Origin of the sequence: Vogesella sp. (genome assembly GCF_046297735.1) — a bacterium.
Lineage (GTDB): Bacteria > Pseudomonadota > Gammaproteobacteria > Burkholderiales > Chromobacteriaceae > Vogesella > Vogesella urethralis.
Genome location: NZ_JBKBHK010000006.1, coordinates 169650 through 223045 on the forward strand (window position 1 = coordinate 169650; position 53396 = coordinate 223045).

Genomic DNA, 53396 nt, shown 5'->3' on the forward strand with positions numbered 1-53396 from the left:
GGGAACAGCGACAGCTCCACGCCCACGAAGATGTCGGACGAGTTGGTGCGGATTTCCGGGCAGTTGAACACGGTGGCCTTCACGCCCTGCTGCCACGCGGTACGCGCGTGGTCTTCCAGGCGTTTCTTGGCGCCGCCCTGGGTGTAGTTGGTGTAGGTCTGCCACTGGTACTGGCCGTCGATCAGGATCTCGGTGCCGTGGTAACCGTAGGCGGTATAACGCACCTGGCCACCGCTGGCTTCTACCCGCTGGCGCAGCGCGGCGCTGCCGTCGATCAGGTATTGGAAGGTGTTGGCGGTAACTTCGTCGAAGTTCATCAGGATCAGCTTGCCCAGGTCGCTGTCCAGCAGCGCACGGGACGACATGAAGCGGTCGCCACGGCCTTTGTAGATGCGGTTGGCAATGGCCAGGAACACTTTTACTTTCGGGATGCCGCCGGCCATGGTGTGGGCAAAGAACACATTGCTGCCGTCGGCCACCAGCGGCTCCAGCTGGGCCATCACTTCGGCCACGCTATTCTTGAAGCGGGCGACGCCGGCTTCACGGCAGCGTTCGATCTGCGCCCAGTCCAGCTTTTCGTCTTGCCAGTTTTTCAGGGTCAGTACCGACAGCAGCTCGGTGGGCGTCGGCTCGCCGGCCGGCGCGTCCAGGTCGAAACCGGCCATCAGCGGCACGTTGATCACCTTGCCACCAATGCGGGCTTCGGCTTCGGCCAGCTCTTCGGCATTCAGCGGACGCAGGCTGTTGTCGGCGTCGCGGCGGCCAACGGTAAGGCCGATGATGGTCATGCCGGCTGCGCGGGCTTCGTTGATCAGGCCGTTGGCGTAGCCACGGCCGAACAGCTCGCCAAACAGGACGAAAACGTCGCCTTGGCGGAAGAGTTTGCCTTGCGGGAGGTCGCGCAGAGAGGTCGGTGCGTTCACTGATCGGGTCTCGAAAGTTAGATTAATGGCTCGAATTCTAATTTGAACAGGGCGCGCTATCAAATGCGCCCGTGTATGTCTTGTGTAACAAGGGTTGGCCGCAAAAGCACACACCCGGCTAGCGCCGGGTGCGGAGCGGCCTGCGGCAGCAGCCGCTTACGGCGCCGGCGGGCGCAGCGATTCCTGCCGCAGCAGCGGTTCCACCAGCTCGGCCGCCATCGGCTTGGCCAGCAGGTAGCCCTGTACCTGGTCGCAACCGTGTTCTTCCAGGAAGCGCCATTGCTCGATAGTTTCCACGCCTTCGGCCACTACCTGCATGTTCAGGTTCTTCGCCATATTGATGATGGCGCGGGTAATGGCGGTGTCGTCCTGGTCTTCCGGGATGTCGCGCACAAAGGAGCGGTCAATCTTCAGCTTTTCGGCCTTGAAGCGCTTCAGGTAGGCCAGGCTGGAGTAACCGGTGCCGAAGTCGTCGATCGACATGCGGATCCCCATCGACTGGATGGCGCGAATGGTCTGGATGGTGGCGTCCATGTCGTCCATGATCACGCTTTCGGTTACTTCCACGTCCAGGCAGCTACCCGGCAGCTGGTAGGCGGCCAACGCGTTGCTCAGCACTTGCACCAGGTCCTGGTGGCGGAACTGCAGCGCCGACAGGTTGACGCCTACCGTTACCAGCGGCAGGCCGGCGGCGTGCCAGGCGGCAATCTGGCGGCAGGCTTCGCGGATGACCCAGTTGCCGATCTGCACGATGAAGCCACGCTCTTCGGCCACGTCGATGAAGTGCAGCGGCCCCAGCAGGCCCAGCGACGGGTGGTTCCAGCGGATCAGCGCTTCGGCGCCGATGATCTTGCCACTGGCAATGTCCACCTGCGGCTGGTAGTGCAGCACGAACTCGTTGTGCTCCACCGCGTAGCGCAGCTGGCTTTCGATGGCCAGGATCTCGCGGGCGCGGGCGTTCAGGTCGGCGGTGTAGAACTTGTAGTTGTTACGGCCGCTGGACTTGGCGTGGTACATCGCCGCGTCGGCGTTGCGCACCAGGGTGTCGAAGTCGCGCCCGTCGTCCGGGAAGATGCTGATGCCGATACTGCCGCTGATCGACAGCGTGTGGTTGTACACCTCCAGCGGGATGCTGAACTCGGCCAGAATGCGCTCGGCCACGTGGGCGGCTACGGCGGCGTCGCTGATCAGCGGCAGCAGCACGATGAACTCGTCGCCGCCCTGGCGCGCCACCACCTCGCCGGTACCCAGTACCTTGCGGATGCGTTCCGACGCCATTTTCAGCAGGATGTCGCCGGCGGCGTGGCCCAGCGACTCGTTGATGGTCTTGAAGCGGTCCAGGTCCAGCAACAGGATGGCCAGCTTGCCGTTGTCGCGCACCGCGTTCTGGATGGCCAGTAGCGCCCGGTCTTGCAGGTGGCCGCGGTTGGGCAGGCCGGTCAGCACGTCGAAGTGGGCCAGGAACTGGATGCGCTCGTCGGCGGCCTTGCGCTCGGACTGGTCGCTGAAGATGGCCACGTAATGGGTGACTTCGCCGGCCGGGCTCTTCACCACGTTGATGGCCAGCCATTCCGGGTACACCTCGCCGTTCTTGCGGCGGTTCCAGACTTCGCCCTGCCAGAAGCCTTCCTCGCGCAGCTCGTTCCACATCGCTTCGTAGAAGTCGCTGCTGTGACGGCCGGAGGTGAGCACGGTGGGGCGCTGGCCCAGCACTTCGTCCTGGGCGAAGCCGGTGATTTCGGTGAAGGCGCGGTTCACCGAGCGGATCTGCACGTCGGCGTCGGTAATCATGATGCCTTCGGCGGTGTTCTCGAACACCTTGGCGGCCAACTGCATGCGCTCTTCGGCGGCGCGGCGCTCGGAAATGTCGCGCACCATGCGCCATACGGCGGTAATGCGGCCGGCGGCGTCGCGCATGGCCACGGTCTTGACGCTGACCGGAATCGGGTTGCCTACGCGGTTGATGTACTGCACTTCGAATTCGTCGCAGAAGCCGAAGCGCATCACCTTGTGGTCCAGGTTGTAGCGTTCCTGCGGCTCGCTCTCGCGGTCCAGCAGGCTCCAGAAGTTCTGCAGTTTCAGTTGGTCGAGGCTGTAACCCAGCAGGCTGAGGAAGGCCGGGTTGGCGTCGATGATCTGCCCTTCCAGCGAGCTGATGACAATGCCGTCCAGATTGGACCAGAACAGTTCGCGGTATTTGTTTTCGGAGCGGCGCAGCGCGTCTTCCACCTCGCGGCGGCGTTCGATGTCGGCCTCCAGCGCCAGCGTCTTGGACTTCAGCTCGTCGATCAGGCGCTTCAGCTCGGCGCGCATCCATTCCAAATGCTTGCCAACGGTGCCGATTTCATCATGACGGCCCCAATGAAAGGGCTCGTCCAGCTTCAGTGCGGCCAACTGCGTGGCCTGCTCCGACAGCTGGCGGATCGGGCGCAGAAAGCGCGAATGCAAAATGGCCATGATCAGCAACATGGACAGCAGCAGCTGCGCTACCACGATCATCAGCAGGTTCTTCAGCTGGTTGCGCTGGTCGATCGCCAAGTGTTCGGTGTCGAACTCGATACTGACCTGGCCAATGGCCTCGCCACGGTACACCACGTCTTTTTGCACGAAGGCCACGCTGCCGATACGGCGCTCGCTGCGCAGCGTAGAGAGGAACACGGTGTTGGACTGGGTGTCGGAGACACGGATGGAGATCACCCGCGGATCGTCCATCACCGATGACACCAGCGGCGCGCCGGCCTGGCGGCTAAGGTTCCATAGTGGCTCTTGCATGCCCAGCGCCACGATGTCCAGCAGGCGTTTTTGGTCTACCGCCAGCTGGTTTTCCATGCGCTCGCGCTGCAGGTTGAAACTGAGCACCGTAATGATGACGGCAGGTATCAGCAAACCCAGCACCAGCGCCATCAGGAACACTTGGCGCATAGACAAGCGCGAACCAATCAGGTAGCTGTCGAAGTTGTCTGGCTTCTGGGTCATGGAATCTCTTACCCCAAGGGCGTGGCCACAGGTATTTAGCAGTTATTTACACAGAATAAGCGCCCTTGCACGGATGCGCAAAGACGCTATCTGCATAGTATACACAGGGAAGGCCGGTTGCCGAATGCCGAACAGGGCGCCTACAATCGCCCGCTAATGATTTGAAAGGCAGATTACCCATGCAAAACAAACGCTTCGACCAGCTGATTTCCGCGCGCTGGATCATCACGGTGGAACAAGATGGAGTGGTGCTGGAAAACCACGCTGTCGCCATCGCCGACGGCCGCATTGCCGCCATCCTCTCCCCGGAGCAGATTGCCGGCGCCGACGCAGCAGAACGCATCGAACTGGGTAATCATGTGCTGATGCCCGGCCTGGTAAACCTGCACGGCCACAGCGCCATGACCCTGCTGCGCGGCATGGCCGACGACAAGGCACTGATGGACTGGCTGCAAAACCATATCTGGCCGGCCGAAGGCAAACACGTCAGCGACGCCTTCGTCTACGACGGCGCGCTGCTGGCGATGGGTGAGATGTTCCGCAGCGGCACCACCACCATCAACGACATGTACTTCTTCCATGACGCGATGGCACGCGCCGGCCTGCAAGCTGGCATGCGGACTTTCGTGGGCTGTTCGATCCTGGAATTCCCCACCGCCTACGGCCAGAACGCCGACGACTATATTGCCAAGGGCCTGGCCGATGCGGCCAACTACCAGGGCAACGAGCTGATCACCTTCACGCTGGCGCCGCACGCGCCGTACACCGTGTCTGACGATACTTTCCGCAAGGTGGTGGCACTGGCAGACCAGCACGACATGCTGATCCACTGCCACATCCACGAAACCCAGGATGAAGTGAACGGCAGCGTGGCCGAACACGGCGTGCGCCCGCTGGCGCGCCTGGACAAGCTGGGCATGCTCAGCCCGCGCCTGATCGCCGCCCACATGGTGCACCTCACCGACGAGGAAATCGCGCTGTGTGCCGAGCGTGGCGTGGCCATCGCCCACAACCCCACGTCCAACATGAAGCTGGCCTCCGGCATCGCCCCGGTACAAAAGCTGCTGGACGCCGGCGTGACCGTGGGCATCGGCACCGACGGTGCCGCCTCCAACAACAAGCTGGACATGCTGAGCGAAACCCGCATGGGCGCGCTGCTGGCCAAAGTGGGCACGCTGAACCCGGTAGCCGTGCCGGCCGCCACTGCCATCCGCATGGCTACCCAGCTGGGTGCCGACGCGCTGCATATCGGCGACAAGGTGGGCAGCGTCAGCGTGGGCAAGCAGGCCGACCTGATCGCCGTGGACCTGGCGCAGATCGAAACCAGCCCCAGCTTCGACCCGATTTCGCACATCGTGTACGCCGCCGGCCGCGAGCAGGTAAGCCACGTGTGGGTGAACGGCCGCAACGTACTGCGCGAACGCCAGCTCACCACACTGGACGAAGCCGATCTGAAAGCCCGCGCCGATGCCTGGCGCGTCCGCATTCTGGCCAAATAAGCAGGAAACCGCATGAGCAACGTAGACGAACTGGAACTAGATAAATTCAGCCAGCTGGCCCACAAGTGGTGGGATACCGACAGCGAGTTCAAACCGCTGCACGAGATCAACCCGCTGCGCTTGGGCTTTATCGATGACTTCGCCGCCATCGCCGGCAAAACGGTGCTGGACGTGGGCTGCGGCGGCGGCATCCTGGCCGAGAGCATGGCGGCGCGCGGCGCCAGCGTGACCGGTATCGACCTGGCCAAGAAATCGCTGAAAGTGGCGCAACTGCACAGCCTGGAATCGGGCGTCAGCGTCAGCTACCGCTGCGTGGCGGTGGAAGACCTCGCCGCCGAAGCGCCGGCCAGCTTCGACGTGGTGACCTGCATGGAAATGCTGGAGCACGTACCGGACCCGCAAAGCGTGGTACGCGCCTGCGCGCAGCTGGTAAAGCCGGGCGGCTGGGTGTTTTTCTCCACCCTCAACCGCAACGCCAAAGCCTATATGCTGGCGGTACTGGGCGCCGAATACGTGCTGAACATGCTGCCCAAGGGCACGCATGATTACGCCCGTTTCCTGAAGCCGTCGGAGCTGTCGCGCATGGCGCGCAACGCCGGCTTGGGTATCGAAACCCTGCGCGGCATGAGCTATAACCCGCTCACCCGCATCTACAGCCTGGGCGACGATACCGACGTCAACTACCTGATCGCCACCCGCCGCCTGGCCTGAGGCCGGCGGTTTCCCTTGCGGCCAACCCTGCCTTGCGGCAAGGTTGGCCGCACGTCATTCACGGAGCCCGCATGCTCACCTCTCCCCCCTTGCCGCCCAAGGCCCTACACTGGCTGGCCGAGCTGGGTATTCAGGACCGCAGCGCCTTGCAGGCTTGCGGCAGCGTGCGCGCCTTCCTGTTGCTAAAGGCCACCGGCCACACGGCCACCGACAAGCTGCTGTTCGCGCTGGAGGCCGCCGCCCGCGGCGTGCATTGGTCAGCGCTGAGTGAGACCGACCGCCAGTGGCTACGCCAGGCCGCCGCCCGGCACGCGCCGGTGCGGCCGCTGCCGCCGGCCGACGAACAGGCCAGCCACATGCAGCAGGCGCTGCAACTGGCCGCCACCGCTGCGGCCAACGGCGAAGTGCCGGTCGGCGCGGTGGTGGTAAAGGATGGCCGCATCATCGGCCGTGGCCACAATCAGCCAGTAGGCAGCCACGACCCCAGCGCCCACGCCGAGATGGTGGCGCTGCGGCAGGCAGCACAGGCAGTAGGCAACTACCGGCTGCACGGCTGCACGCTGTACGTCACACTGGAACCCTGCGCCATGTGCAGTGGTGCCATACTGCACAGCAGGCTGGACCACGTGATCTACGGTGCCCGCGAAGCCCGCACCGGCGCCGCCGGCAGCGTGATCGACCTGTTTGCCGACCGCCGCCTGAACAGCCATACCGCCATCGATGGGGGTGTGCTGGCCGACGACAGCCGGCAACTGCTGACCGCCTTTTTCGCCACGCGGCGTACGGACACCAACCCATGAAAACCTGGCTCACCCTGCTGGCCTTGCTGGCCGGCCCAGCGCTGGCCGACGACGCCAGCCTGATCACCACGCTGCAAGCCACCCCGCTGCAACCGGTACAGCTAAAGCCCAACCCGCGCACTCCCGGCGCACCGTGGCTGGAGGTGGGCGTGCGCAGCCAGCAGCTGGCGCTGTACGACGAGCGCGGCGTGCCGGTACGGCAATACGTGGTGTCTACCGCCAGCAAGGGCGTGGGCGAGCGCGTCAACAGCTACCAGACGCCACGCGGCTGGCACAAGGTGTGCGAGCGCATCGGCGACGGCATAGAACGCGACACCATCATCTACCGCCGCCAGATCACGCCGTGGAAGTACACCCCGCAGCTGCACGCCGAGTACCCGAACAAAGACTGGATCCTAACCCGCATCCTGTGGCTGTGCGGCCAGGAGCCGGGCGTTAACCAGGGCGGCGACGTGGACAGCTACGACCGCGCCATCTACCTGCACGGCGCCGGCGATCACGTTGCCTTCGGCACCCCCACCTCGCGTGGCTGCGTACGCATGCGCGGCGACGATATCATCGACCTGTACGACATCACCGCCAACGGCATCGACGTCTTCATCAACGAAAACCTGTAACCATGCTGAGCCTCACCACCCCTGCCCTGCTGTTCCCCGCCATTTCGCTGCTGATGTTGGCCTACACCAACCGCTACCTGGCGCTGGCCAGCATCATCCGCGGCCTGTACGACGACTACCAGCAAACGCCCAACGACAAGCTGGTACAGCAGATCGGCAACCTGCGTCGCCGCATTGCGCTGATCAAGGGCATGCAAAGCCTGGGCGTGGGCAGCCTGTTCCTGTGCGTGGTGGCGATGTTCATGATCTACACCGGTTGGCCGCTGGCGGCGCAGTACATCTTCGGTATCAGCCTGTTGCTGCTGATCTGCTCGCTGGCGCTGTCGCTGCTGGAACTGCGCATGTCGACCGACGCGCTGAACATCCTGCTGTCCGACCTGGCCGCCGCCGACGCCGAGCGCCAGCGCTAAGTTGGCCGCACGCTGGATAATTCATCCCATCCGACGCCCTTCACCGCTGGCACGCTGACAAGGCGCGCTGCACACAAAAAAAATGCCTCTCCCGCAGTGGGAGAGGCAAACACCCGTGTCGTACCTGCAAGGTTCCCTGAGGAACGCGCGACGGCATGTACCGCCGCTCTTGAAGCAGCTGTTCAAACAAGCACCTTGCGAGCCACTTTGTAGTGTTAGCCCCTGATTCCCTCGCGCGGCCCTGCTTAAACAAGCGTTTGAATAGTACGGGTTTTCCCTGATAAACAGCAAGCACCACCGTATACTCCACACGGCCGGTTGATGGCTTTACACAACACTAGCTGCCGGTAGCTGGCTGAATGTACAGGCAGATGCGCCGTATCGCCGGCAGGCTGGGGAATGCTAGAATCGGTTCATGGTCCGATTGCCGGACAAAATAAAGACAACGATAAAATGCATCCTCAGGAGAACGTCTTGAGCTTCAAGGCTAACGACTCATTAACCGAACAGATTGCACGTTATCTGGGCAACAAGATCGTCACCGGCGACATCGCGCCCGGCGCTCGCGTGCAGGAACTGCGTATTGCCGCCGAGCTAGACGTCAGCCGCGGCTCGGTACGCGAAGCCCTGCTGATTCTGCAACGCCGCCATCTGGTAGACATCTACCCGCGTCGCGGTGCCATCGTTTCCAGTGTTAGCCGGGACGATGTACGCGAACTGTTTGCGCTGTGGTTCCTGTTGCTGGAAGAAGTGGCAGTGCACTTGTCGGCCAACTGGCAGAACGACGATCTGGCCGGCTTCTTCGAGCTGATGACTGAACTGGGCGCACACCACCGCCAGGGCGATACCGAGGCGTTCTACCACAGCGGGGTCAACTTCCTCAGCCTGCTGTACCAGCACGCCGGCAACCGCTACACGCAACAGACGCTGTTTGATCTGCTGCCGCAGGCACAGCGCTGCCTGTACGCCATTCTGCGTACCGGCAAGAGCCAGCTGGACCGTACCCACAGCTTCCTCGACACCCTGCTCAAAGCCATCATCGCCCGCGATGAGGCCACTTTGCGTCAGATGGTGCCGGCCTTTGGCAATGCTTACAGCCTGCTGGCACAAGCCGCCGCCGACGAGCTGACACGCTAACCTGGCCTGCCGCCGTGCAAACAAGCAAAAAAGGGAGGCAATCATGCCTCCCTTTTTACATGGCCCCCAGCGGCTTAACGTCGGGTGTAATCGGCAAACTGGTACTGCAGACCGTTGGCCGCCACTTGCGGTGCCTGCTGCTCGACATGCCACTGCTGCGCATCCCAGGCCGGGAAACGGGCGTCGCCGGTGATATCCAGTGCAATGTGCGTCAGCGCCATGGCGTCGGCCAGCGGCAAGGCCTGGGCGTACAGGTTGGCCCCACCGATGATGCATACCTCTGGCGCATCCCCGACCAGCGCCAGCGCATCCGGCAGCGAGTGCGCCACCGTCACGCCATCGTGCCGCCAGTCGGTCTGACGGGTGATGACGATGTTGAGCCGCCCTGGCAGCGGCCGGCCGATGGAATCGAAGGTTTTGCGCCCCATGATCACCGGCTTGCCCAGCGTCACCGCCTTGAAGTGTTTCAGGTCTTCCGGCAGATGCCACGGCAGCGTGTTGTCGATACCAATGACGCGGTCGTTGGCCATGGCGGCCACCAGCACGATGCGCGGGCTCATACCGCCACCTCGGCCTTGATGTGCGGGTGCGGGTCGTAGCCTTCCAGCGTGAAGTCGTCGAAGCGAAAGGCAAACAAGTCGCGCACGTCGGGGTTCAGCTTCATCACCGGCAGCGGGCGCGGCTCGCGCGTCAGCTGCAGGCGCGCCTGCTCCAGATGGTTGCTGTACAGGTGGGCGTCGCCCAGTGTGTGGATGAATTCGCCCGGCTGCAAGTCGCATACCTGGGCAATCATCAGCGTCAGCAAGGCGTAGCTGGCAATGTTGAACGGCACGCCCAGGAAGATGTCGGCCGAACGCTGGTACAGCTGGCACGACAGCTTGCCGTCGGCCACGTAGAACTGGAACAGGCTGTGGCACGGCGGCAGCGCCATGTCATCCACCAGCGCAGGGTTCCACGCCGACACGATCAGGCGGCGCGAATCGGGGTTGCGGCGCAGCATGTCCAGCAGGTTGGCAATCTGGTCGATGTGGCGGCCATCCGGCGCTGGCCAGCTGCGCCACTGGTAGCCGTACACCGGGCCGAGGTCGCCGTTTTCATCGGCCCACTCGTCCCAGATGCGCACGCCGTTTTCTTTCAGGTAGCGGATATTGGTGTCACCGGACAAGAACCACAGCAGCTCGTGAATGATGGAGCGCAAGTGGCACTTCTTGGTGGTCACCAGCGGGAAGCCGTCGGCCAGGTTAAAGCGCATCTGGTAGCCGAACACCGAGCGGGTGCCGGTGCCGGTGCGGTCGGACTTGTCGGTGCCGTGTTCCAGCACGTGGCGCATCAGGTCGAGATACTGTTTCATGGGCGGCCATGCAGAAGTTGAATCACCCGATTTTACCATCGGCAGCAAGACCGTGCGGCCAACCTTGTTGACCGATACAGCACGGCAAGCCGCAATCGGCTACCATGCCCGTTTGATTACACTTTCATTTGCGCAAGCGACATGGCCGATAGCGACCAGGAAGACAAGACAGAAGCCCCCTCGGGGCGGCGGATCGAGCAGGCCCGCGAAGAAGGTAATGTTCCCCGGTCGCGGGAACTGAGTACCTTTGCCGTCACCGTCACTGGCCTTGGCATGCTGATGGCCACCGGCGAAAGCCTCTACCAGTACTTGCGCAAAGTGATGTACGACTGGTTGAGTTTTGATGCCGCCCGCGCCAAAAGCGGGGACATCATCATGGAGCAGTTCCGCAGCAGCCTGGTGGACGGGCTGCAAGCGATGGCCCCTTTGCTAGGCGGGCTATTTCTGGTGGCGGCGCTAACGCCGCTACTGATTGGCGGCTGGAACTTCACCACCAAAGCCTTTATGCCCAACTTTGGCAAGCTCAACCCGTTCAGCGGCATTGCGCGGCTCTTTTCGATACAAGCGGCCAGTGAGGGGCTAAAAGGCATTCTCAAGAGCGTACTGATTGGTGGCGTAGCAACCTGGGTAATCTGGAACGAGCGCGGCGACTTGATCGGACTGGTGAGCATGCCACTGGACCGGGCGCAGATCCACCTGATCGGGTTGATGGAACACACTTTCCTTATCGTCGTTGGCGCCATGCTGTTTCTGGTATTGCTGGACGTGCCGTTCCAGCTATGGCAATACACCAAGAACCTGCGCATGACCAAAGAGGAAGTGAAGCAAGAATACAAAGAACAGGAAGGCTCGCCAGAGGTAAAAGGTCGTATCCGCCAGCTGCAGCGCGAGGCAGCACGCCGGCGCATGATGCAGGAAATACCCAACGCCAATGTCATCATCACTAACCCGACGCACTACGCGGTAGCACTCAGCTACGACGAAGGGATGAATGCACCCAAGGTGGTGGCCAAGGGCTCGCTGAAGCTGGCAGAAAAGATCATCGAGAAGGGTCGCGAACACCAGGTGATGGTACTGCGGGCACCACCATTTGCACGGGCACTGTACTTCAATGTAGAACTGGGCGAAGAGGTACCCAACAAACTGTATACAGCAGCAGCACAGGTACTGGCTTATGTACACCAGCTAAAGCAATACGAAAAACAAGGCGGCCTGTCACCGGTGTTTCCTGAGAAACTGGACGTCCCGGACGAGCTTGACCCTGAAAGCAAACACACTCAACATACTGCGCCCACCGGAAATCGCTAAATAAGGCATGGACAAGCTGCTGGATTTGCTGAAAAAAATCGACCTGAACACCCTGGCTGGTCCGGTGCTGATCATCCTGGTGCTGGCGATGATGGTACTGCCGCTGCCACCGCTGCTGCTGGACATCTTCTTTACCTTCAACATCGCGATTTCCATCATTGTGCTGATGGTGGGCATCAATACGCGCGAACCGCTGGAGTTTTCGTCATTTCCGTCGGTACTGCTGATTACCACCCTGCTGCGGCTATCGCTGAACGTGGCGTCCAGTCGCGTCATCCTGATGGACGGCCATAACGGCACAGGTGCTGCAGGTGCGGTGATCGAATCGTTTGCCCACTTCCTGATCGGTGACAACATCACCATCGGTATCGTGGTGTTCATCATTCTCACCATCATCAACTTCGTGGTCATCACCAAGGGCGCCGGCCGTATCGCCGAGGTATCCGCCCGCTTCGCGCTGGACGCCATGCCCGGCAAGCAGATGGCCATCGACGCCGACCTCAACGCCGGCCTGATCGGCGAAGACGAAGCCCGCATCCGCCGCGCCAAGATTGCAGAAGAGGCCAACTTCTTCGGCTCGATGGACGGTGCCTCCAAGTTCGTGCGCGGCGACGCCATGGCCGGCATCCTGATCATCGTGATCAACATCGTGGGCGGCCTCATCATCGGCATCCTGCAGCACGACATGGCCGTAGCCGACGCCGCCGAAACCTACACCCTGCTGACGATCGGTGACGGCCTGGTAGCGCAAATCCCGGCACTGATCATTTCCACCGCCGCCGGTATGGTGGTGGCGCGCGTGGGCACCGACAAAGGCCTTTCCGAACAGCTAAGCGGCCAACTGTTTGCCAACCCTACCATCCTGTACCTCACTGCTGCCGTCATCGGCATGCTGGGGCTGATCCCCAATATGCCGCACGCGGCCTTCCTGATGATTGCCGGCACGCTGGCCGGCGTGGGCTGGTGGCTGGACAAAAACCAGACCAAGAAAGCCCAAGCACCAGCCCAGGCGGACACCCCGCCGCCAGCCATTATGGAACAGCCGCTGGCGGAAGTGAGCTGGAAAGATGTCCAGCCGGTAGACCCGCTGGGGCTGGAAGTAGGCTATCGCCTGATCCCGCTGGTAGACCGTGATCAGGACGGCGAGCTGCTGCGCCGTATCCGTGGCATCCGCAAGAAAATGGCACAAGAGCTAGGCTTCCTGGTGCCGCCGGTGCACATCCGCGACAACCTGGAAATCCGCCCCAACGCCTACCGCATCCTGCTCAAAGGCGTGGAAATCGGCACTGGCGAGGCGTACCTGGGGCAGTTCCTGGCCATCAACCCCGGTCAGGTTAGCGGCGAGCTGCAAGGCATGCCCACCACCGACCCGGCCTTCGGCCTGCCGGCAGTGTGGATCGAAGCCAGCCGCCGCGAAGAAGCGCAGAACATGGGCTACACCGTGGTAGACGCCAGCACCGTGGTAGCCACCCATATCTCCAACCTGCTGCAGGCGCACGCCGCCGAGCTGCTGGGTCGCGAGGAGGTTCAGGCCCTGATCGACCACGTGGCCAAGGAAGCGCCCAAACTCATCGAGGACTTGGTACCCAAAGTGGTGTCGGTGGGCATTCTGCAGAAAGTGCTGCAACAGTTGCTGACCGACGGCATCAACCTGCGCGACATCCGTACCATCATCGAAACCCTGGCCGACCACGTGGCGATGACGCAGGATGTCGACGAGCTGACCAGCGCGGTGCGTACCGCCCTGTCGCGCGCCATCGTGCAGCAGCTGTTCCCTGGCGAGCAAGAGCTGCCGCTGATGACGCTGGAACCGTCACTGGAGGGCATCCTGCTACAGGCCGTCAACAGCAAGGCCGGCGGCGGGCTGGAACCCGGTCTTGCAGAGAACCTGCTGGCCAATGCCGCACAGCAAACAGAAAATGTTGAAAATCAGGGTTACAATCCAGTCTTGCTGACACCGCCGGGTTTGCGACCACTACTGGCACGCTTTCTGCGCAGGGCACTGCCACAACTGCGCGTGATTTCGCATAATGAGATTCCAGACAGCAAATCCATTCGTATAATTGCGGTGATTGGGGGGAGCAAAGGCTAATAGATGGTCGTCAGAAAGTTCTACGGCAAAACCACACGCGATGCACTGCGCCAGGTTCGGGAAGAGCTTGGCGCTGACGCGTTGATCCTGTCCAACCGTCCCACGTTGGGCGGCGGGGTAGAGATCATGGCCGTAGCCGATGCCGACGTGTCGGCACTGGCCACCACGCTGACGCCGCCCTCGCAACCCAAACCGCCACGCAATGTGCCGCAACAGCCGGCACAGGTTAGCCCTGCGCCGCAGCAGCAAAGCGCACCGGCCATGAACCGTGCACTGGCGCGCACCTACGCCATGCCGGTGGAACCGCTGGAAGAGCCGCCAGCCCCGCCGCCGCCTCCCCCGCCGCCGCCAGAACCGCCACGCAACCAACCGCAACCGTTTCTGGAGCATGTGCAGGCCAGTAGCCGCCGCACGGCCGCCCAGCCAACCGCAGCGGCCAACCCGCGACGTGCCAACCCCGCGGCCGAGCAGGACCGCGAGCAGATGGCGCAAGAGCTGAAGCAGATCAGCGACGAGATCAAGCAGCTGCGCAGCCTGCTGCAAAGCCAGTTGGCCGGCTTTGCCTGGTCGGACATGGAGCAGCGTGCCCCCAATCGCACCGAACTGTTTCGCCACCTGCTGACTGCCGGCTTCAGCTCGGCGCTGATCCGGCAGCTGACGCAAAAGCTGCCGCCGCAATACGACGGCGACGTCGCGCAAAAGTGGGCGCGCTCGGCGCTGATCCACAACCTGAAGTGCATGGACCCGCTGCACGACCCGATCGAAGCCGGCGGCATCTACGCGCTGGTCGGTCCTACCGGCGTCGGCAAGACCACTACCGTCGCCAAGTTGGCCGCACGCGCCACCATGCGCTACGGCGCACAGAGCGTGGCGCTGATTACCACCGATACCTATCGTATCGGCGCGCAGGACCAGCTGCGCATCTACGGCAAGATTCTGGGCGTGCCGGTGTTTTCGGTACAGAACGAAGGCGACCTGCAATTGACGCTGGCCGACCTGACGCCGCGCAAGGTGGTACTGATCGACACCGTCGGCATGGGGCAACGCGACGCGCGGGTACAAAGCCAACTCGAGATGTTCAACCAGGCAGGCCGCCCGGTGCAGCGCCTGCTGCTGCTGGCGGCCAACGCCGACGGCCATACGCTGGAAGACGTGGTACGCCACTACAAGGGCGACGGCCTGACCGGCGCCATCGTGTCCAAGATCGACGAGGCGCTGGCGCTGGGCCCCAGCTTGGACGTGGTCATCCGCAACCGGCTGCGCCTGTTCTACGTGACCAACGGCCAGCGCGTGCCGGAAGACATTCACGCCGCCCACGCCGAGCTACTGATCGACCGCGCCCTGCGCGCCGCGCAGCAGAACTCGCCGTTCAACCCCGCCGGCGACGAAATGGCCATCCTCAACGCCGCGCAATCGGGCTGGCTGGGCTGACACCATGAGCGATCAAGCGTCCAGCCTGCGCCTGCAACGCGCCAAGGCCGACTACCCACCCAGCTTCGCCTTCATCGGCGGCGAGGGCAGTGGTGTCAGCACGCTGGTGGGCGAACTGGCCGCCAGTCTGGCACTGGCCGGCGAGCGCCCGCTGCTGATCGAACACCAGCCCGGCCACCAGCAAGCACGGCGCCTGGGGTTGCCGGCCACCGGCACCTTTGCCAGCCTGGCCATCAGCCTGGGTGGCATCAACGAGCTGATGGTGGCGAACCGTTACGGCCTCAACCTGGTCAATCTGGCAGCCAGCAGCGACGACCGCACGCGGCTGTCGCCCCGCCTATGGCGGCGCTTGGCCAACGAGTTTGCCTCGGTAGAAGCCGACAGCAGCGTGCTGCTGATCGACTGCCCGGCCATCGCCGAAGACCCGGCGCCGGCCTGCATTGCCGATAATCTGGTGCTGGTGCTGAGCCCGGACGCCGACAGCCTGACCCAGGGCTACGCCAGCCTGAAAAGGTTGGCCGCCGAGTACGCACGGCGCCGATTCAATATACTGGTAAATCGGGCACAGGATTTTGGCGAAGCCCAGGCGGTGTTCAACCGTCTGAACAGCGTGGCTGGCGACTACCTGTCGGTAGCATTGCGCTGGGTAGGCTTCGTGCCGCTGGACAATACTGTACGCAAGAGCCAGACGCTGCGCCGCCCCACGGTAGAAGCGTTTGCCGACTGCGAGGCTGCGCTGGCCTATCGCCAGCTTGCCGAGATGCTGCCGCGCTGGCATGCGCCCGACCAGAGTGCACCGCGCAACAGCTATCTGGAGCACCTCTTGATGACCACCAAATCGCTTGCAGACTTGACAGGGCCTTGACATGGCAGTGCATCACAAAATGCGGGCATACGCCCAGGCGGCAGATACCCGCCCGGCGATCGACATCGAACAGTACACGCCACTGGTAAAAAAACTGGCCAGCATGCTGGTGGCACGGCTGCCGGCCAGCGTCGATATCAACGACCTGATCCAGGTCGGGGTGATCGGCCTGATGGAGGCCGCCAAACAGTTCGACCCGGCGCAGGGCGTGCAATTCGAAACCTTTGCCAGCCAGCGCATCCGTGGCGCCATGCTGGACGAGCTGCGCCGCGAAGACTGGATGCCGCGCCAGACGCGCCGTAACAGCCGCCAGATCGAAGACGCCATCCACAAGCTGGAACAGCAACTGGGCCGTTCGCCGATCGAAAGCGAAATTGCCGACTTCATGCAGCTGCCGCTGGACGAGTATCAGGCCATGCTGGGCGAGTGCCGCGGCGTGGGGCTGGTGCACTTTGAAGACTTCCAGGACGACGACGGTAACCCCACCCACGGTATCGACAATATTGCCGACGATAACGGCATCGAACCGCTGGCCGTACTCAGCGACGACGGTTTCCGCAGCGCTTTGGTAGAAGCCATCAAGCTACTGCCGGAGCGCGACCAGCTGGTGATGGCGCTGTACTACGAACAGGAGCTCAACCTGAAGGAAATCGGCGCCGTGCTCGGCGTATCCGAATCGCGCGTCTGTCAGCTGCACAGCCAAGCCATCGCCCGCTTGCGCACCCGCCTGCGCGAATGGACCTGAAGAACCTAGAGAAAACCGACTTTGGACAAAATCAGTATTGTAGCCGTGCTGGGTGGCCTGACTGCCATCCTGGCCGGCCAGGCGCTGGAAGGCGGCCACCTGGGCTCGCTGTTGCAGCTCACTGCCTTTCTTATCGTTATCGGTGGCACGGCCAGCGCGGTCATGCTGCAAAGCACCCCACGCCAGTTCATCACCGGCTTGAAAATGGCGGCATGGGTATTCAAGCCACCTGTTTTCGAGTACGACAAGCAGATCCGCGAGATCGTCACCTGGAGCCAGACCTCGCGCCGTGGCGGCCTGCTGGCGCTGGAAGGCTTCGTCAACAGCCAGAAAGATCCGTTTACCAAGAAAGCATTGCAAATGCTGGTAGACGGCGGCGAGCCGCAAAGCATTCGCGAAGTACTGGAAACCGAACTGGATAGCTACGAACACGGCCGCAAGCAGGCCGCCAAAGTCTGGGAGTCAGCCGGTGGCTACTCGCCTACCATGGGTATTCTGGGGGCCGTTCTGGGCCTGATCCACGTGATGGAAAACCTGTCCGACCCGTCCAAGCTGGGTAGTGGCATTGCTATCGCCTTCGTGGCGACCGTTTATGGCGTGGGTGCGGCCAACCTGCTGTTCCTGCCGATGGCTACCAAGCTGAAACACCTGATCCGACTGGAAAGTACTGCCAAGGAGCTGGTGATGGAAGGCGTAGTGGCCATCGCCAACGGCGAAAACCCGCGCCTGATCGAGGCCCGCCTGCGCGGTTTTGCCAGCATCAACAGTTAATGACACGCCGTTAAAAGCACAAGGCCACGCCTAGGGCTAATGCCATTCAGTTCAGCGAATGTGCTTGGTTTTCACATGGCAGGACGTGAGTGAAGCGCCCAATCCCGTTGGCGCGAGCCGGTCAAAATGGTGCGCCCCAGGTTTTAAGACGCCGATTTGTTTGAGCTCCGAGCCGTTAGCGAGGAGCGAGTTCGGCGGCGCCTGGGGCGTGCCATTTTGAACGGGGTTTCGAGCAGCCCCGGGTTGCGGGGGAATGAAAAGGGGGCGGCAATCCGCCCCCTTTCCCGTCTGCCGGGCGGAACCGGCATCTAATCATCGTCCGCATCGCGGACACACTAGCCTACTTCAACGCAACAAACCCCTAAATAAAAAACGCCAGTCAGCTCTAACTGACTGGCATTAACCCGCAGGGTGGCCTTGTGCTTTATGCGGCAGAGCCGCCGGCCGGCGCCAGCTGGCGCAGCTCGGCGTTATCCATCGGCTTCTTGATGAACGACGCCAGCAGCTTGTAGGTATCCACATCGAAGCGCGGCGTGCCCTGCGGCGCCTGCGCCTCGTCGCGGCGGCTACCCAGGTAGCACCAGCGGTCGAACAGGTGCTCTTCCCACTCGCCGCTCACCGGGTCGGTCTCACGTACTGCCACCGGCCCTGGGTAAGGCCAGCTTTTCACCTTGATCTTGCCCAGCGCATGCAGCAGGCGCAGGTTGTGATGGTCGGCGTCTTCCTTGCCGATACAAGCGCCCTTGCAGCGGCCGATCTGGTAGGCAAAGCAGGCGCCCTTGCGTGCGCCGCGCTTTTCCAGCTGCAAACAGGTCTGGCACAGGCCGTTTGCCTCGCACAGCTCGGTTAGCGCCTTTTTGGCCTCTTTCTGGGTACGGAACAGGCCGTAAATGGCGTCCAGGCGGGCAAAGTCCATATCACGGGCGTAGACGATGCGCGGCAGCAGAAAGCCGTCACCATCGCGCGCCAGCTGCAGCGTGCACAGCTCCTGTTCCAGCCGGCCGCGCTGGTTGTGCAGCGGCTTCTTGTCCTTGATCAGCTGCAACTCCAGCAGCAAGGCGCCGAACTCGCCCACGGTCTCTACCCATTCGACGTGGCGGATTTCCTGGCTGATGCGCATTTCCTTGTGCTGGCGGTGGTCGCCGCTAAAGTGCGACAACACGCGGCTGCGCAGGTTGACGCTCTTGCCTACGTACAGCGGCAGCCGTTTCTCGTCAAAGAACAGGTAGACGCCAGGCACGTCGGGCAGGTTGTCCACCACTTCCGGGTCCAGCCCCGGCGGCACCGACGGCAAGGCCATCAGTTCGCGGGCGGCGTCTTCCACCGTCTGCTGGCCCAGCGTCTGCAACGTTTGCTGCAAGAACTGGTACACCGCTTCGGCGTCGGCCAGCGCGCGGTGGCGCTCGGCCAACACAATGCCGTGACGGGCGATGATGCTGTCGAGGTTGTGCTTGTAGTGCTGCGGGTACAGCCGGCGCGACAGCTTGACGGTACATAGCACGTCGCTGCGGAAGCTCAGGCCGACGCGTTTGAATTCGTTCTTCAGGAAGCCGTAGTCGAAACGCACGTTGTGCGCGATGAACAGGCGGCCCTGCAGTTTTTCCAGCAGCTCGGTGGCGATGACGGCAAACGGCGGCGCGTCGGCCACCATCGCATTGCTGATGCCGGTCATCTGTTCGATGAAGGCGGGGATGGTCTGCCCCGGGTTGACCAGGAAGTCGATGCGCTCGACGCGCTCGCCGTCCACCAGGATCAGGCCGACTTCGGTAATCCGGTCGCGGGTGATATGGCCACCGGTGGTTTCCAGATCCACTATGGCCAGGGCTTGCTCAAACAGCATTGAAAATACTCGGAAAATTCGACGTGAAGGCTGCCCGCAGGCAGGAGGCGCAGCCTATCACAGTGACAGCCGGGGTCAAGCCGGCTGCAGCGCCCGCCACACCCGCCACGCCACCCAGGCATCGTTGGCCGCGTACAGCTGCTGCGCGTCGGACAGCTCGCGCAGCGACCAATTGGAGGTGGACTGCTTTTTTGACTTGCGGAAATACTGGCCGAACAGCTGCGCCACCGCCTGTACGGCGCCAATGGTCAGCCGCTTGTCCTCGCACTGAAACAGATTGCCCAGGTCCAGCAGGTTGAGGTCGGTCACGCCGAAGCGGTTTTTCAGGTGGGCACGGTCGGAGCTGAGGTCGAAACCGGCCAGCGTCAGGCCCGGGCGTGACAGCAACTGGGCCAGCGGCGCCGGCATCGGCCCCTCGCCCAGCGGGAACAGCCAGGCGTGGTCGGCGCTGGCCAGCTGCACCAGGTGCGGCCCGGTGGGCTGCTGGCCCTTGTGAAAGGTTGGCCGCGACTCGGTGTCAAAGCCCAGCACCGCGTGGCCCTGCAGGGCGTCAATGGCGGCCGCCAGCGCGGCGTCGTCGCGTACCAGCGTGATCTGCGCCAGGCCCAGCGCGGCAAACGGCGGCAGCGCCTTGATTTCTTCTTTCGGGAGGTGGCGGGTAATCTTCATGGCGATAACGGCAAACAGGCAAAGCGTCTTTTTGCCACAGAATCGGCAAAAAGACACGCAAAGAAAAGCGAACGGCAGACCGGCTAGCCGTCGGAGGCCGCCGGCAGGCAAGAAAAAGCCGCCCCGAAGGGCGGCTAGCAGCGTGCGGCCAACCTTCAGCCTCAGGCCGACAGTTCCAGCATCAGCTTGTTGATGCGCTTCACGAACGCGGCCGGGTCTTCCAGCTTGCCGCCTTCGGCCAGCAGCGCCTGGTCGTACAGCACATTGGCCAGGTCTTCGCGACGGCTGTCGTCATACTCGGCGGCTAGGCGTTTCACCAGCACGTGCTCGGGGTTGATTTCCAGCGTCGGCTTGGCGCCTTCCGGTACCGGCTGGCCGGCGGCTTTCAGCATGCGCTCCAGGTGGGCACTCATGTCGTGCTCGCCCACCACCAGGCAAGCCGGGCTGTCGGTCAGGCGGGCGGTAGCACGGACGTCCTTCACGCGTTCGCCCAGCGCCTTCTGTACCAGCTCGACCACCGGCTTGGCGGCTTCTTCCACCTGCTTTTGCGCTTCCTTGTCGGCTTCGTCTTCCAGCGCGCCCAGGTCCAGCGCGCCTTTGGCCACCGATTGCAACTTCTTGCCGTCAAATTCGGTCAGTGAGCCGGTCACCCACTCGTCGACGCGGTCAGTCAGCAGCAGCACTTCCACACCCTTCTTCTTGAACACTTCCAGGTGCGGGCTGTTACGCGCGGCAGACAGCGTATCGGCAGTGATGAAGTAGATCTTGTCCTGGCCTTCTTTCATGCGGCCAACATAGTCCGCCAGCGACACGGTGGGTACGTCGCCGTCGCTCGCGGTGGACACGAAGCGCAGCAGCTTGGCGATGCGCTCCTTGTTGCCGAAGTCTTCGCCGACGCCTTCTTTCAGCACCTGGCCGAATTCTTTCCAGAAGTCGGCGTATTTTTCCGGCTGGTTATTGGCCAGGTCTTCCAGCAGGCCCAGCACTTTCTTCACGCAGCCGGCGCGGATGGCGTCGATGTCCTTCGATTCCTGCAGGATTTCGCGCGACACGTTCAGCGGCAGGTCGTTGCTGTCGATCACGCCACGCACGAAGCGCAGGTACTGCGGCATCAGCTTGTTGCTGTCTTCCATGATGAACACGCGGCGCACGTACAGTTTCACACCCTGCTTGCGGTCGCGGTCCCACATGTCGAACGGGGCGCGCGACGGGATGTACAGCAGCTCGGTGTACTCCTGGCGGCCTTCGACGCGTGCGTGGCTCCAGGCCAGCGGGTCGGTGAAGTCGTGGGCAACGTGCTTGTAGAACTCCTTGTACTGCTCTTCGCTGATGTCGTTCTTGCTGCGGGTCCACAGCGCGGAGGCTTCGTTGACGGTTTCAAAGTCGTCGCTGACGATGACTTCGCCGTTTTCGCCGTAGCTATTGCCCTTTTTCATCTCGATGGGGATGGAGATGTGGTCGGAGTAGGTACGCACGATGCGCTTCAGCGACCAGTCGTTGAGGAACTCCTCGTTGCCCTCTTTCAGGTGCAGCACGATCTCGGTACCGCGCTCGGCTTTTTCTACCTGCTCCAGCGTGAAGTCGCCCTCACCGGCCGACTCCCAGCGCACGCCTTCGCTGGCAGCAGCGCCGGCACGGCGGGTGGTTAGCGTGACCTTGTCGGCCACGATGAAGGCCGAGTAAAAGCCCACACCGAACTGGCCGATCAGATTGGCATCCTTCTTGGCGTCGCCGGACAGCTGCTCGAAGAAGGCCTTGGTACCGGACTTGGCGATGGTACCGATATTGGCGATCACTTCGTCACGGTTCATGCCGATGCCGTTGTCAGTGATGGTGATGGTCTTGGCATCGCTGTCTACCGCAATGCGGATTTTCAGATCCGGGTCGTTCTCGAACAGGGCCGCATTGTTCAGGCCCTCGAAACGCAGCTTGTCGGCCGCATCGCTGGCGTTGGAAACCAGCTCACGCAGGAAGATCTCCTTGTTGGAGTACAGGGAGTGGATCATCAGCTTCAAAAGCTGTTTGACTTCGGTCTGAAAACCCAGGGTTTCTTTCTGTGCGCTCATAGTGTCTGTCTGAGTAATTAACGACGGTAAGCGCAAGATAGGGTTGGCCGCCCCGATTTCAAGCCCCCAACCCTAACGCTGGCAGGGTTGGTCGCTGCGGCTTTTTGGCGACGTTGGCCGCACCACCATCAGACCAGTGCTGAATTTTGCCCAAAAGCACCAGCGTGCTGTCGTAAGATGAAACAACGAGAGAAAAACGGAATCACCATGCAAAGCATCAAGGCACGCTTGTTGATCTGGATCCTGTTCGCCCTGCTGGTGGTGCTGGGCGCCACTGGCCTTGCCTCCTACCGCAGCACACTGGCACTGGAAGAACAGGACTACCAGGCGCAGAAAGACGGCCTGAAACAACGGCTTGCGTTGTCGCTACCACACGGTGTATGGCAGCTGGACGACGAATTCATTCGCCTCACGCTGGACGCCGAGCTGGAGTCTGCCGCGGTGGTGGGTATGCGGGTCGAAGGCGACGCCGGCCTGTATCTGGGCCGCCAGAACCTGCCGGATGGCCGTGTAGTCAACCTGAAAAAAGGCGAAAGCGTAAAGGCAGACGAGAGCCTGGTGCTACCGGTGCTGTACCAGCAACGCGATAACCTGGGTACCGTCACCATCTATCTGTCGCGCGCCCGAATCAACGACCGGCTGGAAAGCGAGGTGCTGCGCCAAATGTTGCAGGCAGCACTGGTCGCCATCAGCCTGTCGGTCATTCTGGTCATGCTGCTACGAGGCTATGTATTTTCACCGATCAAGGAGTTGCACGCTGCGCTGGTGCGGGCCTCGCGGCTGGAAGCGAACGAAAACATCCTGCTGCCGGAAGCGCGTTTTGCCGAGTTTTCCGAGCTAGTACACGGTGTGAACGCCATTACCCAGAAAATCAGCAAGGAATTGGTACTGCGCCGCGACGCCGAATCCGGTGCGCTGGAGCAGAAAGAACGCGCCGAAAGTGCCTATCAGCAACTGCTGGATACCCAGGACACGCTGATCCGCACCGAAAAAATGGCCTCGCTAGGCGGCTTGGTGGCTGGCGTGGCGCACGAGATCAACACGCCGATTGGCATTACGCTCACCGCAGCTTCGCACCTGTCGCTGGCCACACAGCAGATTGTCAGCCAGTTCAGCAGTGGTCAAATCAAGAAAAGCGAGCTGCAGGACTACCTGCAAAATGCGGCCGAGTCATCAGAGCTGATTCTCAGTAATGCAGAGCGTGCGGCCAACCTGATCCACAGTTTCAAGCAGGTAGCGGTGGACCAGACCAGCGAAGCGCGCCGTACCTTCGATCTGAACGAATACCTGCACGAAGTCATTACCAGCCTGCGGCCCAAACTGCGGCGCTCGCATATCCAGGTGGATATCGACTGCCCAGATGGCTTGGACATGGACAGCTACCCCGGTGCGCTGTCACAGGTAGTCACCAACCTCGTCATGAACGCATTACTACACGCTTATGATGAAGAACAGGAAGGCACGATCGTGCTGAAAGCCGATCCTTTGGCAGCGGGTCGGGTGCGGCTGATTGTGAGCGACGATGGCAAGGGCATCCCCAGTGACAACCTGGAACGCATCTTCGAACCGTTCTTTACTACCAAAAGAGGAAGCGGCGGTAGCGGCCTAGGCTTGCATATCGTGTTCAATATTGTCTTCAAACGCCTGGGCGGCAACATCACAGTCGACAGTACAGTGGGTGTGGGGACTCACTTCATCGTCACCTTGCCCTGTACGGCACCAGAACAACAAGCGTAAGGAACCAGCATGAGCGAACTGAATAACAACGACGACTGGCTGCTAGACGATGTTAGCGAGACAAAAAGCGGTGCGCCTACCCGCAGGCCATGGAACGTGCTGATCATCGATGATGAAAAGGATGTCCACAGCGCCACCCGCCTCGCCATCAAGGACCTGCGCTACAAGGAACGTCCGCTTGCCCTCCACAGTGCCTACAGCGCTGCTGAGGGTTTCGAGCTGCTACGCCAGCACCCCGATATCGCCCTGATCCTGCTGGACGTGGTAATGGAAACCGACGACGCCGGTTTGCGCCTGGTGGAGCGCATCCGCAATGAACTGGGCAATACCGTGTCGCGCATCGTGCTGCGTACCGGCCAGCCTGGCCAGGCGCCGGAGCAGGAGGTCATCCTCAATTACGACATCAATGACTACAAGACCAAAACCGAGCTGACGGTGCAGAAGCTGTTCACCACCGTCATCGCCTCGCTGCGCGCTTACGAAAACCTGATCGCCATCGAGAAAAATCGCCAGGGCCTGTCCAAGATCCTGGAAGGCGCCAGCGACCTGTACCGGCTGCGCTCGCTGAAAGAGTTTGCGTCCGGCGTACTGAAGCAGATCAGCGCCATTCTGGACGTGGGAACGGATGGCGTGCTGTGCATGGAAAACACGCACAATGCCGGCCGCCCACAGCTGGAAGTACTGGCCGCTACCGGTGCGTTTGAGGGCTTGCTGAACAAGAACGATAGCGAAATCGCCCGCAACTTCCCCGACCTGCACGCCGCTATCCAGGAAGCGTTGAGCAACAAGATGAACGTCTACCGCCACCCGCTGGACATTCTGTACATCTCGTCGCAAAACGGCCGCGAATTCGTGGTGCACTTCTCGCCGCCGTGGCCGCTGGAAGACGTGGAGCGCAGCCTGCTGGAGGTATATTGCCAGCGCATCTCTTCCGCCTACGACAACCTGTATCTGTATTCGCAGCTGATCAGCTCGCAGGAGGCCACCGTCGTCGCGCTGGCCGATCTGGCCGAATTCCGCGATACCGATACCGGTGAACATGTACTACGCGTTCAGCTGCTGAGTGATGCCATTGCCGGCGAACTGCAGCGCATGGGCGTGTACGGTCAGGATCTGACACCACGCTTCATGGAAATGATCGGCATGGCCAGTATCCTGCACGATGTCGGCAAAGTGGGCACCCCGGACCACATCCTGTTCAAGCCCGGCCGCCTGGACCCGGAAGAGCGTCTGATCATGGAGCAACACGCCACCATCGGCGCCAACATCCTGCGCAAAGCCAGCACCATGGTGGAAGGCGTCAGCTACCTGTCGATGGGCGCCGAGATCGCCGGCGGCCACCATGAATACTTTGACGGCAGCGGCTACCCGCACAAACTCAAAGGCCAGGATATTCCGCTGTCGGCCCGTATTGTGGCCGTGGTGGACGTGTTCGACGCGCTACTGCACAAGCGCCCGTACAAGGAACCGTGGCCGCTGCAGGAGGTACTGGATTACATCGCCGGGCGCGCCAATACCCAGTTCGATCCCAATGTGGTCACCGCACTGATGCAGCTGGTCAACGAACGCCGCCTGCCGGCGCCACTGCTGGGGCCACTGGAGCGCGACAAGACAGACCACTGAGCCCGCACCGGCCACAAAAAAGCCTGCCAGTGTGGCAGGCTTTTTTATTTAGCAGGCAGGCAGCTGCAAACGAAAAAAGCGGGGTTGCCCCCGCTTTTTGTTTGCCGTTTGACTACGCTCAGGCGCCCAGGGCGGCCAGTACGGTATCGCGAACGGCTTCTACCGCCTGGGTACCGTCGATCTTCACGTACTTCGGCGCTTTGGCGTCGCCGGAAGCGGCCATCTGCGAGTAGAAACCCACCAGCACTTCGGTCTGCTCGTGGTACACGTCCAGGCGCTTCTTCACGGTTTCTGCCTTGTCGTCGTCACGCTGTACCAGCGGCTCGCCAGTTTCGTCGTCCACGCCTTCCGCTTTCGGCGGATTGTACTTGACGTGGTAGGTACGGCCGGAAGCCACGTGCACGCGGCGGCCGGACATGCGATCGATGATGTTTTCGTCCGGCACGTCGATTTCGACCACGTAGTCGATATCCACGCCCGCTTCTTTCATCGCTTCGGCTTGCGGGATGGTGCGCGGGAAACCGTCAAACAGGAAACCGTTGGCGCAATCGGCTTCGGCGATACGCTCTTTCACCAAACCAATGATGATGTCGTCACGGACCAGGCCGCCGGCATCCATGATCTTCTTGGCTTCCACGCCCAGCGGGGTGCCGGCCTTTACCGCAGCACGCAGCATGTCGCCGGTGGAAATCTGCGGAATGCCGAATTTTTCCTTGATGTAGTTTGCCTGGGTACCCTTACCGGCGCCCGGTGCGCCCAACAGAATCAACTTCATCGTTTACTCCCATCATTCACTTGTTGTGTTATCGGAAAGCTTGGCCGCCACGATGGCGCGCACACGGGCCAGGTCTTCCGGTGTGTCCACACCGGCCGGCGGCGCGTCTGGCACGCATTCGACAGCAATATCGAAACCGTGCCACAGCATGCGCAGCTGTTCGAGTGCCTCGAACTGCTCCAGCGGTGCCGGCGCCAGCTGGCTGTAGGTATGCAGCAGGCTGGCACGGTAGGCGTACATGCCGATATGTCGGTACACCGGCAGGCCGGCCGGCAGGGTGTTGCGGTCGGCCGCGAAGGCGTCGCGGGCAAACGGGATGGGGGCGCGGCTGAAGTACAGCGCCCTGCCCTGTTTGTTCACCACCACCTTCACCACGTTCGGGTTGAACATGTCTTCTGCGAGGTGAATGTCGTGCGCCAGCGTCGCCATCGGCAGCGTACCGTCCTGCATCAGCGCCGCCAGGGCGTCGATCAGGGCGGGGTCGATCAGCGGCTCGTCGCCTTGCACATTCACCACCACCGCATCGTCGGGCAGCGCCAGCAGGCTGGCCACCTCGGCCAGGCGGTCGGTACCGCTGGGGTGATCGGCGCGGGTCAGCACCACCTCCACCCCATGCGCCTGACAGGCCGCGACAATGCTTGGATGATCGGTTGCCACGATCACGCGGCTGGCGGCCGACAGCGCCGCGCGCTCGGCCACACGTACCACCATCGGCTTGCCGCCGATGTCGGCCAGCGGCTTTTCCGGCAGGCGGCTGGACGACAGCCGTGCCGGAATCACCACCAGGAAGCCGCTCATTGCACTTCTTCCTCGGGCGGCAGCTCGCGGGCTTCGCCTTCCAGCATCATCGGGATGCCGTCGCGGATGGGGAACGCCAGGCGGTCACCCTTGCAGATCAGTTCCTGGTTGGCCTTGTTCAGTACCAGCGGGCCCTTGCACAGCGGGCAGACCAGGATTTCAAGAAATTTTGCGTCCATTGCTTTCTTTCAGTCGGGACAGTATCCACGCGGCCAGATCGGGTTCCAGCCTGGCCATGACAGGCAGAACCCATAGTCTAGCATGATTGACGCACTGCAACTTCACCGCGTCCTTGGCGGTAACGATGACGGCGTCGGCATCGGCTGGCAAGTCCGATTCTGCTAGCGGATGGTGATCCGGCAGTGCGATGCTGCGTTGCAAAACCACCCCCTGCTGCTGCAGGGTGGCAAAGAATCGATGCGGGTTGCCAATGCCGGCCAGCGCCACCACCTGCTCGGCGGCAAAATCGGCCGCGCAGCGGGTTTCGGCAGGGTTGGCCGCACGGTAGAAGGCCCCCGGCGCCAGCGTCTGGCGAAAGCACGGCACCGAGGCCGGCAGCGCCAACTGCCCGGCAGTGCCACCGTTGACCACGATGGCGTCCACGCTGCGCAAGCGCGCCGGCGGTTCGCGCAAGGGGCCGGCAGGCAACAGGTGGCCGTTACCCAGCCCGCGCTCTCCGTCCAGCACCGCAATTTCCAGCGTACGGCCCAAGGCGTAGTGTTGCAGGCCGTCGTCACTGAGGATCAGCTGCAGGTCCGGATGCTGCGCCAGCAGCAGGCGGGCCGCGGCGATACGATCGCGACCCACCGCTACCGGCGCGCCGGTAGCCGCCAGCAGCAAGGGCTCGTCGCCGACCAGGCTGGCTGGCGTCGCGGCCGACACCAGCGTGGGCTGGCGGTGGCTGCCGCCGTAACCGCGACTGATTACCCCGGCCTTGACGCCGCGCGCAGCAAAATCGCGCAGCAGGCTTTCGGTGAGCGGCGTCTTGCCGACGCCGCCGACATTGATGTTTCCGATGATCACCACCGGCACCGGCAGCGTGGTCACGGTCTTGATGCCGCAGCGGTACAACAGGCGGCGCAGCGCGGCCAACAGCGCAAACAGCCCTTCAGGCAGGGCCAGAAGGGCTGTCATCCACCAGACCGGGCGGTACCAGTGCCGCTCCAGGCGGCTCATGGCGTCACCGTTTGCGTGGCAAAGGTCAGCTGCGACAGGCCGGCCACGCGGGCCGCCTCCATCACCGACACCACGGCCTGATGGGTGGCCTGGGCGTCAGCGCTAATGATCACCACCGGGCTCTGCTTGCCGCTCGACAGCGTTTGCAGCAGTTTGGCCAGCGCCGCGACCGATTTATCGTCCGGGCGCCGGCCGTTGACCAGATAGTCACCGCTGCGGCTCACTTCTACCCGCAGTTCGGCGTTTTTCTTTTCCTCGGCCTTGCCTTCGGCCTGCGGCAGGCTGACCTGCAGCTCCGAAAAGCGCGAGTACGTGGTGGTCACCATCAGGAAGATGAGGATCACCAGCAGCAGGTCGATCAGCGGGATGAAATTGATTTCCGGCTCTTCCCGATGGCCGCGTCGACGAAAGTTCATGGCCGCTCCTAGTCGCCGTGGCGGTCGCCATGAATGGCTTCCACCAGGCGTACAGCCTGGGCTTCCATTTCCACCAGGAAGTCATCCACGCGGGCACGGAAGTGGCGATAGAAGATCATGCTGGGGATCGCCACGATCAAGCCGAAGGCGGTGTTGTACAGCGCCACCGAGATACCGTGCGCCAGCACGCGCGGGTCGGTGCCGGCAGGCGATTGCGAACCGAAGATCTCGATCATGCCGATAACGGTACCCAGCAGCCCCAGCAACGGTGCCATGGCCGCGATGGTGCCCAGCGTGGTCAGATAGCGTTCCAGTTCGTGGGCCACAATGCGGCCTTCGTCCTCGATGGCTTCTTTCATCACGTCGCGCGGGGCGCCCGCCTGGCGCAGGCCGGCGGCCAACAGACGGCCCAGCGGCGAGTGGCTGCGCAGTTCGGCCACCATGTCCCGGCTGGCGCCGCCACGGCGCAACTGCTGCAGCGTTTGCGCCAGCAAGCCTTTGGGCACCACCAGCGCGCTGCGCAGGCTGTAGAATCGTTCGATGGTAATGGTCAGGGAGATGACGGAAGCGAGGATGATGGTCCAGATCGGCCAACCGGCGGCTTCAATGATAGACAGCACGAGAGATTTCTCCCTTTATTGAGCAAGCGCTAAACTTTATCGGGTAGGCGGCGGCGGCGCAACACGATTGCCACCAGGCGGCCAACTTAGAGCCACTGTCAGCTGTGTAGCGTAAGTACTGATTTTTTCAGGCGTTTTGCCAGCCATCCACAAAAACTGTGGATAACTCTGTGGATGACGGCCAAACAAGGCGCTATGTGCCTGTAAAAACAAGCCTGCAGCCACATTGCACACAAATTACACCACCACATTAAGCTATTGTTTTTAAACGTTTTTGATTTTTTCAATTCCGACACACGCACCCCGCATGCATAAGCAATCGGCTTTCCTTTTCTTACACCCGCTCTGTGGATGACTTGACAAGCATGATTTTCGGCGCATCACAAAACGACGTCATCAGCGTCAGCTCACTTAACCGCATGGCCCGCGACCTGCTGGAAAGCGGCCTGCCACCGCTATGGATTGGCGGCGAAATCTCCAACCTCACGCTGGCGGCATCCGGCCACGCCTACTTTTCGCTCAAGGATGCCGGCGCACAAGTACGCTGCGTGATGTTCCGTAACCGTTTGGCGGCGCTGGGTTTCCGGCTGCAGGAAGGCATGCAGGTCGAACTGCGTGGCACGGTTACCCTGTACGAAGCGCGTGGCGACTATCAGATCAACGTCGACAGCATGCGCTCTGCCGGCCTGGGGCGACTGTATGAAGCCTACGAGCGGCTGAAGGCGCAGCTGGAACGCGAAGGCTTGTTCGACAATCGGCGCAAGCAGGCCCTACCCGCTAACCCGCGCCGGGTGGGCATTGTCACCTCCCCTGCCGCCGCGGCGCTGCGCGATGTGGTGACTACCCTGCGCCGGCGCATGCCCAGCATTGACGTGGTGCTCTACCCCTGCCAGGTACAGGGCCAGACCGCCGCCCAGCAGATTGCCGCCGCCATCGCTGCGGCCAACCGCCGCCAGGAAGTCGACGTGCTGATCGTGTGCCGTGGCGGTGGCAGCATCGAAGACCTGTGGGCGTTCAATGAAGAAGCCGTCGCCCGCGCCATCGCCGCCAGCACGCTGCCGGTGGTCAACGGTGTCGGCCATGAAACCGACTTCACCATCGCCGACTTCGTGGCCGACCGCCGCGCGCCCACGCCCACCGCCGCCGCCGAAATGGTATCGCCCAGCCGTGAAGCCATGCAGCAACAGCTAGACCTCACCCGCCGCCACTTGGAGCGCGCGCTGGGCCGGCTACTAACCGACAAGATGCAGCGCCTGGACTACCTGGGCCGCCGCCTGCAGCACCCAGGCGAGAAACTGCGCCGCCAGCAACAGGCACTGGCTAACCTGCAAGGCCGCCTGCAACGCAGCCTGCAACAAGGCCTGCAACGCCGGCAGTGGCGCGTGGCCAGCCTGCAGCAGCGGCTGACGACGCAACGCCCCGACATTGCGCGCCAGCAGCAACGCCTGCAACACGCCGGCCAGGTGCTGCGCGCCGCCACCCACCAGCAGCTGGGCCTGGCCACGCTGGCGCTGGGCAAGCTGGAAGCCACCCTGCTGGCGATGAACCCCGAGGCGGTGCTGGCTCGTGGCTACGCTATCGTGCAGCACGCCGACGGCCGCGTGGTGCGCTCCCCCGCCGAGCTGCAACACGGCGAGCAGGTGCAGATCCAGCTGGCGGAAGGCCGTACCGCCGCCCGCATCGAACCGCTGCGCGGTACGCAGAGCGAATTGCCGTTCTGAACCAGGTTGGCCGCAGCCGCGGCCAACCCGGCAAGCTGCTGCCAGAGCAAGCGCTTGACGCAACAGCACAAATTATCGACGATGGCACGATTAAAACAATCGTTTCACATCACACACATGAATCATCGTCTCGCCAAAACCGTCTTCAACCTGTGGCCACCGTTCTGGGGCGCAGGCATCCGCGTGTCGCGCATCGCCCCCGACTGGAAGCAGGTAGAAGTGCGCCTGCGCCTGGGCCTCTCCAACCGCAATTACGTCGGTGTGCACTTCGGCGGCAGCCTGTACGCCATGACCGACCCGTTCTACATGCTGATGACGCTGAAAAACCTGGGCAACGACTACATCGTGTGGGACAAAGCCGGCCGCGTCGACTACATCAAACCCGGCAAGGGCGTGGTAACCGCCCGTTTCCAGCTGCACGACGCCTGGCTGGACGAAGTACGGACTGCCACCGCCGGTGGCGAAAAATACCTGCCGGAGCTGGAAGTGGACGTGGTGGACAGCCAGGGCGACGTGGTGGCCCGCGTGCACAAGACGCTGTACATCCGGCGCAAGAAAGGCCGCTAAGCCAACCGGCGGCAGGTAACGGCATGTAGCATGCGGCCTACCAACAGCCCGCTGCGGCAGCACTGACAGGCAAGGCGCGATACAATACTATCCCAGTCAGTCCTGCATGCAGCCGGCCTGCATGCGCCCTTACGATCGCCCGCACGGAAGACTTATGAGCAAGGTTACGCCCGTTCTACTGCTGATTCTCGACGGCTTCGGCCACCGCCTGGAAGGCGACGACAACGCCATCCTCGCCGCCAATACCCCGAACTGGGACGCGCTGAAAGCACGCTACCCCTACGGCACCATCGACGCCTCCGAACACAATGTCGGCCTGCCCGGCGGCCAGTTCGGCAACTCCGAAGTGGGCCACCTCAACATCGGCGCGGGCCGCATCGTGCAGCAGGACATCAGCCGCATCGACTGCGATATCGAAGCCGGCACCTTCGCCAGCAACCCGGTCCTGGCGCAAGCCATCGCCACCGCCAAAGCAAACGGCAGCACGCTGCACCTGATGGGCCTGCAGTCCGACGGCGGCGTGCACAGCCACGAAAACCACATTTTTGCGCTGATCCGCGCCGCCGAAGCGGCAGGGGTTGGCCGCATCGCCGTCCATGCCTTCCTGGACGGCCGCGACACGCCACCACGTAGCGCCGAAATCTACCTGCAACGCCTGCAGGACGTGCTGGCCGACTGCCCGCACGCCCGCGTGGCCAGCGTCAGCGGCCGTTACTGGGCGATGGACCGTGACAAGCGCTGGGAGCGCATGGAAGGCGCCTACCGCGCCGTGGTGGAAGGCGAAGCCGAATTCCACGCCGACACCGCGCTGCAGGCGCTGGCCGCCGCCTACGCCCGCGACGAGAACGACGAGTTCGTCAAACCCACGGTCATCGGCGAGCCGCTGAAAATGCAAGATGGCGACGTGGCCGTGTTCATGAACTTCCGCGCCGACCGCGCCCGCCAGCTGACCACCGCGCTGACCGACCCGGCCTTCGACGGCTTTGCCGTACGCCAGCCCAAGTTTGCGCTGTACGCCAGCCTCACCAGCTACGGCGAAGCCTACAAACACCCGGTGGCCTACGCGCCGCAGAAAATCCGCAACGGCCTGGGCGAATACCTGTCCGGCCTGGGCCTGAAGCAGCTGCGCATTGCCGAAACCGAGAAATACCCGCACGTCACTTACTTCTTCAACGGTGGCGAAGAGCAGGTCTACCCGGGCGAAGACCGCATCCTGGTACCGTCGCCGAAGGTGGCCACCTACGACCTGCAGCCGGAAATGAACGCACCGGAAGTCACCGACAAGATCGTGGCGGCCATCCAGAGCGGCCAGTACGCGGCCATCATCTGCAACTACGCCAACGGCGACATGGTGGGCCACTCCGGCGTGTTCGACGCCGCTGTCAAAGCCGTGGAAGCGCTGGATAGCTGCGTGCAACGCTGCGTGGACGCCATGCTGGCCGCCGGGGGCGAAGTGCTGGTCACCGCCGATCACGGCAACTGCGAGCAGATGTTCGACAACCTGAACCATCAGCCGCACACCCAGCACACGCTGCAGAAAGTGCCGTTCCTGTACGTTGGCCGCCCGGCCCGCATCAAGGACGGTGGCGCGCTGCGCGACATCGCCCCGTCGCTGCTGGCCATGATGGGCCTTGAACAACCGGCCGACATGACCGGCCAATCGCTGATCGAGTTCCAGTGAAAACACTGCTGTCGCTAACCCTGCTGGCCAGTGCCGCCGCCTTTGCGGCGCCGGTCGGCAAAGCGCTGGATCCTGCTGCCCCGCAGCAGGATCTGCAAAGCGTGCGCAAGGCCATTACCACCCTGCAGCAGGACATTGCGCAGAAGGAAGCCGCGCGCAAGCAAACCGCCAGTGCCATTGCCGAATCGGAAGAAGCCCTGGAGGCCGCCCACGCCGCGCTGAACGTGCTGGAGCAAAAGCAGGGCAGTTCCAGCAGCCAGCTACAGCAGTACCAGCAAGAGCTGCAAGCCATTCGCTTGAAAGTGGCAGAAACCCGCCAGCGCGTGGGCAAACTGCTGGCCAGCGCCTACAAGCGCGGCGAGCACGACGCAATGAACCTGATGTTCAATCAGGGCGACCCCAACCAGGCCGCACGCGACCTCACCTACTACACCCATATTTCGCGCGCGCAGCAGGAACTGATTGCCAAGCTGCGCGACCAAGAAATCCAGCTACAAGCCATTACCGAGCGCCTGGAAGACGAGCTGGTACGCCTGGGCCGCATGTCGGCCGAAAAAGTACAGCAAAAGCGCCGCATCGAGGCCGCCAAGAACCAGCGCCAAGCGCAGGTTAGCCAACTGGACGCCAGCATCCGCAGCCAGCAAACCCGGCTGCAGCAGCTGAAGGAAGACGAGAAACAACTGACGGCGCTGATCGCGCGCATCAACGCCGAAATCGAGCGCCGTCGCCAGGAAGCTATCAAGAAAGCCGCAGCCGCCAAGAAAGCGCGTGAAGAGGCCGCCAGGTTGGCCGCAGAAAAACGCCGCCAGCAGATTGCCGAGGCCAAGAAGCAGGGCAAGAAACCGCCGCCGGAACCGGCCAAGCCCGCCAAGCCGGAAGTGGTGGACGACGTGGTGGACGGCAGTGCCGCCGGCCGCGCCTTCAAGAGCCTGCAAGGCCGCATGAAGCTGCCGGTAGCCGGTGAAGTGGCCGGCCGCTTTGGCGCCGCGCGTGGCGAAGGCAATAGCTGGAAAGGCCTGTTCATCCGCACCGCGCCGGGTACGCCGGTACGCGTTGTCGCCGATGGTACGGTAGTCTATGCTGACTGGCTGCGCGGTTTCGGCAACGCCATGATCGTCGACCATGGCGGCAACTACCTCACCGTGTACACCGGCTTCTCGGCCATGGCCCGTGGTAACGGTGCCAGCGTCAAAGGTGGTGACGTACTAGGAACCACCGGCAGCATGGAAAGCGGCGAAACCGGCCTGTATTTCGAGCTGCGCTATATGGGCAGACCGATCAATCCCCAATCCTGGGCACGCTGACCCGGACGAGACACTGAACATGACCACATCACGTACAAGCAAGCTGGCACTGATGACCACCGGCGCTTTGCTGGGCGGTGCCCTCACCCTCAGCGTACAGGCGTTTGCCGACAAGAGCGACAGCGTACTGCCGCTGACTGAACTGCGCATCTTTGCCGAAGTGTTCGGTCGCATCAAGCAAGACTACGTCGAACCGGTTGAAGACAAGAAACTGATCAACGAAGCCATCAAAGGCATGCTGTCCGGCCTAGACCCGCATTCGGACTACTTCGATCCGCAGGCCTTCAAGGAATTCCGCGAAGGCACCCAGGGCGAGTTCGGCGGCCTGGGCATCGAGATCGGCGCCGAAGACGGCCTGGTGAAAGTGGTAGCCCCGATCGAAGACACCCCGGCGCAGAAAGCCGGCATCAAGAGCGGCGACCTGATCGTGAAGATCGACGACACCCCGGTACGCGGCCTGTCGCTGAACGATGCGGTAAAACGCATGCGCGGCAAGCCGGGCACCAAGGTCACACTGACCATCGCCCGCAAGACCGAATCCAAACCACTGGTCTTTACCCTCACCCGCGCCATCATCCAGACCAAGAGCGTGAAATCACGCATGTTGGAGCCGGGCTTCGGCTACGTGCGGGTGGCCCAGTTCCAGGAGCACACGGTCGAGAACTTCGCCCAGGCGCTGAGCGGCCTGTACAAAGAGAACAAAGCCCCGCTGAAAGGCCTGGTGCTGGACCTGCGTGACGACCCGGGCGGCCTGCTCAACGGCGCCGTCGGCGTGTCCAGCGCCTTCCTGCCCAAGGACGCACTGGTGGTATACACCGAAGGCCGCGTTGCCGATGCGCAGATGCGCCTGTACGCCAACAGCAAGTACTACCTGCGCGGCAACACCCCCGACTACTACGCCAAAACCCCGGCCGAACTGAAAACCGTGCCGCTGGTGGTGCTGGTCAACGGCGGCTCGGCCTCGGCCTCCGAAATCGTGGCCGGTGCCCTGCAAGACCACAAACGCGCCTTGATCGTCGGCACGCAAACCTTCGGTAAGGGCTCGGTACAGTCGGTACTGCCGCTGTCCAACGATGGCGGCATCAAGCTCACCACGGCCCGCTACTTTACGCCGAATGGCCGCTCCATCCAGGCCAAAGGCATTACCCCGGACATCATTGCCGAAGATGGTAGCGAAAGCAGCAGCCTGCGTATCCGCGAAGCCGATCTGGAAAAGCACCTGAGCAACCCGAGCGGTGAAGAAGCTGCACCAGCTAGCAAACCGGCCAACGGCAAGCCGGCAACACCAGCAGCCAAACCGTCGGCCAGCAAAACCACTGACGACGACGGCAAGCCGGTTGACACCCAGCTGAACCAGGCCTTGAATGTACTGAAAGTACAGCAGATCCTGCTGAAGAAAGCCGGCAACTAACGGGCATGCATGGCGTGCCCCGTCCGGGAGCACGCCATGCAGACCGCCGACCATTTCAAATGCCGCACGCTGAGGCTGGCCGAGCCCAGCCAGACGGCGCACGCCGCGCATTTGCTGGCCGAGCAGTGCGGCATTCGTACCCGCGCTGACGCCCTTCGCGGCCAACTTACCCTGCTATACGCCCTGCCGCAGCACTCGCTGGTGCAACTACTGGCCGTGCTGGACCAAGCCGGCATCCGGCTGGCACCCCACCCCATCCACCGCCTGCAATGCCACCTCGCCTGTTACTGCGAACAGGTACAGCTGGACAACCTGCAATGCCCGCCCACCGCCACCAAGGGGCGCGAGGCGTTTTCCCGCTTGTACCAGCAGCACCCGCACGGCGACCAGGACGACACCCCGGAAGAACTGCGACTGGAAAAATAGGCCACCAACCCCGGCGGCGCGGCCAACCGTACCTGCTGTAACCGCCGTGCCATATCAGGGCAACGGCATTCCTGCTACTCTTGCGTTTTTCTCGGCCTCAGCTGTTTGGAGCTGCACATGCTGCATCCCGATTTCGTGCTGGCTTTCCGCGAAGCAGCACCCTATATCAACAATTTTCGCGGCAAGACCTTCGTCATTGCCGTCAATGGCGAATGCCTGGCACGCGGCAACCTGTACGGTCTGGCGCAGGATATCAACCTGCTGGTCAGCCTGGGGGTGCGCGTGGTGCTGGTGCACGGCGCCCGCCCGCAAATCGAAGAACAACTGCGCCTGCGTGGCGTGGCCAGACAGTTTCACCACGGCCGACGCGTCACCGATACGCTGACCATGGAAGCAGTCAAATCGGCGGTAGGCGGCCTGCGCCATGATCTGGAAGCCTTTCTGTCGATGGGCATGCCCAACTCGCCGATGCACGGTGCCTGCCTGCGCGTGGCCGGTGGCAACTTTGTCACCGCACAGCCGCTGGGCGTGATCGACGGCACCGACATGCAATTCAGCGGCCGCGTACGCAAGATCGACACAGCCGCCATCAACAAGCGCCTGGACCTGGGCGAGCTGGTGCTGATGTCGCTGATCGGCTACTCGCCCACCGGCGAAGCGTTCAACATGACGATGGAAGAAGTGGCCTGCCAGACGGCGATCGAGCTGAAAGCGGAAAAACTGATCTTCATGGTGCAAAGCAATGGCCTGGTGGACGCCGATGGCGTGCTGCACAGCGCCATCTCGGCCGAACAGGCCGAAACCATCTCGCAGCGCGGCATCGACAGCGAAGAAGTGCGCATCAGCCTGCCCTACGCCATCCGCGCCACCCGCGAAGGCGTGGTGCGCTCGCACCTGGTCAGCCACAACGAAGACGGCGCCCTGCTGGTAGAGCTGTTTACCGACTTCGGCACCGGCACCATGATCGCGCGCAACTCGCTGGTGAAGGTACGCGAAGCCAGCATCGAAGACGTGGGCGACATTTTGGCGCTGATCCGCCCGTTGCAGGAACAAGGCATCCTGATCAAGCGCAGCCGCGAACACCTGGAAATGCAGATCCGCCACTACGCGGTATTGGAACACGACGAGCGCATCTACGGCTGCGTGGCCATGCTGCCATTTCCTGAGGATGGTATGGCCGAGCTGGCGTGCCTGGCCATCAGCCAGGAGCGCCGCAACGCCGGCTTTGGCGACCGCCTGCTCAAGCACGTAGAAGACCAGGCCCGGCTGCACGACCTGAAAAAAGTGTTCATCCTCACCACGCAAACGGCGCACTGGTTCGCCGAGCGCGGCTTTCTGCCCGCCAGCGTAGACGACCTGCCGGCGGCACGGCGGGAACTCTACAACCACAACCGCCGCTCCAAGGTGCTGATCAAACCGCTGCAGGATTGAGCGGCCACCAGAAAATGACGCGGCAGGGGCGTACCCCTGCTGCTGTCACGGTTGGTTACCCGTCATCTCTGTGACACAATAAAAAGCTATCGTGTCACCACTTTTAGCAAGGAATGCATCATGGCAAGAATGGTTAACTGCGTTAAGCTCGGTCGCGAAGCCGAAGGCATGGACTTCCCGCCGCTGCCGGGCGCACTGGGCCAGCGCGTTTTCGCCGACGTCTCCAAAGAAGCCTGGCAAGGCTGGCTGCGTTACCAGACCATGCTGATCAACGAAAACCGCCTCAGCCTGGCTGACGCGCGTGCCCGCCAGTACCTGGCAGCGCAGCTGGAAGCCTACTTCTACGGCCAGGGCGCCGACCAGGTTGCCGGCTTTACCCCGCAGCAGTAAGCCCCCGCCCTCGTTTGAGGGCTTTTTTTGCACCACCCCTTACCAGCATTGCATAAACCATGACCACGCCACACGACAACCTCCTCAACCGCGAACTGGGCCTGATCGAATTCAACCGCCGCGTGATGGCACAGGCTGAAGAAGAGCGCCTGCCCATCCTGGAGCGGCTGAAATTCCTGTGCATCGTTTCGTCCAATATGGACGAGTTCTACGAGGTGCGCGTGGCATGGCTGAAAGAAGCCGCCCAGATCACGCCGGACCGCATTCTGGCCGACGGCAGCACGCCGGCCGAGGCGCTGGCCAAGGTATCGGCCGCAGCACACGAACTGGTGCGCGAGCAATACCGCCTGCTGCGCGAGGAAATCTTCCCGGCACTGCGTGACGAAAACATCCTGTTCCTGCGCCGTAACGAGTGGGATGCCGCGCAGAAAGCCTGGATCAGCGACTACTTCTTCCGCGAGCTGATGCCCATCCTCACCCCCATCGGTCTGGACCCGTCGCACCCGTTCCCGCGCCTGCTGAACAAGAGCCTGAACTTCATCGTGGAGCTGGAAGGCACCGACGCCTTCGGCCGCGAGTCCGGCATTGCCATCGTGCAGGCGCCGCGTATCCTGCCACGCGTCATCAAGCTGCCGGCCGAGCTGGCCCCGGACGGCGCCGATACCTTCGTGTTCCTGTCGTCCATCCTGCACTCGCACGTGCAAGAGCTGTTCCCCGGCATGCTGGTGAAAGGCTGCTACCAGTTCCGCGTCACCCGTGACAGCGACCTGTCGGTAGACGACGAAGACGTGAAAAACCTGCGTACCGCGCTGCAGGGAGAGCTGCGCCAGCGCCAGTACGGCGACGCGGTACGGCTGGAAATTGCCGACACCTGCCCGGCACACATGGAAGAGTTCCTGCTCACCACGTTCGGCCTGCAAAAGCCGGACGTCTTCCGCGTGGACGGCCCGGTAAACCTGGTGCGCCTGATGCAAGTGCCGGACTTCATCGAACGCCCGGAAACCAAGTTTGCGCCGTTCCAGGCCACACTGCCGGCCATCCTGGAAAAGAAAACCCCGCTGTTCGAGGCCATCCGCAAGGGTGACATCCTGCTGCACCACCCGTTCCAGACCTTCCAGCCGGTGATCGACCTGCTGACCCAGGCCGCCAGCGACCCGGCCGTGGTCGCCATCAAGATGACGGTGTACCGTACCGGTACCGACTCGGTACTGATGGACTCGCTGATCGCCGCCGCCCGCGCCGGCAAGCAGGTAACCGTGGTGGTAGAGCTGATGGCGCGCTTCGACGAAGAGGCCAACATCAGCTGGGCCACCCGCCTGGAAGACGCCGGCGCCCACGTGGTATACGGCGTGTTCGGCTACAAGATCCACGCCAAGATGCTGCTGGTGGTGCGCCGCGAGGAAGGCCAGCTGCGCCGCTACGTGCACCTGGGCACCGGTAACTACCACCCGCGTACCGCCCGCCTGTACACCGACTTCGGCCTGCTGACCTGCAACGAAGAAATTGCCACCGACGTCAACGACCTGTTCGTGCAGATTACCGGCCTGGGCCGTGCCGGCGAGCTGAAGCACCTGTACCAGTCGCCTTTCACGCTGCACAACATGATCATCAGCGCCATCGACCGCGAGATCGAGCACGCACAAGCCGGCCGCCCGGCGCAGATCATCGCCAAGATGAACGCGCTGCTGGAGCCGCAGGTGATCCGTGCGCTGTACCGCGCCAGCCAGGCCGGGGTGAAGATCACGCTGATCGTGCGTGGCGTCTGCGCGCTGCGTCCGGGCGTGGAAGGGCTGTCGGAAAACATCTCGGTGCGCTCCATCGTTGGCCGCTTCCTGGAACACACCCGCGTGTTCTACTTCTACAACGACAAGGCCGAAGACCTGTTCATCTCCAGCGCCGACTGGATGGGCCGCAACTTCTTCCGCCGCATCGAAACCTGCGTGCCTATCCTGGACGCCAAGCTCAAGCGCCGCATCATCCGCGAAGGCCTGAAGATGTACCTGGAAGACAATACCAACGCCTGGGAAATGCAATCGGACGGCAGCTACCGCCGCCGCGTTGCCCGCGGCAAGGGCCGTTGTGCACAGGAAACGCTGCTGCTGGAATACACCGGCTAAGCACTCGCGCAAGGTTGGCCGCCACGGCGCCCCGGAACTTCCGGCGGCGCCGTTTTACTTAGCAAGGTCAACATAAGGAGCAAGCATGAGCTTTGACTGGAGTTGGGCCGGCTACGCGCTGGCGGTGATCATGATGCTGATCGGGCTGGCCGGTACCATTTACCCCGCCCTGCCCGGCCTGGCGCTGCTGGGCGGCGGCATGCTGCTGGCGGCCTGGCTGGGCGAATTTGCCGTGGTGGGCAGTACTGCACTGATCATCATCGCCGTGCTGGCGGTATTCGGCATGGTGATGGAAAACCTGGCCGGCTTTCTGGGCGCCCAGAAAAGCGGCGCCAGCCGGCAGGCGCTGATCGGCGCCTTCATCGGCGGTTTGGTCGGCATGTTTCTGGGCTTGGTGGGCGCCATCATCGGGCCCATCGTCGGCGCCGTCATCGGCGAGCTGCAGGCGCGCCGCTCGCTGCAGCAAGCGGGCAAGGTGGGCGTGGCCACCTTCATCGGCTTTCTGGCCGGTACCGTGATCAAGATCGCCTGCGCCTTTGCCATGCTGGCGGTGTTTGCCACCGCGCTGCTGTTCTAAAACGGCGCCGGACAGTCCAGTTGCAGCCATTCGCCGCTTACCGGGTGTGGCAGGCCCAGCTGGCAAGCGTGCAGCAACAGCCGTGGCGCGGCGGCTTGGCCTTCCGGCGTGGCGTACAAGCCATCGCCCAGGATCGGGTGCCCCAGTGCCTGCATGTGCACGCGCAGCTGGTGGGTGCGGCCGGTATGCGGCGTCAGCGACACGCGGCTGACGTCGCGTTCGGCGTCGTACGCCAGCACCTGGTAGCCGGTATGCGACGGCTTGCCGATGGCGTGATCGACAATCTGCCGCGGCCGGTTGGGCCAGTCGGTAATCAGCGGCAGGTGGATGTCGCCGCTGGCGGGCTGTAGTTGGCCGCAGACGATCGCCTCGTAGCGCTTGTGCAGCTGGCGGCCGGCAAATGCCATCGACAGCGTGCGTTGCATCGCCTCCCCCCGCGCCAGCAGCAGGATACCCGAGGTGCCCATGTCCAGCCGGTGCACGATCAGCGCGTCCGGCACACGCCGCTGTACACGCTGGATCAGGCAATCCTGACGCGCCTCGCCGCGCCCCGGCACCGACAGCAAGCCCGCCGGCTTGTCCACCACCAGCAGGTAGTCGTCCTGATACAACAACGACAGGCCGGTATCGGGCGGCGGGTTGTAGTGTTCCAGCGTGTGCGGTGAGCTCATCGGCAGCCAAGGGTCAAAAAAGCAGGCGGCGATTATCCGGCATTTTGACGCGCAGCGGCAAACCGTACCGCCTATTGAAATGTGCACACCGCGGCCTCACGCTATAGGCATACGCTTCCTCCACCGACCGCAGAGAGCCCATCATGCCGGAACGTTTCTACCTCGACCCGTACCAGACCACGCTGCACACCACCGTCCTCAGCCACGATGAGCGCGGCCTGGTGCTGGCCGACACGCTGTGCTACCCGCTGGGTGGCGGCCAACCGGGTGATACGGCCACGCTGCAACTGGCCGATGGCAGCCAGCTGGCCATCACCGACACCCGCCGCGACAAGGCAAGCCGCGAGATCGTGCACCAATTGGCCGCCGGCAGCCCGCTGCTGGCCGCCGGTAGCGCCGTGACGCTGCAGCTCGACTGGGCGCGCCGCCATCGCCACATGCGCGTACACACCTGCCTGCACTTGCTGTCGTGCGTGATCCGCGCCGGCGTTACCGGCGGCAACCTCACCGCCGATAGCGGCCGGCTGGATTTCGACCTGCCGGAAGGCATGGAGCTGGACCGCGACCACATCGAACGCGAACTGAACGCGCTGATTGCGGCCAACCATGCGGTAACGGTGCAGATGACCAGCGGCGAGGCCCTGCGCGCGCAACCCGAGCTGATCAAGACCATGTCGGTGACGCCGCCGCTGGACCTGCCCGAGATCCGCCTGATCGCCATCGACGGTATCGACCTGCAGCCCTGTGGCGGCACGCACGTGCGCCAGACCGGTGAAATCGGCCAGGTGCTGGTGAAGAAAATCGAAAGCAAGGGCGCGCGCAACAAACGGGTGGTGATTGCGCTAGCCGACTAGGGCCTGCTCGCACCATTTCTTGCGATGGCACGGGGGCGGGACGTTTTCCAATACGGGGGGCGGCGCTGCGCTGGGTGGTGCCCGGCGCCAGCCCGACAACACTGCGGTGGGAAGCTTGTCGGGCCCTAAAAGCGGGGCAGCGGCACCTGGCGCCAGGCGCTGGCCAGGCGCTGCACCATGGCCGGCGGCATGTGCACCGAACAGGTAAACCACGACACCAGCGCGCCCAGCTCCGGGCCGGCTGCCAAGGTGCCTGGCGCCAGCCGCGACAGCGCGGCACGGGTGGCAAACAGCACCCGGATACGCTGCCCCTGCAGCATGGCCACGGCCTCCTGCAACGACTGGCTGCGTGCCGGCACCGGCAGCCCGCGTTGCTGCAACACGCTGGCCACGCCTTCGCCAAACACCATCTGCTGCGTCAGCGTGACTGTCGCCAGCTCGCTAAGCGCCAGGGCGTCGCCAGGGCGAGTGAACAGCTGCGCCTGCGTCTGCCCCATCGGAAACACGTATTGCATGCCTGCTGGCGCCGGCACGTTGGCCGGTAGCGTCACCGCACTACAGGCATCGTCTTGCAGCTGCATCGATTGCTGGATACGCGGGCGGCTGGCGATGAACATCGACAAGCTCACCCCGGCATGGCCGGCCATGTGCTGCAGCAAGTCGGCGTACAGGCCGGCCGGCTTGCCGTCGCGTTCTTCATAGATACCGGGCAGGGACGGCAGATAGAAACGCACCGTTTCCGCACGCACGGTCAGGCACACGCCGCCAAGCAACACGGCTATCAGCACGCAACGCAGCATGGGGCCTCCGTTCACGACAACGCTGCTTCAGCATAGTTGGCCGCAACGGGCATGGCAGCCCGGAAAGGGTGGCAGGTTCAATCGTCGGGGAAAGCGCACTCGTCGCACGCCAGGGTATGGATGCTCATATCGTTCAGGCACAGCAGCGTCAGCGCCCGGCCGTAGACCGCGCCGGTGTCGAGGTACAGCACGTTGTCGCGCTGCCGCGCCAGCTGCACCGGGGTGTGGCCGACGCACAACATATCGATACCGGCGACGCGCTGGCGTGGCTCGCCGCGCAGGCGTTGCCGCGACCATAACGCTTCGTGGCGCACGGTCTGGCCACTGCGGCACGGTGCCAGCTCGCCGGAGGCCAGCCGTGCCTGGAAGGCAATCCAGTCGTCTTCCGGGCAGTCGGCATGAATCAGGCCGATGCTGCGCCCGCCGACCTCCACCTCCATCGCCAACGGCATGGCGGCAAACACGCTGCGGTAGCGTTGCTGCTGGCCGTCGGGCATGTCGATGAACCAGTCGCCGCCATTGCGCAGGTAACGCTCGCGCCAGGCCGGGCTGGCGTCGTAATCGATCGCCATCTGTTCGTGGTTGCCGCGCACGGCAAACAGCCACATCTGCGCCAACCAGTCCAGCACCTGCAGCGAGCCGGGACCACGGTCTACCAGGTCGCCCACCGACAGCAGGCGGTCGCGCTGCGGGTCGAACAGCACCTGCCCCAGCAGGCGCGACAGGGTCTCGAAGCAGCCGTGCACGTCCCCCACGACAAAGTCGCGGCCAACATCATTGGCGGGCAATCGGCGGAAGGCAGCAAACACGGCAAGGGTCCGGGGTGAGGGTGGCCTGACATTATGCCGCTCGCCTAGGCAGCCGTCACCCTGCCAGCACCGGCCAGCTCAGCGTGCGGTAATCCGGCAGACCGTCCACGTACGGCAGCGCCACTTCGCCTTGCAGCATCGGCCGCACGTGCTCGGCAAAAGCGGGCGTCACCGCCAGGCTATCCTCCGCGATAAACGCGGCCGGTAGCCGGCGCTCCAGCCCGGCCACCGTGGCCAGTGGCACCGGCGTCACGACCCAGTCGTCCCCCGCCCGTTGCAGGCCTGCCATCACGCCGCCCTGCCCGGCCAGCGCCCAGTGCACGCAGGCGGCCCCGGCGGCGTAGGCCAGCCTGGCGTCGGTAGCCGAAGCCAGGTGCATGGCGGCGCGCTGCTGGCAGTCCACCAGCGCCACGTGGGCGTGCACGCCCAGCTGTGCTTGCAACTGCTGCGCCAGCCAGGCGCCGGCGCCGCCCAGCTGCTCGTGGCCGTACACCGCGTCGGCATGCATCTGCGCCACGAAACGGCCATCGGCCTGGCGCAGCCCCTCGGCCACCGCAATGGCGCAGTAACCGTCCCGCGCCACCCGTTGCTGCACTGCCTGCAGTACGCGGGCCTCGTCAAGCGCCACTTCGGGCAGCAACAGCAAGGGCGCCGGCTCGCCATCCGGTGCCGCCAGGCTGCAGGCTGCGGCCAGCCAGCCGACGTGGCGGCCCATGGTTTCCATGATGAATACCCGGCCACGCGCCATGCTGCGCATATCGTGGATGACCTCGCGCAGGCTGCTGGCCAGATATTTGGCTGCCGACGGAAAGCCGGGGCTGAAGTCGGTGCCTTCCAGGTCGTTGTCGATGGTCTTGGGCACGCCCAGTGCCTGCAATGGCAGGTCGAAACGTTGTGCCAGCTCGCCCAGCGCCAGCGCGGTTTCCATCGAACCGTTGCCGCCGTTGAGCAGGACATAGCCGATGTCGAAGCGGCGCAGTACGTCGGCCAGCTGCTGCCACGGCTGCGGGTCGGCCGCGTACGGCGCCAGAATCTGGCGGCTGGTACCGAAGCTGGCGCCAGGCAGCCAGCCCAGGCGCTGGATGTTGGCCGCCGCTGCCGCGCTGCAGTCGTACAGCTGGCCTGCCAGCAAGCCGGCCAGGCCGTTGGCCGCCGCGCAGACCGGCACGCCAAGGGTACGCGCGGTTTCGATGACGCCTTGCGCCGAACGGTTGAGGACGGCGGTAGGGCCGCCGGATTGCAGATAAAGCAGGCGTGGCATGATGGTCTCCCGGGTGGATGCAGACCATTGTAGTACCAGACAGCCGCCTCGCCTTGCGCTGGCGCAAGCGACTGCGGCCAACCTTGCCGCCGACGGCCGGCCAGCAAAAAGCCCTGCATGCAACAGCAAGCAGGGCCGGTGATGAGCGCAATAGCGGGCGGGCTCAGATGTCCACTTCGGCCTCGTTGCCCTTGGCTTCCATCCAGCTGCGGCGGCTGCTGGCCTCGCCCTTGCCCATCAGCATGATGAACATGTCGCGTGTGGTCTGCATGGCGCCGGGGCGTACCTGCACGCGCGACAGGCGGCGGGTGTCCGGGTTCATGGTGGTGTCCTTCAGTTGCTCCGGGTTCATCTCGCCCAAGCCCTTGAAGCGGGAGATGCTCCACGCGCTTTCCTTGACGCCCTCGCTGCGCAGGCGGTCGAGGATGGCGTCCATCTCGCCATCGTCCAGCGCGTACAGCTTGCGCGGCGGGCGGTTCTTGCCCTGGCCGGGCACATCCACGCGGAACAGCGGCGGCTGCGCGATGTAGATATGGCCCTGTTCGATCAGCTTGGGGAAGTGACGGAAGAACAGCGTCAGCAGCAGCACCTGGATGTGCGAGCCGTCCACGTCGGCGTCGGACAGGATGGCGATCTTGCCGTAACGCAGGCCGCTCAGGTCCGGCGTGTCGTCCACACCGTGCGGATCGACACCGATAGCCACCGAGATATCGTGGATTTCGGCGTTGGAGAACAACTGGTCCTTGTCGGTTTCCCAGCTGTTCAGCACCTTGCCGCGCAGCGGCAGGATGGCCTGGTATTCCTTGTCGCGCGCCAGCTTGGCGGAGCCGCCAGCCGAGTCACCCTCTACCAGGAACAGCTCGTTGCGTTCGATATCTTCGCTCTCGCAATCGGTGAGCTTACCGGGCAGCACGGCCACGCCGGAGCCTTTTTTCTTCTCGACCTTCTTCACCGACTTCAACCGGCTTTGCGCCTGGCGGATGGCCAGCTCGGCGATCTTCTTGCCGGCTTCCACGTGCTGGTTCAGCCACAGTTCTACCGGGTCGCGCGCCAGGCCGGATACCAGCTTCAGCGCGTCGCGGCTGGTGAGTTTGTCTTTGGTCTGGCCCTGGAACTGCGGGTCCAGCACGCGGGCTGACAGCACAAAGCGCACGCGGCTCCACACGTCTTCCGCCATCAGCTTGACGCCGCGCGGCAGCAGGTTGTGGTGATCGACAAAGCTCTTCACCGCCTCGAACACGCCGGCGCGCAGGCCGGCTTCGTGGGTACCGCCGGACGGTGTGGGGATCAGGTTGACGTAGCTTTCACCGCTGGCGCCGTCCTCGAACCAGGCCATCGCCCATTGTGCGCCCTCGCCCTTGGCGAACTGCTCGTGCTCTTCACCGATGTACGCCTCGCCGGCAAACAGCGGCGCGATCGGCTCATCGTCACCGCACAGCTCTGCCAGATAGCTCTTCAGGCCTTCCGGGTACTGCCACACCTTCACCTCGTCGCCGCTGGGGCGCTCGATGGTCAGCGTGACCGCCACGCCGGGCAGCAGTACCGCCTTGGCGCGCAGCAGGCGCTCCAGCTCCGGCATCGAGTAGCGCGGGCTTTCGAAGTATTTGCCGTCCGGCCACACCCGCACGCGGGTGCCGCTGGTGCGCGGGCCGCAGTCGCCCACACGGGCCAGCGGCTCGATGACGTCGCCGCCGGCAAACACCAGCCGGTGCACGCCGCCTTCGCGTTTGACCTCTACCTCCAACCGGGTGGACAGCGCGTTGGTGACCGACACCCCCACACCGTGCAGGCCGCCGGAGAAGGCATAGGCGCCGCCGTCTTTCTTGTTGAATTTGCCGCCGGCGTGCAGACGGGTAAACACCAGTTCCACTACCGGTACGCCTTCCTGCGGGTGCAGGCCGACCGGAATGCCGCGGCCGTCGTCTTCCACGGTCAGCGAACCATCCAGGTGTACGGTGACCGCGATCTTGCGGGCAAAGCCGCCCAGCGCCTCGTCGGCGGCGTTATCGATCACTTCCTGGCAGATGTGGGTGGGGTCGGTGGTACGGGTGTACATGCCGGGCCGTTCTTTGACCGGCTCCAGCCCCTTGAGTACGCGTACCGAGGATTCGTCGTAATGTTGTTGTGTCATGTGTCTGTCAGCACGATGGGCGCCGCAGCAGCGACGCCAGTTGTTGTTGGTGACGGCGGGCCAGCAGCAGCTGGGCCAGGATGGCGCCACACAGCGCCAAGAACATGTCCCACTGGGTGTCCCACGGGTCGCCCTGCGTGGCGAGGAAAGCGTCGGCACCGGCGCCCAGGGCCAGCGCGGCCCACCATTCGATCAATTCGTAAAACGCCGAGAACGCCAGGCAGAAGCAGGTTGCCAGAAACGCCAGCCAGCGGCCGGCCAGGCCGGTACCGCGCTGGATCACCTCCCGCGCCAGGATGGCAGGAAAGAAGCCCTGCGCCAGATGGCCGATACGGTCGTAGTGGTTGCGGCTGAAATCAAACGCGTCCTGCAGCCAGAAGCCCAGCGGCGTCAGCGCGTAGGTGTAGTGCGCGCCCACCAGCAGGATGATGGCGTGCAGCGCCATCGCCCATGCGGCCAACCTGGTCCACGGGTAACGGCCCCAGCATAGCGACGCCAGCGGCAGGCCGACAACGGCCGGAATGGCCTCCATCCACCAGGTAGTGGTGTCATACGGCTGCCAGGCAGACCAGGCAGCGACAACGGCCACGACTGCAAACGCAGTGCGTGGCCGTGGCAAAGGTTCGGTATGCAAGCCTTAGCCCTCGTCTGGCAAGCTCGGCGCGTCCCCGGCGATACGTGCCAGGTAATCACGACGGCTTTCTACCCCTTTCAGGAAACGGGTCAGCTCGGTGAGCGCCCGCTCGTAGACGTCTTTCTTGAACTCGATCACCGCATCGACCGGCGCCCAGTAATCATTCCAGCGCCAGCCGTCAAATTCGGGGTGATTGGTCGCACGAAGGCATACATCGCAATCCCGGCCTACCAGCTTCAGCAAGAACCAGATCTGCTTTTGCCCGCGATAGCTGCCGCGCCACTCGCGACGTACCCAGTTGGTGGGCACGTCGTAGCGCAGCCAGTCGCGGGTGCGACCCAGAATCTTGACGTGTTGCGGCAGCAAGCCCACTTCTTCCAGCAGCTCGCGATACATCGCGGCCTCGGGGCTTTCGCCAGGTTTGATGCCTCCTTGCGGAAACTGCCACGAGTGCTCTCGCACCCGCTTGCCCCAGAACACCTCATGCTTGTGATTGATGAGGATGATTCCGACATTGGGGCGGTATCCGTCCCGGTCCAGCATGGAAAAACCTGCAAATTCGTTAGTTGGCAGGATTTTTGCACATTTCCCGTCGCCGCGCACGGCTCACCGTCGCATCGTTGTCACATCGTTTTGCATAACCATACAAAACCGTTAAATATAATTGACACCCAACACTGGCAGCCCCTAAAACTGTGGGCTGTCTCCTCCGCAAGGGCCCGTCATGCGTTACCTGCTACCGCTTTGTACCGTACGCATACCTTGCCATGTTTCCCTGGGCGTGTTCGAGCAACCGCTGAGTGCCACCGGCAACGCCGGCCTGTTGGCACCGGCTATCGTCTCGACACTTTCAAGGAACCCTGCCCATGAGCACCCTGCACGACTGGCTGCAACAGCACGCCATCACCCACATTGAATGCCTGTTTGCCGACCTGAACGGCCAGGCGCGCGGCAAACTGGTACCGGTTAGCCACTACCCCGCCAGCGGCGAATTGCGCTTTCCGCAAGTCAGCCTGATCCAGAGCTGGATGGGCGACCCGCAACAGCAGCTGGTACCCGAAACCGACCCCGATCTGGTGCTGCTACCCGACGACAGCACGCTAAGCCTGAAACCCGGCAACGCGCGCCGCGTTGCCCAGCTGATCCACGATTGTCACGACCGTCAGGGCGCGCCGGTGCCGTTTGCGCCGCGCAACGTGCTCAAACGTGTGCTAGCGGCGTTTGCGGCCGATGGCCTGACTCCGGTCGTGGCCCCGGAAATCGAGTTTTACCTGTTGGCCGCCGACGGCAGCCAGAGCGAGCCGGTGTCGCCGGCCTATGCGCTGGACCACGCCTGGCAACACGAAGCGTTCTTTGCCGAGCTGGAACAGTACTGCCACCAGCAAGGCATCGCCACCGACACCCTGCTGCACGAGGTAGGCAACGGCCAGTACGAGCTGAACTTGCAGCACGGCCCGGCGCTGCAACTAGCCGACCAGGTGTTTTTGCTCAAACGCACGCTACGCAACCTGGCGCGCCAGCACGGCCTGCAGGCCTGCTTTATGGCCAAGCCGTTTGCCGGCCACGCCGGCAGCGCCATGCACATCCACCAGAGCTTGCTGGACAGCGATGGCCGCAATGCTTTCAGCCAGGCAGACGGCAGCGAGCATCCGCGCTTTCGCCACTATATCGCGGGCCTGCAACACTATCTGCCGCACGCCATGCTGCTGTTTGCGGCCAACCCCAATGCCTATCGCCGGCTGGCGCCGCACACCGCCGCGCCCATCAACGTGGAATGGGGCTACGACAACCGCACCTGCGGCCTGCGGGTGCCGGAAAGCGGCCCGCAAGCCCGGCGCGTGGAAAACCGCCTGCCCGGCATCGACGCCAACCCCTACTTGGCACTGGCAGCCACCCTGGCCTGCGGCTTGCTTGGCATCCGTGAACAGCGCGAGGCCACACCACCGTGCAGCAACAGCGCCTACGCGGCAGCCGCCACCTTGCCGGATAGCCAGGCCAAGGCACTGGCCGCGCTGCAGGCCAGCGACGCACTACAGGAACTGCTGGGCGCCGGGTTCTGTCAGGTATTCGCCGAGCTCAAACAGCTTGAGCAGGCACATTTCCAGCAACAGGTTACCCCCTGGGAATGGGCGTATCTCGCCCCCCAAGCCTGACCCCGCACGCTACAATGCGGGCTGCGTCAGGTAGTAGTTGAGCAATTTTGTGCAAAGGTTTTTAATTGGCCCATCGGCATAATCAAGCCGCGACATGAAATAAGCAGTCACACTGCAAGGAGAACTTGATGAAGCAAACCACTCTGGCTCTGGCCACCACGCTGGCCCTGACCGCCGTATCCGGTACCGCCCTGGCCGCCGGCAAAGAGCTGAACGTCTACAACTGGTCGGACTACATTGCCGAGTCCACGCTGCCGAACTTCCAGAAAAACACCGGCATCAAGGTGCGCTACGACGTCTACGACAGCAACGAGATCCTGCAGGCCAAGATGCTGACCGGCAAGTCCGGCTACGATCTGGTACACCCGTCCAATACTTTCCTCGCCAAACAGATCCAGGCCAACCTGTACCAGCCCATCGACAAGTCCAAGATCCCCAATTACAAAGACCTGGACCCGGAACTGATGAAGCTGATGACGGCTTTCGATCCGGGTAACAAGTTTGCCGTGCCCTACTTCTGGGGCATGAACACTATCGGCATCAACAGCGACAAGGTGAATAAAGCACTAGGCGGCAAGCTGCCGGCTAACGAGTGGGACCTGCTATTCAAGGTTGAAAATGTCTCCAAGCTGAAGAGCTGTGGCGTCAGCATGCTGGACTCGGCAGCCGAAGTTTTCCCGATGGTACTTCACTATATGGGCAAGAACCCAGGCAGCACCAATGAAGCAGATTATCGTGCTGCTGCTGCGCTGCTGAAGCCGCTACGCCCCCACATCACCCGCTTCTCCTCCTCCGGTTACATCAACGAGCTGTCCGGCGGCTCGCTGTGCCTGGTTCTGGGCTACGGTGGCGACCTGAACATCGCCAAAACACGCGCCGAAGAAGCCAAAAATGGTGTGAAAGTACAGCCACTGGTACCAAAAACCGGTGTCGGCATCTGGATCGACAGCATGGTCATTCCCAAAGATGCCAAGAATGTCGCCAATGCCCTGACCTACATCAACTACGTATTGGATCCGAAAGTGTCGGCGGCGAATGCCAACGCCGTTACCTATGCGCCAGGCAGCCTGGCAGCGCGTCAGTTCATCGACAAGAAGCACCTGTCCAACCCGTCCATCTTCCCGAGCAAGGACGTCGTCGCCAAGAGCTTCGTGATGCCGTCGATGGATCCCAAGATCCAGCGCCTGACAACCCGTCTGTGGCAAGAGTTCAAAACCGGCAAGTAAGCCCCTCTCCTCCTGCTCTGCTAAAAAGCCCGGTTTATCATGTAAACCGGGCTTTTTCATTAACTGCTGTATTACCGCGTAACAGCGTGCCGAAAAGGGGAAAGGAGCCCCTTTTTTTATCACTGGTGGTAGCATGTGTTCATCGCTTTTTAACCCGTTAAGGCCTCATGCTGTTCCTTGCGCCAACCGATCCTCTGCGCTCCCTGCCAGGCATCAGCCTGCAGCCGGAATCCGTCAGCATCCTGCATCAAGCGGCAGACTACCGCGAGCAACTGCTTACCCTTATCCGCCAAGCCAAACGCCGCATTTATCTCTGTGCGCTTTATCTGCAAGATGACGAGGGTGGCCAATGTATCCTGGACGCCCTGTATGCTGCAGCTGCGGCCAACCCGCAACTGGACATCAAAGTCTTTGTCGACGCCCATCGCGCCCGGCGTGGCCTGATCGGCCATGGAAAACAGGAAGGCAACGCTGCCTGGTACCGTCACCAGGCTGAAATGCATCCGCAGGCAAGGCTGGCCATCTACGGTGTACCGGTGCAAACCCGCGAACTGTTCGGTGTCATGCACCTCAAAGGCTACGTTATAGATGATAGCGTGCTGTACAGCGGCGCCAGCCTCAACAATGTTTACCTGCACGTCGGCGAACGCTACCGCTTTGACCGCTACCATCTGATTCACAGCCCGGCCCTGGCGGACAGCCTGTCCGGTTACATGCTCGATTATCTGGCCGCAGCACCTGCTGTGCTGCGTCTGGATCAGCCCATCACCGTCGACAAAGGCAGCCAGAACCGCGCTACCCGACTATTCCGCAAACAGCTGGCGCGCAGCCAATACCAAGTGGTCGATAGTGCTCCCTGCAATAGCGGGCTCAGCATCCACCCGATAGTCGGAGTTGGCCGCAACAATCGTTTCAACAAACTGCTGGAGCGCCTGCTGCACAGCGCCCAGCAACGCATCAGCATTTGCACCCCATATTTCAACCTGCCCAAACCGCTGCTGAAGGCAATCGATCAGGCGCTGGTGCGGGGCGTGCAGGTGGAAATCATCGTCGGCGACAAAACGGCCAACGACTTTTACATTCCGCCCAGCGAGCCGTTCAAGGTAATCGGCGGCCTGCCATACCTGTACGAGATGAACCTGCGCCGCTTCGCCCGCCAACAGCAGGGTGCCATCGACCGGGGTCAGCTCCAGCTAAGGCTGTGGAAAGACGGCGATAACAGTTATCACCTGAAGGGGGTATGGGTAGATCAGCACCTGCAGCTGATCACCGGTAACAACCTCAACCCGCGCGCCTTCCGGCTCGACCTGGAAAACGGCCTGCTCATCCACGACCAGCACGGTCAACTACAAAGCATCACCGAGCGCGAACTGGCCAATATCCGCCAGCATACAAACGTACTCAGCCATTACCGCCAACTGGAACGCCTGGAACACTATCCCGACAAAGTGCGCAAGTTGCTGGCTAGACTCAACCGCTTCCGGCTCGACAAGCTCTTCCACCGCCTGCTCTGACTGATAACAAGCAATAAAAAGCCCGCGCAAGCGGGCTTTTTCATGACGGCATTGCCAACCATCAGCTACCGGATCGATAGCCGTACCAATAGCCGTAGCCCGGCATAAGCCGCAGGCGCATCCGGGGGCCGGCCGCAGGCCGGCATGGGGTGGGGGGCGACGTGGCCAAGGTTGGCCGCCAGGGAAACATCGGGGGGACGTCGGGGACATCGCACGCGTCGGTTGGGCACGGCAATGCGCACTCGCACTTTCACCGCGCCAATGCACAAAGCCCAGCTCGTCTGAGCTGGGCTTTGTCTTAAGGGAGTCTGGCGGTGTCCTACTTTCACACGGGAACCCGCACTATCATCGGCGCTGAGGCG

The 53396-nt window shown here is 62.9% G+C and carries 48 protein-coding genes (1 of these 48 only partly in view); 28 read left to right on the forward strand and 20 right to left on the reverse strand.

Going from position 1 to position 53396, the window contains the following annotated elements:
* Together ACK4FZ_RS09825 and ACK4FZ_RS09830 are read right to left on the reverse strand one after the other, a co-directional pair.
* On the reverse strand, nucleotides 1-923 hold the 5' portion of the coding sequence (locus ACK4FZ_RS09825) for an enoyl-acyl carrier protein reductase FabMG (protein ID WP_409820312.1). The gene continues 394 nt to the left of window position 1, outside the view; only the first 923 of its 1317 coding nucleotides appear in the window; the start codon lies at nucleotides 921-923; its stop codon lies beyond the left edge, outside the window.
* A 156-nt stretch (nucleotides 924-1079) separates the two neighbouring features.
* Complete coding sequence (locus ACK4FZ_RS09830; RefSeq protein ID WP_409820315.1) at nucleotides 1080-3899, reverse strand: EAL domain-containing protein; 2820 nt, start codon at nucleotides 3897-3899, stop codon at nucleotides 1080-1082.
* A 179-nt stretch (nucleotides 3900-4078) separates the two neighbouring features.
* Between ACK4FZ_RS09830 and ACK4FZ_RS09835 the strand changes: the two genes are divergently transcribed.
* The 6 genes from ACK4FZ_RS09835 to ACK4FZ_RS09860 all read left to right on the forward strand — a co-directional run bounded on the left by ACK4FZ_RS09835 (nucleotide 4079) and on the right by ACK4FZ_RS09860 (nucleotide 9073).
* Entirely contained in the window at nucleotides 4079-5398 is a 1320-nt protein-coding gene (locus ACK4FZ_RS09835) for a TRZ/ATZ family hydrolase (protein WP_409820317.1), read from the forward strand.
* Nucleotides 5399-5410: 12 nt separating this feature from the next.
* A complete protein-coding gene (ubiG, locus tag ACK4FZ_RS09840; protein WP_144373679.1) occupies nucleotides 5411-6109 on the forward strand; it encodes a bifunctional 2-polyprenyl-6-hydroxyphenol methylase/3-demethylubiquinol 3-O-methyltransferase UbiG in 699 nt (232 codons plus the stop codon).
* Nucleotides 6110-6180: 71 nt separating this feature from the next.
* On the forward strand, nucleotides 6181-6909 hold the full coding sequence (gene tadA / locus ACK4FZ_RS09845) for a tRNA adenosine(34) deaminase TadA (protein WP_409820320.1): 729 nt from the start codon (nucleotides 6181-6183) through the stop codon (nucleotides 6907-6909).
* Nucleotides 6906-7526 (forward strand): L,D-transpeptidase family protein, encoded by a 621-nt coding sequence (locus ACK4FZ_RS09850; protein ID WP_409820322.1) that lies wholly within the window; start codon nucleotides 6906-6908, stop codon nucleotides 7524-7526. Before tadA ends, ACK4FZ_RS09850 begins: the two co-directional genes overlap by 4 nt.
* A gap of 2 nt (nucleotides 7527-7528) precedes the next feature.
* A complete protein-coding gene (locus ACK4FZ_RS09855; protein ID WP_409820324.1) occupies nucleotides 7529-7936 on the forward strand; it encodes a DUF2721 domain-containing protein in 408 nt (135 codons plus the stop codon).
* 474 nt (nucleotides 7937-8410) lie between these two features.
* Nucleotides 8411-9073, forward strand: a complete 663-nt coding sequence (locus ACK4FZ_RS09860; protein ID WP_409820326.1) for a GntR family transcriptional regulator — start codon at nucleotides 8411-8413, stop codon at nucleotides 9071-9073.
* A 74-nt stretch (nucleotides 9074-9147) separates the two neighbouring features.
* On the opposite strand, the gene ACK4FZ_RS09865 is transcribed toward ACK4FZ_RS09860, so the two are convergent.
* Both ACK4FZ_RS09865 and ACK4FZ_RS09870 read right to left on the reverse strand, forming a co-directional pair.
* On the reverse strand, nucleotides 9148-9633 hold the full coding sequence (locus tag ACK4FZ_RS09865; protein ID WP_409820328.1) for a dihydrofolate reductase: 486 nt from the start codon (nucleotides 9631-9633) through the stop codon (nucleotides 9148-9150).
* Entirely contained in the window at nucleotides 9630-10424 is a 795-nt protein-coding gene (locus tag ACK4FZ_RS09870) for a thymidylate synthase (protein ID WP_409820330.1), read from the reverse strand. The genes ACK4FZ_RS09865 and ACK4FZ_RS09870 overlap by 4 nt, the downstream gene beginning before the upstream one ends.
* Nucleotides 10425-10565: 141 nt before the next feature.
* Here ACK4FZ_RS09870 and flhB point away from each other — a divergent pair, with 141 nt between their 5' ends.
* Genes flhB through ACK4FZ_RS09900 form a run of 6 tightly spaced genes read left to right on the forward strand, consistent with a single transcriptional unit; the run spans nucleotide 10566 to nucleotide 17636 of the window.
* Entirely contained in the window at nucleotides 10566-11732 is a 1167-nt protein-coding gene (gene flhB / locus ACK4FZ_RS09875; RefSeq protein WP_409820331.1) for a flagellar biosynthesis protein FlhB, read from the forward strand.
* Nucleotides 11733-11739: 7 nt separating this feature from the next.
* Entirely contained in the window at nucleotides 11740-13824 is a 2085-nt protein-coding gene (gene flhA, locus ACK4FZ_RS09880; protein ID WP_409820333.1) for a flagellar biosynthesis protein FlhA, read from the forward strand.
* 3 nt (nucleotides 13825-13827) lie between these two features.
* Nucleotides 13828-15255 (forward strand): flagellar biosynthesis protein FlhF, encoded by a 1428-nt coding sequence (gene flhF, locus ACK4FZ_RS09885; RefSeq protein WP_409820335.1) that lies wholly within the window; start codon nucleotides 13828-13830, stop codon nucleotides 15253-15255.
* Nucleotides 15256-15259: 4 nt separating this feature from the next.
* Nucleotides 15260-16120 carry a MinD/ParA family protein gene (locus tag ACK4FZ_RS09890; protein ID WP_409820337.1) on the forward strand — a complete coding sequence of 287 codons (861 nt, stop codon included), beginning with the start codon at nucleotides 15260-15262 and terminating at the stop codon, nucleotides 16118-16120.
* 19 nt (nucleotides 16121-16139) lie between these two features.
* Entirely contained in the window at nucleotides 16140-16865 is a 726-nt protein-coding gene (locus ACK4FZ_RS09895) for an RNA polymerase sigma factor FliA (protein WP_409820340.1), read from the forward strand.
* Between the two features lie 21 nt (nucleotides 16866-16886).
* A complete protein-coding gene (locus ACK4FZ_RS09900; RefSeq protein ID WP_409820342.1) occupies nucleotides 16887-17636 on the forward strand; it encodes a flagellar motor protein in 750 nt (249 codons plus the stop codon).
* 424 nt (nucleotides 17637-18060) lie between these two features.
* Here the strand turns inward: ACK4FZ_RS09900 and ACK4FZ_RS09905 are convergent, their stop codons facing one another.
* From ACK4FZ_RS09905 to htpG, 3 genes are all read right to left on the reverse strand, one after another.
* Nucleotides 18061-19476 (reverse strand): exonuclease domain-containing protein, encoded by a 1416-nt coding sequence (locus ACK4FZ_RS09905; protein WP_409820344.1) that lies wholly within the window; start codon nucleotides 19474-19476, stop codon nucleotides 18061-18063.
* 75 nt (nucleotides 19477-19551) lie between these two features.
* Complete coding sequence (locus ACK4FZ_RS09910; protein WP_409820346.1) at nucleotides 19552-20145, reverse strand: 3'-5' exonuclease; 594 nt, start codon at nucleotides 20143-20145, stop codon at nucleotides 19552-19554.
* Nucleotides 20146-20306: 161 nt separating this feature from the next.
* Complete coding sequence (gene htpG, locus ACK4FZ_RS09915) at nucleotides 20307-22211, reverse strand: molecular chaperone HtpG (RefSeq protein WP_409820348.1); 1905 nt, start codon at nucleotides 22209-22211, stop codon at nucleotides 20307-20309.
* Between the two features lie 207 nt (nucleotides 22212-22418).
* Between htpG and ACK4FZ_RS09920 the strand changes: the two genes are divergently transcribed.
* Nucleotides 22419-23948 carry a sensor histidine kinase gene (locus ACK4FZ_RS09920; protein ID WP_409820351.1) on the forward strand — a complete coding sequence of 510 codons (1530 nt, stop codon included), beginning with the start codon at nucleotides 22419-22421 and terminating at the stop codon, nucleotides 23946-23948.
* 9 nt (nucleotides 23949-23957) lie between these two features.
* Nucleotides 23958-25571 carry a DUF3369 domain-containing protein gene (locus tag ACK4FZ_RS09925; RefSeq protein WP_409820354.1) on the forward strand — a complete coding sequence of 538 codons (1614 nt, stop codon included), beginning with the start codon at nucleotides 23958-23960 and terminating at the stop codon, nucleotides 25569-25571.
* A gap of 118 nt (nucleotides 25572-25689) precedes the next feature.
* On the opposite strand, the gene adk is transcribed toward ACK4FZ_RS09925, so the two are convergent.
* The 6 genes from adk to ACK4FZ_RS09955 are packed head-to-tail and all read right to left on the reverse strand — an operon-like array spanning nucleotide 25690 to nucleotide 29356.
* Complete coding sequence (adk, locus tag ACK4FZ_RS09930) at nucleotides 25690-26346, reverse strand: adenylate kinase (RefSeq protein ID WP_409820356.1); 657 nt, start codon at nucleotides 26344-26346, stop codon at nucleotides 25690-25692.
* Nucleotides 26347-26358: 12 nt separating this feature from the next.
* On the reverse strand, nucleotides 26359-27144 hold the full coding sequence (gene kdsB, locus ACK4FZ_RS09935) for a 3-deoxy-manno-octulosonate cytidylyltransferase (RefSeq protein WP_409820358.1): 786 nt from the start codon (nucleotides 27142-27144) through the stop codon (nucleotides 26359-26361).
* Nucleotides 27141-27323, reverse strand: coding sequence for a Trm112 family protein (locus ACK4FZ_RS09940; protein WP_144373658.1), 183 nt, complete (start codon nucleotides 27321-27323; stop codon nucleotides 27141-27143). Before ACK4FZ_RS09940 ends, kdsB begins: the two co-directional genes overlap by 4 nt.
* Nucleotides 27304-28320 carry a tetraacyldisaccharide 4'-kinase gene (lpxK, locus tag ACK4FZ_RS09945; RefSeq protein ID WP_409820360.1) on the reverse strand — a complete coding sequence of 339 codons (1017 nt, stop codon included), beginning with the start codon at nucleotides 28318-28320 and terminating at the stop codon, nucleotides 27304-27306. Before lpxK ends, ACK4FZ_RS09940 begins: the two co-directional genes overlap by 20 nt.
* A complete protein-coding gene (locus tag ACK4FZ_RS09950) occupies nucleotides 28317-28736 on the reverse strand; it encodes an ExbD/TolR family protein (protein WP_409820362.1) in 420 nt (139 codons plus the stop codon). Before ACK4FZ_RS09950 ends, lpxK begins: the two co-directional genes overlap by 4 nt.
* An 8-nt stretch (nucleotides 28737-28744) precedes the next feature.
* Nucleotides 28745-29356, reverse strand: a complete 612-nt coding sequence (locus tag ACK4FZ_RS09955; protein ID WP_144373655.1) for a MotA/TolQ/ExbB proton channel family protein — start codon at nucleotides 29354-29356, stop codon at nucleotides 28745-28747.
* 365 nt (nucleotides 29357-29721) lie between these two features.
* On the opposite strand from ACK4FZ_RS09955, the gene xseA reads away from it, so the two are divergent.
* The 10 genes from xseA (at nucleotide 29722) to ACK4FZ_RS10005 (ending at nucleotide 40981) form a co-directional block, all read left to right on the forward strand.
* The gene (gene xseA / locus ACK4FZ_RS09960; protein WP_409820365.1) at nucleotides 29722-31077 is read left to right on the forward strand and encodes an exodeoxyribonuclease VII large subunit; all 1356 of its coding nucleotides are present in this window, start codon (nucleotides 29722-29724) and stop codon (nucleotides 31075-31077) included.
* A gap of 117 nt (nucleotides 31078-31194) precedes the next feature.
* Nucleotides 31195-31644 (forward strand): DUF4442 domain-containing protein, encoded by a 450-nt coding sequence (locus ACK4FZ_RS09965; protein WP_409820367.1) that lies wholly within the window; start codon nucleotides 31195-31197, stop codon nucleotides 31642-31644.
* Between the two features lie 154 nt (nucleotides 31645-31798).
* Entirely contained in the window at nucleotides 31799-33325 is a 1527-nt protein-coding gene (gpmI, locus tag ACK4FZ_RS09970; RefSeq protein WP_409820370.1) for a 2,3-bisphosphoglycerate-independent phosphoglycerate mutase, read from the forward strand.
* Nucleotides 33322-34629 carry a murein hydrolase activator EnvC family protein gene (locus ACK4FZ_RS09975; protein WP_409820373.1) on the forward strand — a complete coding sequence of 436 codons (1308 nt, stop codon included), beginning with the start codon at nucleotides 33322-33324 and terminating at the stop codon, nucleotides 34627-34629. The genes gpmI and ACK4FZ_RS09975 overlap by 4 nt, the downstream gene beginning before the upstream one ends.
* A gap of 19 nt (nucleotides 34630-34648) precedes the next feature.
* Nucleotides 34649-36040 carry a S41 family peptidase gene (locus tag ACK4FZ_RS09980; RefSeq protein WP_409820375.1) on the forward strand — a complete coding sequence of 464 codons (1392 nt, stop codon included), beginning with the start codon at nucleotides 34649-34651 and terminating at the stop codon, nucleotides 36038-36040.
* Nucleotides 36041-36076: 36 nt separating this feature from the next.
* Nucleotides 36077-36466, forward strand: a complete 390-nt coding sequence (locus ACK4FZ_RS09985; protein WP_409820378.1) for a hypothetical protein — start codon at nucleotides 36077-36079, stop codon at nucleotides 36464-36466.
* Nucleotides 36467-36583: 117 nt separating this feature from the next.
* Nucleotides 36584-37897, forward strand: coding sequence for an amino-acid N-acetyltransferase (argA, locus tag ACK4FZ_RS09990; protein ID WP_409820381.1), 1314 nt, complete (start codon nucleotides 36584-36586; stop codon nucleotides 37895-37897).
* 120 nt (nucleotides 37898-38017) lie between these two features.
* Nucleotides 38018-38287, forward strand: a complete 270-nt coding sequence (locus tag ACK4FZ_RS09995) for an oxidative damage protection protein (protein WP_144373648.1) — start codon at nucleotides 38018-38020, stop codon at nucleotides 38285-38287.
* A 59-nt stretch (nucleotides 38288-38346) separates the two neighbouring features.
* Nucleotides 38347-40404, forward strand: coding sequence for a polyphosphate kinase 1 (ppk1, locus tag ACK4FZ_RS10000; protein WP_409820384.1), 2058 nt, complete (start codon nucleotides 38347-38349; stop codon nucleotides 40402-40404).
* 85 nt (nucleotides 40405-40489) lie between these two features.
* Nucleotides 40490-40981: a DUF456 domain-containing protein gene (locus tag ACK4FZ_RS10005; RefSeq protein ID WP_144373646.1), complete on the forward strand. Its 492-nt coding sequence runs from the start codon at nucleotides 40490-40492 to the stop codon at nucleotides 40979-40981.
* Here ACK4FZ_RS10005 and ACK4FZ_RS10010 read toward each other — a convergent pair.
* On the reverse strand, nucleotides 40978-41652 hold the full coding sequence (locus ACK4FZ_RS10010; protein ID WP_409820387.1) for a pseudouridine synthase: 675 nt from the start codon (nucleotides 41650-41652) through the stop codon (nucleotides 40978-40980). The two genes, ACK4FZ_RS10005 and ACK4FZ_RS10010, sit on opposite strands and share 4 nt — an antisense overlap.
* A 143-nt stretch (nucleotides 41653-41795) precedes the next feature.
* On the opposite strand from ACK4FZ_RS10010, the gene ACK4FZ_RS10015 reads away from it, so the two are divergent.
* Nucleotides 41796-42506, forward strand: coding sequence for an alanyl-tRNA editing protein (locus tag ACK4FZ_RS10015; protein WP_409820390.1), 711 nt, complete (start codon nucleotides 41796-41798; stop codon nucleotides 42504-42506).
* Nucleotides 42507-42631: 125 nt separating this feature from the next.
* Here the strand turns inward: ACK4FZ_RS10015 and ACK4FZ_RS10020 are convergent, their stop codons facing one another.
* From ACK4FZ_RS10020 to ACK4FZ_RS10045, 6 genes are all read right to left on the reverse strand, one after another.
* Nucleotides 42632-43306, reverse strand: a complete 675-nt coding sequence (locus ACK4FZ_RS10020) for a hypothetical protein (protein ID WP_409820392.1) — start codon at nucleotides 43304-43306, stop codon at nucleotides 42632-42634.
* 77 nt (nucleotides 43307-43383) lie between these two features.
* On the reverse strand, nucleotides 43384-44115 hold the full coding sequence (locus ACK4FZ_RS10025) for a metallophosphoesterase (protein WP_144373642.1): 732 nt from the start codon (nucleotides 44113-44115) through the stop codon (nucleotides 43384-43386).
* A gap of 55 nt (nucleotides 44116-44170) precedes the next feature.
* Nucleotides 44171-45376, reverse strand: coding sequence for a diphosphate--fructose-6-phosphate 1-phosphotransferase (locus tag ACK4FZ_RS10030; RefSeq protein WP_409820395.1), 1206 nt, complete (start codon nucleotides 45374-45376; stop codon nucleotides 44171-44173).
* 163 nt (nucleotides 45377-45539) lie between these two features.
* Nucleotides 45540-47507, reverse strand: coding sequence for a DNA topoisomerase IV subunit B (gene parE / locus ACK4FZ_RS10035; protein WP_409820398.1), 1968 nt, complete (start codon nucleotides 47505-47507; stop codon nucleotides 45540-45542).
* Nucleotides 47508-47514: 7 nt separating this feature from the next.
* Complete coding sequence (locus ACK4FZ_RS10040) at nucleotides 47515-48141, reverse strand: DUF2238 domain-containing protein (protein WP_409820401.1); 627 nt, start codon at nucleotides 48139-48141, stop codon at nucleotides 47515-47517.
* 3 nt (nucleotides 48142-48144) lie between these two features.
* Nucleotides 48145-48684, reverse strand: coding sequence for an RNA pyrophosphohydrolase (locus ACK4FZ_RS10045; protein ID WP_144373638.1), 540 nt, complete (start codon nucleotides 48682-48684; stop codon nucleotides 48145-48147).
* A 323-nt stretch (nucleotides 48685-49007) separates the two neighbouring features.
* Here ACK4FZ_RS10045 and ACK4FZ_RS10050 point away from each other — a divergent pair, with 323 nt between their 5' ends.
* The 3 genes from ACK4FZ_RS10050 (at nucleotide 49008) to pssA (ending at nucleotide 53034) form a co-directional block, all read left to right on the forward strand.
* A complete protein-coding gene (locus ACK4FZ_RS10050; protein ID WP_409820404.1) occupies nucleotides 49008-50294 on the forward strand; it encodes a glutamine synthetase family protein in 1287 nt (428 codons plus the stop codon).
* 128 nt (nucleotides 50295-50422) lie between these two features.
* The gene (locus tag ACK4FZ_RS10055) at nucleotides 50423-51520 is read left to right on the forward strand and encodes a polyamine ABC transporter substrate-binding protein (RefSeq protein ID WP_409820407.1); all 1098 of its coding nucleotides are present in this window, start codon (nucleotides 50423-50425) and stop codon (nucleotides 51518-51520) included.
* A 167-nt stretch (nucleotides 51521-51687) separates the two neighbouring features.
* Nucleotides 51688-53034: a CDP-diacylglycerol--serine O-phosphatidyltransferase gene (gene pssA, locus ACK4FZ_RS10060; protein WP_409820409.1), complete on the forward strand. Its 1347-nt coding sequence runs from the start codon at nucleotides 51688-51690 to the stop codon at nucleotides 53032-53034.
* Nucleotides 53035-53396: the final 362 nt, after the last annotated feature.

Bases quoted from the DNA above. Each gene is read 5' to 3' on its own strand.
- ACK4FZ_RS09830 (WP_409820315.1), bottom strand. From the start codon at position 3,899: ATGACCCAGAAGCCAGACAACTTCGACAGCTACCTGATTGGTTCGCGC.
- ACK4FZ_RS09835 (WP_409820317.1), top strand. From the start codon at position 4,079: ATGCAAAACAAACGCTTCGACCAGCTGATTTCCGCGCGCTGGATCATC.
- ubiG (WP_144373679.1), top strand. From the start codon at position 5,411: ATGAGCAACGTAGACGAACTGGAACTAGATAAATTCAGCCAGCTGGCC.
- tadA (WP_409820320.1), top strand. From the start codon at position 6,181: ATGCTCACCTCTCCCCCCTTGCCGCCCAAGGCCCTACACTGGCTGGCC.
- ACK4FZ_RS09850 (WP_409820322.1), top strand. From the start codon at position 6,906: ATGAAAACCTGGCTCACCCTGCTGGCCTTGCTGGCCGGCCCAGCGCTG.
- ACK4FZ_RS09855 (WP_409820324.1), top strand. From the start codon at position 7,529: ATGCTGAGCCTCACCACCCCTGCCCTGCTGTTCCCCGCCATTTCGCTG.
- ACK4FZ_RS09865 (WP_409820328.1), bottom strand. From the start codon at position 9,633: ATGAGCCCGCGCATCGTGCTGGTGGCCGCCATGGCCAACGACCGCGTC.
- ACK4FZ_RS09870 (WP_409820330.1), bottom strand. From the start codon at position 10,424: ATGAAACAGTATCTCGACCTGATGCGCCACGTGCTGGAACACGGCACC.
- flhB (WP_409820331.1), top strand. From the start codon at position 10,566: ATGGCCGATAGCGACCAGGAAGACAAGACAGAAGCCCCCTCGGGGCGG.
- flhA (WP_409820333.1), top strand. From the start codon at position 11,740: ATGGACAAGCTGCTGGATTTGCTGAAAAAAATCGACCTGAACACCCTG.
- flhF (WP_409820335.1), top strand. From the start codon at position 13,828: ATGGTCGTCAGAAAGTTCTACGGCAAAACCACACGCGATGCACTGCGC.
- ACK4FZ_RS09890 (WP_409820337.1), top strand. From the start codon at position 15,260: ATGAGCGATCAAGCGTCCAGCCTGCGCCTGCAACGCGCCAAGGCCGAC.
- ACK4FZ_RS09895 (WP_409820340.1), top strand. From the start codon at position 16,140: ATGCGGGCATACGCCCAGGCGGCAGATACCCGCCCGGCGATCGACATC.
- ACK4FZ_RS09905 (WP_409820344.1), bottom strand. From the start codon at position 19,476: ATGCTGTTTGAGCAAGCCCTGGCCATAGTGGATCTGGAAACCACCGGT.
- ACK4FZ_RS09910 (WP_409820346.1), bottom strand. From the start codon at position 20,145: ATGAAGATTACCCGCCACCTCCCGAAAGAAGAAATCAAGGCGCTGCCG.
- htpG (WP_409820348.1), bottom strand. From the start codon at position 22,211: ATGAGCGCACAGAAAGAAACCCTGGGTTTTCAGACCGAAGTCAAACAG.
- ACK4FZ_RS09920 (WP_409820351.1), top strand. From the start codon at position 22,419: ATGCAAAGCATCAAGGCACGCTTGTTGATCTGGATCCTGTTCGCCCTG.
- ACK4FZ_RS09925 (WP_409820354.1), top strand. From the start codon at position 23,958: ATGAGCGAACTGAATAACAACGACGACTGGCTGCTAGACGATGTTAGC.
- adk (WP_409820356.1), bottom strand. From the start codon at position 26,346: ATGAAGTTGATTCTGTTGGGCGCACCGGGCGCCGGTAAGGGTACCCAG.
- kdsB (WP_409820358.1), bottom strand. From the start codon at position 27,144: ATGAGCGGCTTCCTGGTGGTGATTCCGGCACGGCTGTCGTCCAGCCGC.
- ACK4FZ_RS09940 (WP_144373658.1), bottom strand. From the start codon at position 27,323: ATGGACGCAAAATTTCTTGAAATCCTGGTCTGCCCGCTGTGCAAGGGC.
- lpxK (WP_409820360.1), bottom strand. From the start codon at position 28,320: ATGAGCCGCCTGGAGCGGCACTGGTACCGCCCGGTCTGGTGGATGACA.
- ACK4FZ_RS09950 (WP_409820362.1), bottom strand. From the start codon at position 28,736: ATGAACTTTCGTCGACGCGGCCATCGGGAAGAGCCGGAAATCAATTTC.
- xseA (WP_409820365.1), top strand. From the start codon at position 29,722: ATGATTTTCGGCGCATCACAAAACGACGTCATCAGCGTCAGCTCACTT.
- ACK4FZ_RS09965 (WP_409820367.1), top strand. From the start codon at position 31,195: ATGAATCATCGTCTCGCCAAAACCGTCTTCAACCTGTGGCCACCGTTC.
- gpmI (WP_409820370.1), top strand. From the start codon at position 31,799: ATGAGCAAGGTTACGCCCGTTCTACTGCTGATTCTCGACGGCTTCGGC.
- ACK4FZ_RS09980 (WP_409820375.1), top strand. From the start codon at position 34,649: ATGACCACATCACGTACAAGCAAGCTGGCACTGATGACCACCGGCGCT.
- ACK4FZ_RS09985 (WP_409820378.1), top strand. From the start codon at position 36,077: ATGCAGACCGCCGACCATTTCAAATGCCGCACGCTGAGGCTGGCCGAG.
- argA (WP_409820381.1), top strand. From the start codon at position 36,584: ATGCTGCATCCCGATTTCGTGCTGGCTTTCCGCGAAGCAGCACCCTAT.
- ACK4FZ_RS09995 (WP_144373648.1), top strand. From the start codon at position 38,018: ATGGCAAGAATGGTTAACTGCGTTAAGCTCGGTCGCGAAGCCGAAGGC.
- ppk1 (WP_409820384.1), top strand. From the start codon at position 38,347: ATGACCACGCCACACGACAACCTCCTCAACCGCGAACTGGGCCTGATC.
- ACK4FZ_RS10005 (WP_144373646.1), top strand. From the start codon at position 40,490: ATGAGCTTTGACTGGAGTTGGGCCGGCTACGCGCTGGCGGTGATCATG.
- ACK4FZ_RS10010 (WP_409820387.1), bottom strand. From the start codon at position 41,652: ATGAGCTCACCGCACACGCTGGAACACTACAACCCGCCGCCCGATACC.
- ACK4FZ_RS10015 (WP_409820390.1), top strand. From the start codon at position 41,796: ATGCCGGAACGTTTCTACCTCGACCCGTACCAGACCACGCTGCACACC.
- ACK4FZ_RS10020 (WP_409820392.1), bottom strand. From the start codon at position 43,306: ATGCTGCGTTGCGTGCTGATAGCCGTGTTGCTTGGCGGCGTGTGCCTG.
- ACK4FZ_RS10030 (WP_409820395.1), bottom strand. From the start codon at position 45,376: ATGCCACGCCTGCTTTATCTGCAATCCGGCGGCCCTACCGCCGTCCTC.
- parE (WP_409820398.1), bottom strand. From the start codon at position 47,507: ATGACACAACAACATTACGACGAATCCTCGGTACGCGTACTCAAGGGG.
- ACK4FZ_RS10045 (WP_144373638.1), bottom strand. From the start codon at position 48,684: ATGCTGGACCGGGACGGATACCGCCCCAATGTCGGAATCATCCTCATC.
- ACK4FZ_RS10050 (WP_409820404.1), top strand. From the start codon at position 49,008: ATGAGCACCCTGCACGACTGGCTGCAACAGCACGCCATCACCCACATT.
- ACK4FZ_RS10055 (WP_409820407.1), top strand. From the start codon at position 50,423: ATGAAGCAAACCACTCTGGCTCTGGCCACCACGCTGGCCCTGACCGCC.
- pssA (WP_409820409.1), top strand. From the start codon at position 51,688: ATGCTGTTCCTTGCGCCAACCGATCCTCTGCGCTCCCTGCCAGGCATC.